The organism is Caviibacterium pharyngocola, assembly GCF_002795405.1.
GTDB classification, from domain to species: domain Bacteria; phylum Pseudomonadota; class Gammaproteobacteria; order Enterobacterales; family Pasteurellaceae; genus Caviibacterium; species Caviibacterium pharyngocola.
On sequence record NZ_PHGZ01000007.1, the window covers coordinates 1 to 57671 of the forward strand.

The 57671-nt window shown below is 42.6% G+C and carries 56 protein-coding genes and 4 tRNA genes (1 of these 60 running past the window's edge); 9 read left to right on the plus strand and 51 right to left on the minus strand.

Going from position 1 to position 57671, the window contains the following annotated elements:
- Nucleotides 1–162: 162 nt before the first annotated feature.
- From murI to gmk, 5 genes are all read right to left on the minus strand, one after another.
- Complete coding sequence (gene murI, locus CVP04_RS03515; RefSeq protein ID WP_100296142.1) at nucleotides 163–969, minus strand: glutamate racemase; 807 nt, start codon at nucleotides 967–969, stop codon at nucleotides 163–165.
- Nucleotides 970–1022: 53 nt separating this feature from the next.
- Complete coding sequence (gene recG, locus CVP04_RS03520) at nucleotides 1023–3104, minus strand: ATP-dependent DNA helicase RecG (RefSeq protein WP_100296143.1); 2082 nt, start codon at nucleotides 3102–3104, stop codon at nucleotides 1023–1025.
- A complete protein-coding gene (spoT, locus tag CVP04_RS03525; RefSeq protein WP_100296144.1) occupies nucleotides 3105–5228 on the minus strand; it encodes a bifunctional GTP diphosphokinase/guanosine-3',5'-bis pyrophosphate 3'-pyrophosphohydrolase in 2124 nt (707 codons plus the stop codon). It abuts the gene before it with no gap.
- A gap of 70 nt (nucleotides 5229–5298) precedes the next feature.
- Nucleotides 5299–5565 (minus strand): DNA-directed RNA polymerase subunit omega, encoded by a 267-nt coding sequence (gene rpoZ, locus CVP04_RS03530; RefSeq protein ID WP_100296145.1) that lies wholly within the window; start codon nucleotides 5563–5565, stop codon nucleotides 5299–5301.
- Nucleotides 5566–5633: 68 nt separating this feature from the next.
- Nucleotides 5634–6260, minus strand: coding sequence for a guanylate kinase (gene gmk, locus CVP04_RS03535; protein WP_100296146.1), 627 nt, complete (start codon nucleotides 6258–6260; stop codon nucleotides 5634–5636).
- A gap of 299 nt (nucleotides 6261–6559) precedes the next feature.
- Here gmk and gapA point away from each other — a divergent pair, with 299 nt between their 5' ends.
- From gapA to nrdG, 5 genes are all read left to right on the plus strand, one after another.
- Nucleotides 6560–7564, plus strand: coding sequence for a glyceraldehyde-3-phosphate dehydrogenase (gene gapA, locus CVP04_RS03540; protein WP_100296147.1), 1005 nt, complete (start codon nucleotides 6560–6562; stop codon nucleotides 7562–7564).
- Between the two features lie 1595 nt (nucleotides 7565–9159).
- The gene (ltrA, locus tag CVP04_RS03550; protein WP_100296148.1) at nucleotides 9160–10887 is read left to right on the plus strand and encodes a group II intron reverse transcriptase/maturase; all 1728 of its coding nucleotides are present in this window, start codon (nucleotides 9160–9162) and stop codon (nucleotides 10885–10887) included.
- Nucleotides 10888–11986: 1099 nt separating this feature from the next.
- On the plus strand, nucleotides 11987–13792 hold the full coding sequence (locus tag CVP04_RS03555; RefSeq protein WP_100296149.1) for an AMP-dependent synthetase/ligase: 1806 nt from the start codon (nucleotides 11987–11989) through the stop codon (nucleotides 13790–13792).
- A 275-nt stretch (nucleotides 13793–14067) separates the two neighbouring features.
- Entirely contained in the window at nucleotides 14068–16194 is a 2127-nt protein-coding gene (gene nrdD / locus CVP04_RS03560; RefSeq protein WP_100296150.1) for an anaerobic ribonucleoside-triphosphate reductase, read from the plus strand.
- Nucleotides 16195–16278: 84 nt separating this feature from the next.
- Nucleotides 16279–16752 carry an anaerobic ribonucleoside-triphosphate reductase-activating protein gene (gene nrdG, locus CVP04_RS03565; protein WP_100296151.1) on the plus strand — a complete coding sequence of 158 codons (474 nt, stop codon included), beginning with the start codon at nucleotides 16279–16281 and terminating at the stop codon, nucleotides 16750–16752.
- A gap of 11 nt (nucleotides 16753–16763) precedes the next feature.
- Here the strand turns inward: nrdG and CVP04_RS03570 are convergent, their stop codons facing one another.
- On the minus strand, nucleotides 16764–17015 hold the full coding sequence (locus CVP04_RS03570; RefSeq protein ID WP_100296152.1) for a helix-turn-helix domain-containing protein: 252 nt from the start codon (nucleotides 17013–17015) through the stop codon (nucleotides 16764–16766).
- A gap of 60 nt (nucleotides 17016–17075) precedes the next feature.
- Between CVP04_RS03570 and CVP04_RS03575 the strand changes: the two genes are divergently transcribed.
- Nucleotides 17076–17462: a hypothetical protein gene (locus CVP04_RS03575; RefSeq protein WP_100296153.1), complete on the plus strand. Its 387-nt coding sequence runs from the start codon at nucleotides 17076–17078 to the stop codon at nucleotides 17460–17462.
- Between the two features lie 197 nt (nucleotides 17463–17659).
- On the opposite strand, the gene CVP04_RS03580 is transcribed toward CVP04_RS03575, so the two are convergent.
- The 4 genes from CVP04_RS03580 to CVP04_RS03595 form a co-directional block, all read right to left on the minus strand.
- Nucleotides 17660–18448 (minus strand): TatD family hydrolase, encoded by a 789-nt coding sequence (locus CVP04_RS03580; protein ID WP_100296154.1) that lies wholly within the window; start codon nucleotides 18446–18448, stop codon nucleotides 17660–17662.
- Nucleotides 18449–18450: 2 nt separating this feature from the next.
- Nucleotides 18451–19074 carry an NUDIX hydrolase N-terminal domain-containing protein gene (locus CVP04_RS03585; protein WP_100296155.1) on the minus strand — a complete coding sequence of 208 codons (624 nt, stop codon included), beginning with the start codon at nucleotides 19072–19074 and terminating at the stop codon, nucleotides 18451–18453.
- A gap of 4 nt (nucleotides 19075–19078) precedes the next feature.
- Nucleotides 19079–19636 (minus strand): peptidylprolyl isomerase, encoded by a 558-nt coding sequence (locus CVP04_RS03590; RefSeq protein WP_100296156.1) that lies wholly within the window; start codon nucleotides 19634–19636, stop codon nucleotides 19079–19081.
- Between the two features lie 66 nt (nucleotides 19637–19702).
- A complete protein-coding gene (locus tag CVP04_RS03595; protein ID WP_100296157.1) occupies nucleotides 19703–20212 on the minus strand; it encodes a peptidylprolyl isomerase in 510 nt (169 codons plus the stop codon).
- A 108-nt stretch (nucleotides 20213–20320) separates the two neighbouring features.
- On the opposite strand from CVP04_RS03595, the gene cysS reads away from it, so the two are divergent.
- Complete coding sequence (gene cysS / locus CVP04_RS03600) at nucleotides 20321–21700, plus strand: cysteine--tRNA ligase (RefSeq protein WP_100296158.1); 1380 nt, start codon at nucleotides 20321–20323, stop codon at nucleotides 21698–21700.
- 82 nt (nucleotides 21701–21782) lie between these two features.
- Here cysS and recC read toward each other — a convergent pair whose 3' ends face one another.
- The 19 genes from recC to CVP04_RS03695 all read right to left on the minus strand — a co-directional run bounded on the left by recC (nucleotide 21783) and on the right by CVP04_RS03695 (nucleotide 36139).
- On the minus strand, nucleotides 21783–25208 hold the full coding sequence (gene recC, locus CVP04_RS03605) for an exodeoxyribonuclease V subunit gamma (protein WP_100296159.1): 3426 nt from the start codon (nucleotides 25206–25208) through the stop codon (nucleotides 21783–21785).
- A 13-nt stretch (nucleotides 25209–25221) separates the two neighbouring features.
- Complete coding sequence (locus CVP04_RS03610; RefSeq protein ID WP_100296160.1) at nucleotides 25222–25527, minus strand: DUF5374 domain-containing protein; 306 nt, start codon at nucleotides 25525–25527, stop codon at nucleotides 25222–25224.
- Nucleotides 25508–26185 carry a DUF2572 family protein gene (locus tag CVP04_RS03615; RefSeq protein WP_243385084.1) on the minus strand — a complete coding sequence of 226 codons (678 nt, stop codon included), beginning with the start codon at nucleotides 26183–26185 and terminating at the stop codon, nucleotides 25508–25510. Before CVP04_RS03615 ends, CVP04_RS03610 begins: the two co-directional genes overlap by 20 nt.
- The gene (locus tag CVP04_RS03620; protein WP_207761611.1) at nucleotides 26185–26907 is read right to left on the minus strand and encodes a PulJ/GspJ family protein; all 723 of its coding nucleotides are present in this window, start codon (nucleotides 26905–26907) and stop codon (nucleotides 26185–26187) included. Before CVP04_RS03620 ends, CVP04_RS03615 begins: the two co-directional genes overlap by 1 nt.
- Nucleotide 26908: 1 nt before the next feature.
- Nucleotides 26909–27430 (minus strand): prepilin-type N-terminal cleavage/methylation domain-containing protein, encoded by a 522-nt coding sequence (locus tag CVP04_RS03625; protein ID WP_100296163.1) that lies wholly within the window; start codon nucleotides 27428–27430, stop codon nucleotides 26909–26911.
- Nucleotides 27431–27606: 176 nt separating this feature from the next.
- A tRNA-Lys gene (locus CVP04_RS03630) sits at nucleotides 27607–27681 on the minus strand.
- Between the two features lie 24 nt (nucleotides 27682–27705).
- Nucleotides 27706–27781 (minus strand) — tRNA-Lys (locus CVP04_RS03635).
- A 22-nt stretch (nucleotides 27782–27803) separates the two neighbouring features.
- Nucleotides 27804–27879: transfer RNA gene (locus CVP04_RS03640), tRNA-Lys, on the minus strand.
- Between the two features lie 22 nt (nucleotides 27880–27901).
- Nucleotides 27902–27977, minus strand: a tRNA-Lys gene (locus tag CVP04_RS03645).
- Nucleotides 27978–28173: 196 nt separating this feature from the next.
- The gene (pal, locus tag CVP04_RS03650; RefSeq protein ID WP_100296164.1) at nucleotides 28174–28638 is read right to left on the minus strand and encodes a peptidoglycan-associated lipoprotein Pal; all 465 of its coding nucleotides are present in this window, start codon (nucleotides 28636–28638) and stop codon (nucleotides 28174–28176) included.
- Nucleotides 28639–28651: 13 nt separating this feature from the next.
- The gene (tolB, locus tag CVP04_RS03655) at nucleotides 28652–29923 is read right to left on the minus strand and encodes a Tol-Pal system beta propeller repeat protein TolB (RefSeq protein WP_243385087.1); all 1272 of its coding nucleotides are present in this window, start codon (nucleotides 29921–29923) and stop codon (nucleotides 28652–28654) included.
- A gap of 79 nt (nucleotides 29924–30002) precedes the next feature.
- On the minus strand, nucleotides 30003–31223 hold the full coding sequence (tolA, locus tag CVP04_RS03660) for a cell envelope integrity protein TolA (protein WP_100296166.1): 1221 nt from the start codon (nucleotides 31221–31223) through the stop codon (nucleotides 30003–30005).
- 19 nt (nucleotides 31224–31242) lie between these two features.
- Nucleotides 31243–31665, minus strand: a complete 423-nt coding sequence (gene tolR / locus CVP04_RS03665) for a colicin uptake protein TolR (protein ID WP_100296167.1) — start codon at nucleotides 31663–31665, stop codon at nucleotides 31243–31245.
- A gap of 62 nt (nucleotides 31666–31727) precedes the next feature.
- A complete protein-coding gene (gene tolQ, locus CVP04_RS03670; protein WP_100296168.1) occupies nucleotides 31728–32417 on the minus strand; it encodes a protein TolQ in 690 nt (229 codons plus the stop codon).
- Nucleotides 32418–32450: 33 nt separating this feature from the next.
- Nucleotides 32451–32852, minus strand: coding sequence for a tol-pal system-associated acyl-CoA thioesterase (ybgC, locus tag CVP04_RS03675; RefSeq protein ID WP_100296169.1), 402 nt, complete (start codon nucleotides 32850–32852; stop codon nucleotides 32451–32453).
- A gap of 168 nt (nucleotides 32853–33020) precedes the next feature.
- A complete protein-coding gene (gene ybgE / locus CVP04_RS03680; RefSeq protein WP_100296170.1) occupies nucleotides 33021–33308 on the minus strand; it encodes a cyd operon protein YbgE in 288 nt (95 codons plus the stop codon).
- A gap of 4 nt (nucleotides 33309–33312) precedes the next feature.
- Nucleotides 33313–33411 (minus strand): cytochrome bd oxidase small subunit, CydX/CbdX family, encoded by a 99-nt coding sequence (locus tag CVP04_RS03685; protein WP_100296171.1) that lies wholly within the window; start codon nucleotides 33409–33411, stop codon nucleotides 33313–33315.
- Nucleotides 33412–33422: 11 nt separating this feature from the next.
- Nucleotides 33423–34559 carry a cytochrome d ubiquinol oxidase subunit II gene (gene cydB, locus CVP04_RS03690; RefSeq protein WP_100296172.1) on the minus strand — a complete coding sequence of 379 codons (1137 nt, stop codon included), beginning with the start codon at nucleotides 34557–34559 and terminating at the stop codon, nucleotides 33423–33425.
- A gap of 14 nt (nucleotides 34560–34573) precedes the next feature.
- Nucleotides 34574–36139 carry a cytochrome ubiquinol oxidase subunit I gene (locus CVP04_RS03695; RefSeq protein WP_100296173.1) on the minus strand — a complete coding sequence of 522 codons (1566 nt, stop codon included), beginning with the start codon at nucleotides 36137–36139 and terminating at the stop codon, nucleotides 34574–34576.
- A 463-nt stretch (nucleotides 36140–36602) separates the two neighbouring features.
- Here CVP04_RS03695 and CVP04_RS03700 point away from each other — a divergent pair, with 463 nt between their 5' ends.
- Entirely contained in the window at nucleotides 36603–36905 is a 303-nt protein-coding gene (locus tag CVP04_RS03700) for a DUF5339 domain-containing protein (protein WP_100296174.1), read from the plus strand.
- A gap of 219 nt (nucleotides 36906–37124) precedes the next feature.
- On the opposite strand, the gene hpt is transcribed toward CVP04_RS03700, so the two are convergent.
- Both hpt and pmbA read right to left on the minus strand, forming a co-directional pair.
- Nucleotides 37125–37664, minus strand: coding sequence for a hypoxanthine phosphoribosyltransferase (gene hpt, locus CVP04_RS03705; RefSeq protein WP_100296175.1), 540 nt, complete (start codon nucleotides 37662–37664; stop codon nucleotides 37125–37127).
- 259 nt (nucleotides 37665–37923) lie between these two features.
- Nucleotides 37924–39279 (minus strand): metalloprotease PmbA, encoded by a 1356-nt coding sequence (gene pmbA, locus CVP04_RS03710; protein ID WP_100296176.1) that lies wholly within the window; start codon nucleotides 39277–39279, stop codon nucleotides 37924–37926.
- Between the two features lie 149 nt (nucleotides 39280–39428).
- On the opposite strand from pmbA, the gene yjgA reads away from it, so the two are divergent.
- The gene (yjgA, locus tag CVP04_RS03715) at nucleotides 39429–39962 is read left to right on the plus strand and encodes a ribosome biogenesis factor YjgA (protein ID WP_100296177.1); all 534 of its coding nucleotides are present in this window, start codon (nucleotides 39429–39431) and stop codon (nucleotides 39960–39962) included.
- A gap of 50 nt (nucleotides 39963–40012) precedes the next feature.
- On the opposite strand, the gene CVP04_RS03720 is transcribed toward yjgA, so the two are convergent.
- The 20 genes from CVP04_RS03720 to CVP04_RS03810 form a co-directional block, all read right to left on the minus strand.
- Nucleotides 40013–40303 (minus strand): type II toxin-antitoxin system RelE/ParE family toxin, encoded by a 291-nt coding sequence (locus CVP04_RS03720; protein WP_165772767.1) that lies wholly within the window; start codon nucleotides 40301–40303, stop codon nucleotides 40013–40015.
- The gene (locus CVP04_RS12225; protein WP_165772768.1) at nucleotides 40296–40460 is read right to left on the minus strand and encodes a hypothetical protein; all 165 of its coding nucleotides are present in this window, start codon (nucleotides 40458–40460) and stop codon (nucleotides 40296–40298) included. Before CVP04_RS12225 ends, CVP04_RS03720 begins: the two co-directional genes overlap by 8 nt.
- Nucleotides 40461–40647: 187 nt before the next feature.
- Nucleotides 40648–41535, minus strand: a complete 888-nt coding sequence (hflC, locus tag CVP04_RS03725; protein WP_100296179.1) for a protease modulator HflC — start codon at nucleotides 41533–41535, stop codon at nucleotides 40648–40650.
- The gene (gene hflK, locus CVP04_RS03730) at nucleotides 41535–42767 is read right to left on the minus strand and encodes an FtsH protease activity modulator HflK (protein ID WP_100296180.1); all 1233 of its coding nucleotides are present in this window, start codon (nucleotides 42765–42767) and stop codon (nucleotides 41535–41537) included. The genes hflC and hflK overlap by 1 nt, the downstream gene beginning before the upstream one ends.
- Nucleotides 42768–42846: 79 nt before the next feature.
- Nucleotides 42847–43569: a 4'-phosphopantetheinyl transferase family protein gene (locus CVP04_RS03735; RefSeq protein WP_100296181.1), complete on the minus strand. Its 723-nt coding sequence runs from the start codon at nucleotides 43567–43569 to the stop codon at nucleotides 42847–42849.
- Between the two features lie 43 nt (nucleotides 43570–43612).
- Nucleotides 43613–43882: a DUF5339 family protein gene (locus CVP04_RS03740; protein ID WP_100296182.1), complete on the minus strand. Its 270-nt coding sequence runs from the start codon at nucleotides 43880–43882 to the stop codon at nucleotides 43613–43615.
- 71 nt (nucleotides 43883–43953) lie between these two features.
- Nucleotides 43954–45834, minus strand: coding sequence for a molecular chaperone HtpG (htpG, locus tag CVP04_RS03745; RefSeq protein ID WP_165772769.1), 1881 nt, complete (start codon nucleotides 45832–45834; stop codon nucleotides 43954–43956).
- A gap of 130 nt (nucleotides 45835–45964) precedes the next feature.
- Nucleotides 45965–46561, minus strand: a complete 597-nt coding sequence (locus tag CVP04_RS03750; protein WP_100296183.1) for an opacity family porin — start codon at nucleotides 46559–46561, stop codon at nucleotides 45965–45967.
- 60 nt (nucleotides 46562–46621) lie between these two features.
- Nucleotides 46622–47149, minus strand: coding sequence for a SprT family zinc-dependent metalloprotease (locus tag CVP04_RS03755; protein ID WP_100296184.1), 528 nt, complete (start codon nucleotides 47147–47149; stop codon nucleotides 46622–46624).
- 192 nt (nucleotides 47150–47341) lie between these two features.
- The gene (gene metK / locus CVP04_RS03760) at nucleotides 47342–48493 is read right to left on the minus strand and encodes a methionine adenosyltransferase (RefSeq protein WP_100296185.1); all 1152 of its coding nucleotides are present in this window, start codon (nucleotides 48491–48493) and stop codon (nucleotides 47342–47344) included.
- A 179-nt stretch (nucleotides 48494–48672) separates the two neighbouring features.
- The gene (ndk, locus tag CVP04_RS03765; protein ID WP_100296186.1) at nucleotides 48673–49098 is read right to left on the minus strand and encodes a nucleoside-diphosphate kinase; all 426 of its coding nucleotides are present in this window, start codon (nucleotides 49096–49098) and stop codon (nucleotides 48673–48675) included.
- A 9-nt stretch (nucleotides 49099–49107) separates the two neighbouring features.
- Complete coding sequence (gene pepB / locus CVP04_RS03770) at nucleotides 49108–50400, minus strand: aminopeptidase PepB (protein ID WP_100296187.1); 1293 nt, start codon at nucleotides 50398–50400, stop codon at nucleotides 49108–49110.
- Nucleotides 50401–50463: 63 nt separating this feature from the next.
- On the minus strand, nucleotides 50464–51009 hold the full coding sequence (gene rfbC / locus CVP04_RS03775; protein ID WP_100296188.1) for a dTDP-4-dehydrorhamnose 3,5-epimerase: 546 nt from the start codon (nucleotides 51007–51009) through the stop codon (nucleotides 50464–50466).
- A 9-nt stretch (nucleotides 51010–51018) separates the two neighbouring features.
- The gene (locus tag CVP04_RS03780) at nucleotides 51019–51579 is read right to left on the minus strand and encodes a nucleotidyltransferase family protein (RefSeq protein WP_100296189.1); all 561 of its coding nucleotides are present in this window, start codon (nucleotides 51577–51579) and stop codon (nucleotides 51019–51021) included.
- Between the two features lie 16 nt (nucleotides 51580–51595).
- On the minus strand, nucleotides 51596–52471 hold the full coding sequence (gene rfbD, locus CVP04_RS03785) for a dTDP-4-dehydrorhamnose reductase (protein WP_100296190.1): 876 nt from the start codon (nucleotides 52469–52471) through the stop codon (nucleotides 51596–51598).
- Nucleotides 52471–53349: a glucose-1-phosphate thymidylyltransferase RfbA gene (gene rfbA, locus CVP04_RS03790; RefSeq protein WP_100296191.1), complete on the minus strand. Its 879-nt coding sequence runs from the start codon at nucleotides 53347–53349 to the stop codon at nucleotides 52471–52473. Before rfbA ends, rfbD begins: the two co-directional genes overlap by 1 nt.
- A 10-nt stretch (nucleotides 53350–53359) precedes the next feature.
- Complete coding sequence (locus tag CVP04_RS03795; RefSeq protein WP_100296192.1) at nucleotides 53360–54940, minus strand: Fic family protein; 1581 nt, start codon at nucleotides 54938–54940, stop codon at nucleotides 53360–53362.
- Between the two features lie 9 nt (nucleotides 54941–54949).
- Entirely contained in the window at nucleotides 54950–56014 is a 1065-nt protein-coding gene (rffG, locus tag CVP04_RS03800; RefSeq protein WP_100296193.1) for a dTDP-glucose 4,6-dehydratase, read from the minus strand.
- Nucleotides 56015–56069: 55 nt separating this feature from the next.
- Entirely contained in the window at nucleotides 56070–57410 is a 1341-nt protein-coding gene (locus CVP04_RS03805; RefSeq protein WP_100296194.1) for an ATP-binding protein, read from the minus strand.
- Between the two features lie 50 nt (nucleotides 57411–57460).
- A protein-coding gene (locus tag CVP04_RS03810; protein WP_207761612.1) for an exopolysaccharide biosynthesis polyprenyl glycosylphosphotransferase crosses the window boundary here: on the minus strand, nucleotides 57461–57671 show its final stretch. 1100 nt of this gene lie beyond the right edge of the window; only the last 211 of its 1311 coding nucleotides appear in the window; its start codon lies off the right edge, out of view — the gene reads right to left on this strand; the stop codon is at nucleotides 57461–57463.

Genomic DNA, 57671 nt, shown 5'->3' on the forward strand with positions numbered 1-57671 from the left:
GACGCACCGGATTTTAACTCTCGCAACAGCGCGTCGTTGTGTGGTGCGTATTATAGGGATTTCGAAACGCCTTGCAAGTCTTTTTTGCAAAAAAATTTAATTTTTTTATTACTCGATTATTTTTCAAGCTTTACGCTTTCTTTTTGCTCTATTATCTACGATTTATTCGCCAATTCCCGTTAACACACGCAATTCATTAAATCCCCATAATGATAATGCTTGTTGGAAAACCAGTTCATATTTAAAATTTTGCGTACAAAAAATCAGATTTTTCGTTTCCTTAATCGGGCGAACTTGCACATTTTCCAATAATTTTTTCACCCTTAACGCGATCGCTTTGCCCGGGTCGATGAAATATTTCACTTGCGGTAAACAAATTTGAATTTCATCTTTAATCAGCGGAAAGTGGGTGCAGCCTAAAATAACCGTATCTAAATCATCTATATCGCGCCATACTTTTAGTTCTTCATTTAACGCGAGTAAGTCCACCGAAGATCCGCGCAATTTTTGTTCCGCGATTTCGGCAAGCACCGTACTTCCCAGTTTTTCAACCACGCAATGCGACGCATAATTTTGGATAAGATCATTGACATACTGCCGTTTAACCGTCCCTTTTGTTGCCAATAATCCGATATGTTTCGTTTGTGAAATTTCCGCCGCCGGTTTAATTGCCGGCACGGTGCCGACGATAGGAATATTAAATGCTTCTCTTAACGCAGGCAATACGACCGTACTTGCCGTATTACAGGCTATCACGATTAAATCCAAAGGATAGTCTTTATCGATTTTTCGACAAATCGCCAACGTCCTTTCCGTAATGATTTGCTCGGATTTTTCGGAATAAGGAAAACCACCGTTATCAAAACAATATAGATACTGATTATCCGGTAAAAGCGCTTTCACTTCGCGATAAACGCTAAAGCCTCCGACACCGGAATCAAAAAACAGAATAGTAGGTTTTTGGCACATATTATCTCAATCTAAAAACATTTTATTTTTACACCGCACTTTAACGCAATTTATCAAGCATTTCCGTATATTTCACGATTATTCAACCAACGCCGAATCAAAAGTTCGGCAATTTCCGGATGCGTTGTAATCAGATTGCGGGCATAGTGCTGTATTTGCGGGATCATTTTACGATCCCGCATTAAATTTGCAACTTTAAATTCTGCCGCGCCCGTTTGTTTTGTTCCCAATACTTCACCCGGCCCGCGAATTTCCAAATCTTTTTCTGAAATAAAGAAGCCGTCTTGACTTTCACGCATTACTTGTAGCCGTTTTTGCGAGACTTTGCCGAGCGGCGGTTTATACATTAACACGCAATAAGACGCCGTACTGCCGCGCCCGACGCGTCCGCGTAATTGGTGCAGCTGCGATAAACCCAAACGTTCCGCATTTTCAATAATCATTAAACTGGCATTTGGTACGTCAACGCCGACTTCAATCACCGTCGTCGCCACCAAAAGATCCAGTTCGGCATTCTTAAAAGCGTCTATCACCTGCTGCTTTTCCTGTGCTTTCATTCTACCGTGGACTAATCCGATGCGTAAGTGCGGTAATATTTTACGCAGATCTTCCGCGGTTGCCTCGGCGGCTTGCGCTTCCAATACTTCGCTTGCATCAATCAAGGTACACACCCAATAAACCTGCCGTTTTTCATTTAAGCACGCGGCGTTGACACGAGAAATAATCTCTCCGCGTCGTTCTTCCGAAACCGTAACGGTAGTAATCGGCATTCTGCCAGGCGGTAATTCATCAATAATCGAGATATCCAAATCCGCATAAACCGTCATCGCCAACGTGCGCGGAATCGGCGTGGCGGTCATAATTAATTGATGCGGATAATATCCCGAACGGTTACCTTTTTCACGCAACATTAAACGTTGATGTACGCCGAAACGATGTTGTTCATCCACAATCACCAGCGCCAGATCGGCGAATTGGACGTCCTCCTGAAACAGCGCGTGCGTGCCCACCACCATTTGCACTTTGCCTTCACGGAGTTGCGTCAACGCGTTTTGACGCGCTTTTCCTTTCACTTTGCCCGCAAGCCAACCGACTTCAATACCCAACGGCGTAAACCAACGGCAAAAATTTTCCGCGTGCTGTTCCGCCAAAATTTCCGTTGGCGCCATTAATGCCGCTTGTTTACCGTTATCAATCGCCACCAACGCCGCCAATGCCGCAACCAAGGTTTTACCGGATCCGACATCGCCTTGAATCAGACGCATCATCGGGTAAGTTCGCGATAAATCTTGTTCGATTTCTTGCACGACGCGCCGTTGTGCGTTCGTCGGTTGAAACGGTAATCCTTGCAAAAAGCGGAATTTGATTTCGCTTTGGTGTAGCAAAGGCACGGCGGAAAACTGTTGCGTACTTAACCGCACTTTTTGCATAGCCAAATTATGTGCCAAGAGTTCTTCGAAAATTAACCGTAGCTGGGCGGGATGTTTGCCTTGTTCCAATAAAACTAAGGCAATATCCGGCGGCGGACGATGCAAAATATGCAGCGCCTCTTTTAAATGGAACGGATACGGATTAAACGCTTGCGGTAAAAGTTCCGCAATGTCCATTTGCGCTAATAGCGCCAAAGCTTGATCGGTTAACTTGCGTAATGTATTTTGTTTTAATCCTTCCGTAGTGGCATAAATGGGCGTAAGCGTTTCTTCAAGCACGAGCGGCGAATTATCTCGCACGATTTGGTATTCGGGATGATGAATTTCCGCCATAAAACGACCGCGCTTTATTTCCCCGAAAGCTTTCACGCGATTGCCGAGTTGAAAACTGTTTTTCATTCCGGCGTTAAAATTAAAAAAGCGCAACATTATTTTTGATGTGCCGTCGGACAAACTCACCGTAAGCACAGGACGCTTGCCGAATTGCACCTCACAAGTTTGCACAATGCCTTCAATCGTCGCATATTGTTCCGGACGCAAGTCGATTATCGGCGTAATACGCGTGCGATCTTCATAACGAAGGGGTAAATGAAATAATAGATCTTGAAGATTATAAATGCCTAAGCGGGAAAGTTTTTCGGCAATGGCGGCGCCGACGCCGGACAGCGTCGTAAGCGGAATCGCATCTAATACTTGAGTCGCCATTTAACTGTTGGTGTTACGTTCGATACTGACAAAGCCCGGAATCGTTTTAATTTTACGAATAATGCCGGCTAAATGCTGGGTATCGCGCGCTGTTAATAAAACGATAATTTGATATAACCGCCCGTCTTGTTCTTCCGTCCAAATGCTGTGAATATTACTTTCCAGCGACGAAATCGCCGAGGTGAGATTCGGCAACGCGCCCTGCTGATTAATTAATTCAATGCGCAGTTCGGCTTCAAATTCCACTTTGTTGTCGCTTTGTTCCCAAGTGACGGCAGTATAATGCTCCGGATTATATTTCCGGCTTTTTAAGTTGGCACAACATTCGTGATGAATGACTAAGCCTTTTCCCGGACTAGCATACGCTACAATCGGATCACCCGGAATCGGATGACAACATTGCGCAAAAGATGTCAACAAGCCTTCCGTACTGGTAATAACCAACGGATTTTTCCCGTTATCCGGTTGACCGTCCGTATCGATTTCGATCGTCTCACCGAGCAAACGATAAGCGATCACCGCGCTCATTTGATTGCCCAAACCGATTTCCGTTAACAATTCATCAAAATTCGCAAGTTTTAATTCATCTAACAATTCCGCGATTTTTTCGCTCGGAATGTCATCTAATTTATGCGGCAACAGCGCATTGACCAACTGGCGTTTTCCTAGCAAAAGTGCGGTATCCGCGCGCAAATCTTTTAACGCGTGACGAATATTAGTGCGCGCTTTCGCCGTTACCACGAAATTCAACCAACCGACATTCGGCTGTGCCGTTGCCGAGGTAATAATTTCAATCGTTTGACCGGATTGTAACGCTTGAGAAAGCGGATAAGGTTTACGATCTACATTCGCCGCAATACAAGATCGTCCGATGTCGGAATGCACGGCATAGGCGAAATCCACCGGCGTTGCACCGACCGGCAACTCCACAATGCGCCCTTTCGGCGTGAAAACATAAATTTCTTTCGGGAAAAATTCGGATTTGACGCTTTCGATAAATTCAAAAGAATTTCCGACGCTTTGTTGCAACTCAATCAAACTTTGTAACCAGCGTTGCGCACGAATCTGCGCGGTGGTACTGTCGTTTTTACCACCTTGTTTATACGCCCAATGCGCCGCCACGCCCATTTCCGCCATTTGATCCATTTCTTCAGTGCGGATTTGCACTTCCACCGGCACACCGTGCGGCCCGATCATCGACGTATGCAACGATTGATAACCATTCGCCTTCGGCACGGCGATATAATCTTTCACCCGTCCCGGACGTGGTTTATATAAGCCGTGCATTTGCCCCAACACGCGATAACAGGTATCAACGTCTTTCACCACGGCGCGAAAGGCATAAATATCCATAATCGAATGAAATTGCTGATCTTTAAGGCGCATTTTCTGATAAATCGCATAAAGGTGTTTTTCGCGTCCGAATACACGCGCTTCAATGCCCATATCGTTCAAACGACCTTTAATCTCGTCGGAAATCCGCAAAATCATATCTTTACGGTTTCCGCGCGCGATTTGAATGACTTTTTGCAACACCGCATAACGCTGCGGATGCATCGCTTCGAAGCCTAAATCTTCCAATTCGTTTTTGATATGTTCAATGCCCAAACGATGAGCCAAAGGTGCATAAATTTCGAGGGTTTCTTTGGCGATACGCCGGCGCTTATCCGGACGCAATGCGCTTAAAGTGCGCATATTGTGCGTTCGGTCGGCGAGTTTGATTAAGACGACGCGAATATCGCGCGTCATTGCGAGAATCATTTTACGGAAGTTTTCCGCTTCCGCTTCTTTGCGTGTGCGGAATTTTAATTTATCCAGTTTAGACACCCCCTCCACAATTTCGGCAACGCTAGCACCGAATTCGGCTTTCAGCTGTTCTTCTGTATAAGGCGTATCTTCAATTACATCGTGCAACAGCGCCGCCATTACCGCTTCGTGATCCAAACGCATTTCCGCGATAATGGAAGCCACAGCGACAGGATGCGTAATATAAGGCTCGCCGCTGGAGCGAGACTGCCCTTCGTGCGCGTCTCTGGCAATCACAAACGCACGTTTTACTAATTCAATTTGTTCGGCGGGCAAATAGCCGCGAATAATTCGATCTAAACTTTCAAACAAAAACAAAGGACACCCGATCTTTCGATTTATATTAAATGCCAACGGATAAATTAATTAAAAAACGACCGCACTCTAATTAATCGGATAATAACGAAACGGAGTGTGTTTCCGTATTTTCTTGCGCTAAGGCTTCGTGACGATCCTGTGCGTTCATAATTTCGTTATTAATTAATCCTTTTTCAATTTCACGCAATGCGATTACTGTCGGTTTATCGTTATCTTCCGGTACCAAAGGTTCGCGAACGTGTAATTGTAACTGTCTTGCACGACGCGCTGCGGTTAAAATTAAATCAAAACGGTTACCGATTTTCTCAACCGCGTCCTGCACTGTTACACGAGCCATAAATTACTCCACCAAGATTAAAATTGTTTAATAAATAAAAAAGGGTACTTATGATACTAAAACGCAACTTATTTTGCCAGCAGTTGATTAATTAATACCGCATTTTGTGTACGCTGATAATCCGTCGTTAAGCGCTCGGCACGTAAAATATGACGTAAATCCGCCAAGGCTTGAGCAAAATCGTCGTTAACGATGACATAATCATATTCGTCATAATGCGACATTTCATCGACTGCTTTCGACATTCGCTCGGCAATTACTGCTGCGCTATCTTGTCCGCGACCAATCAAACGTTTTTCCAATTCCGCAAGCGACGGCGGCAAAATAAAAATACTTTTTACCGAAGGTAATTTTGCACGAATTTGTTGTGCGCCTTGCCAGTCGATATCCAAAAATACATCAATGCCTTGCGCCAAATTTTTTTCAATCGCCGGAAGCGAAGTGCCGTAATAATTTCCGCCGAAAACCTTGGCGTATTCTAAAAATAAATTTTGTTCGATTAATTGTTCGAATTCCGTTTGGGAGACAAAATAATAATGAACCCCTTCCGTCTCGCCGGGACGCGGCGAGCGCGTGGTGTGCGACACCGACACCATCATTTTACCTTCGTTATCTTGTTCTAATAATGCACTGATCAAAGAGGATTTCCCCGCACCGCTCGGCGCAGAAATAATATAAAGATTGCCTAAAGCCATTGTGATACCTCGCAGCAAAAAGAATGAATGTTTCCATTATGCCGACAAATCAATAAAAAATCAGTAAAAAGTGCGGTGATTTTTGCTAAAAAATCGCGAGATTTCGTTTTTATCACCCGATTGTTCAAAAAATATTTCAAAAATTTGACATAGATCACAAAAAGTTTATCTGTTATAGTTTTGCCGATAGTCTGGTTTCATCAAAAAAAGAAACCGTGCTATAATCCGTTCCGACGAAAAGTGGAACCTCCACTATGACGTACAATTTTTGTTTAACTTAAATTATAGGTGAAAATCTTATGGCAATTAAAATTGGTATCAACGGCTTTGGCCGTATCGGTCGTATCGTATTCCGTGCAGCACAACATCGTGATGACATCGAAGTTGTAGGTATCAACGACTTAATCGACGTTGATTATATGGCTTATATGTTAAAATACGATTCAACTCACGGTCGTTTCGACGGTACCGTTGAAGTGGTTGACGGTAACTTAGTAGTTAACGGCAAAACCATCCGTGTAACTGCAGAACGTGATCCGGCAAACTTAAACTGGGCTGCAATCGGTGTTGATATCGCTGTTGAAGCAACCGGTTTATTCTTAACCGACGAAACTGCACGCAAACACATCACTGCAGGTGCGAAAAAAGTTGTTTTAACCGGTCCGTCTAAAGACAACACCCCAATGTTCGTTCGTGGCGTAAACTTCGACGCTTATGCAGGTCAAGACATCGTTTCTAACGCATCTTGTACAACAAACTGTTTAGCACCGCTTGCTAAAGTAATCAACGATAAATTCGGTATCAAAGACGGTTTAATGACAACCGTTCACGCAACAACAGCAACTCAAAAAACTGTTGACGGTCCTTCTGCTAAAGACTGGCGCGGTGGTCGTGGTGCTTCTCAAAACATCATCCCATCTTCAACAGGTGCAGCGAAAGCAGTAGGTAAAGTAATTCCTGAATTAAACGGTAAATTAACCGGTATGGCATTCCGCGTTCCTACTCCGAACGTATCTGTCGTTGACTTAACCGTTAACTTAGAAAAACCTGCAACTTACGAAGAAATTTGTAAAGAAATCAAACGCGCTTCCGAAAACGAAATGAAAGGCGTGTTAGGTTACACTGAAGATGCAGTAGTTTCTACTGACTTCAATGGTTGCGCATTCACCTCCGTATTCGATGCGGACGCTGGTATCGCATTAACCGATACTTTCGTTAAATTAGTATCTTGGTACGATAACGAAACCGGTTATTCAAACAAAGTATTAGACTTAGTTGCTCACATCTACAACTACAAAGGCTAAGTGCGACAAGTGTCGTGCTTACTGGGAATAAGTCCTTATATATCAAGGACTTATTCTCTGAAAGAGAGCAGTATTCTTATTGCTTTCTTTCGACTATTCAATATCTCACGAGAGATAATTGGGTAGGCAGACTAGAGACGGAGCGTTGCTCAAGATCTAGTTCTAAGTTGGGGAAGACGATTTCCAACTTTATGCGGTAATAAGGTATGATCTTCACTCTGAGGTACTCAACTACGTTGTACGAGGGAGTTTGAGGAGAGTAAGAAAGCAAGATCCGTTATCGAAAGATATTACTACCGTTAGTCGCCTGCTTTAAGTAGAGTGGCTTGGGTCAGATCCAAAACGTAATATTGTCCATAAAGAATAATCGTGCAACCTACTATAAATAAAGTCCCAAAGGCTTATAGCATTCTGAGAGAAGCCGAAAGTAAGGAAGTGGAATTTCTTATGATCGAATGTATCCTTTACTACTTATCTTTACTTAGGGATGTTCCTACAAGGAAGTACCCATTGTAGCTTGAAATTGATAGCTACCCGTAAATGGCTTGCGGTAACAGCACGGCTATTTTTCGGCTCAAATTTACCTAAACTTGTATCCAGTAATCTTACTTATCTATACCTATAAATAGACTGATCATCTATCTATTTGCATAGCTATAGGTTCGATCTATCTGATATTAAGTGGTTAATTTACAAAGTAATTTAGTAATAAATTGCAAAAGGTAAGTTTTAAAGCAACAGCAAGGGCTTATTTATGATAATTAGGTACTCACTTAGATAAGTATGAGTAAGCTGTTATTACTATTGTTACAATCTAGTTAATGGTAGATATACTTAGTTACCAATAAATAGATGAGTGTAACCTGTTATATGACTAACAGTAACCTAGGGATAGTGCATTACTGGCAACGGCAATGTGCGGAGCTTCCTGACAATGTACCCCCTGTACAGGTTATTAACATTGTGAAATGTTAATAAGATACTCGGAACGACCACTGGGTTGAGGGGCTAGGTTGAATAGAAAGATAAACGTAAGTGAACAGTCGTAATTCTCGTTATGTAGAACAAGCCTACGGTCGCTATCGGCTTGAACCAAAATGGTATGCAGTGGGTTATCTCATTTTAGCCTTGGGATACGTCATCATAACACTGTCGGGAAACAGATTGTATCTTCACTATTCGTGTAGTAATAATGGAACTTGGTAAGCCTATATTCTCGCCTGAAAAGGCAGGCAAAGCGTAAGCAATGCTGTTGGGAGTGTAGGTAAAAGAGGTTGGAGAAAGCAAATGCCATACTGTAATGGTATGGATAGGGTATGAAATATGACCTAACTCGAAAGGGTGCAGACTTCCAACTGGTCTTTCATCGCAAGATGTCTGACAAATTCCTTAATGTTTGAATGAGGAATTAAAGAAAGCGAGCGTTGGCTTGCAGATTAGAAATAATCAAACAAACCAACGCAAAGCACTCTTTATCCTTAATAATAAACCAAGAGTGTAAGTCTATTGGTAACGATAGCGACTCTTGGAGTATCCAAACGAAAAGAGGAACTATCTATTTTACCAAGAAAACTTATCTCTTCACGGAGGTAAGTATGAAAGAGCGAACTCATCATACTAAGAAATTAGTCAGTAGTCCAGCTCCAACGACCTCACACATATCACAATGGCATTATATCGACTGGTATAAGGCAAACCGATATGTGAAAGGAATGCAGGTGCGGATTGCGAAGGCAACACAGGAAGGTAACTGGCGTAAGGTTAAAAACTTACAACGAATGCTGACCCGCTCGTTTTATGCAAAAGCGATTGCAGTAAGACGAGTGACTGAAAATACAGGCAAAAGAACGGCTGGTATAGACAAACGCATTTGGGATACCCCAAAATCGAAATGGATTGCTATACAAGAACTATCAAGTAAAGGGTACAAACCTAAACCATTAAGACGAGTATTCATTCCGAAATCAAACGGAAAGAAACGTCCATTAGGCATACCTACAATGAAAGATAGAGCAATGCAGATGTTATATCTACTGGCATTGCAACCTGTTGCAGAAACCACAGCAGATAACAACTCATATGGATTTAGATTAAACCGTTCAACGGCAGACGCTATATCACATATACATAGTATATTTTCAACAAAAGGGACACATACTCGTCAAATGGCAGAATGGGTTCTGGATGCAGATATACAAGGTTGTTTTGACTACATTAACCACGATTGGTTGTTAAAGCATATTCCAATGAATAAGCGAATACTCAAGAAATGGTTAAAATCAGGTGTGGTTGAATTTGGACGACTAAAAGCAACAACGGAGGGAACACCTCAAGGCGGTATTATCTCGCCTACGTTGGCAAATATGGCGTTAGACGGGTTAGAAAAAGAGCTAATCAAGCACTTTGGTGCAAAGAATAGCCCTAAATTAGCAAAACATAGAACATACCTAGTCAGATATGCAGATGACTTTATTATTTCAGGAATATCGAAAGAATTACTGGAAGAAAAAGTGATACCAATAGTCAAAACCTTTCTTGCTGAAAGGGGGCTTTCTCTATCAGAAAGCAAGACTAAGGTAGTGCATATAGATCAAGGATTTGACTTTTTAGGTTGGACGGTAAGACGTTTCAATAAGAAATTGATTATTAAACCGAGTAAGAAGAATGTGAAAGCATTTTATGACAAGGTTAAAAAGATCATTTCAATAATGAAAATGGCGAAGCAAGACGATCTTATAAAAGTATTAAATCCAATGATCAGGGGTTGGACGAACTACCACAGGCATACTGTCGCAAAAGTGATATTCAACCGAATGGATAGTTTGATATGGAAAGCTTTATGGCGTTGGTGCAGTCGAAGACACCCAAACAAAGGTAAAGTTTGGATTAAAGAGAAATACTTTTGTTCAACAGCAACTAGAAATTGGGTATTTGGAACGGTAACAATGAATAATAAGCAGGAAATAATCCCGATAGATTTAATGTATTGTGGATATGTTACAATCAAACGACACAAGAAAGTGAAATCACAATATAAGCCATTTTTACCTGAATGGGAATTGTATGGAGAAAAGCTAGCTCAAGAGCGGATGTATGATGAACAATCACACAGACGACAATGGCAGTTTTTATACAAAGAACAAAAAGGAAAATGTCTATTATGTGGAAATCCAATCACTAAAGAAACAGGCTGGCACGATCATCATATAATTTATAAAATATATGGTGAAACAGATGTATTAAAGAATAGATGTTTAGTACATCCAGAATGCCATAGTCAAATACATCGCCTAAATTTAAAAGTAGTGAAGCCGACTGCCTAGCAGTTAATAGAAAGGCTTGAGCTGTATGCAGAGAAATTTGCTTGTACAGTTCTTAGGGGGCTGAGTGGTAGTAATACCACTTGGCTACCCGATTTAAAACTTTGCAAAAAAGAACCGCTCTTTACGAGCGGTTTTTTTGTTGACAAAGTGTAAGGTACAACCTGATAACATAGTTTACATCGTAACCCAAAGACATCGTTTACATTCATTTGTAAACGCTCACCTAAAAAACGATGACAAACCTGATTTAAATCGTATTTTATGTGTAGGATGGGCTTCAGCCCATCAAAAAATATAATTATTTCAATATGATGGGCTAAAGCCCATCCTACTTAAGTATACTTTGTCAATAAACTGGAACCGCTCTTTACGAGCGGTTTTTTTGTTGACAAAGTGTAAGGTACAACCTGATAACATAGTTTACATCGTAATCCAAAGACATCGTTTACATTCATTTGTAAACGCTCACCTAAAAAACGATGACAAACCTGATTTAAATCGTATTTTATGTGTAGGATGGGCTTCAGCCCATCAAAAAATATAATTATTTCAATATGATGGGCTAAAGCCCATCCTACTTAAGTATACTTTGTCAATAAACTGGAACCGCTCTTTACGAGCGGTTTTTTTGTTGACAAAGTGTAAGGTACAACCTGATAACATAGTTTACATCGTAACCCAAAGACATCGTTTACATTCATTTGTAAACGCTCACCTAAAAAGCGATGACAAACCTGATTTAAATCGTATTTTATGTGTAGGATGGGCTTCAGCCCATCAAAAAATATAATTATTTCAATATGATGGGCTAAAGCCCATCCTACTTAAGTATACTTTGTCAATAAACTGGAACCGCTCTTTACGAGCGGTTTTTTATTTCTCCTCACTTTTCCCTCGAAGGCGTTTAAAAAAGATAAGCGAACAAATGTTTTTCTTTAAACTGTTATTTCCCTCACAAAATCCATAATTTCTTTAGATTTTCTGATTTTTTACTGGTATTTTCTCTCATTACTCTTTATATTAGCGCACAAGTGTTCGCTTAAATAAATTTCATATTGAACACGGTTTATCTGATTTCATAAAGGGAAATAAACAAGCTATGAATCCACTCGATTTTCATTTTATCAACCGTATTCATCATCGTTCGGAAACGTTGGCAAATCAAACCGCACTTCGTTACCACGAAAACGATCGCTGGCAAGATATTTCTTGGGCTGAATTTCAGCGTCAAATTGATGAAGTCTCACGCGCACTCTTAGCTAATCATATCGACGTGCAAGATAAAATCGGGATTTTTGCGCATAATATGCCGCGTTGGACAATCACCGACATCGGCGCGTTACAAATTCGTGCGGTCACCGTGCCGATTTATGCCACCAACACCGCACAACAAGCGGAATTTATTCTCAATGATGCGGATATCAAAATTTTATTCGTCGGCGATCAAGAACAATTCGATCACGCAATGGAAATTGCCGCGCAATGTCCGCAATTACAAAAAATTGTGGCGATGAAAGAATCGATCGATTTAAAAGATCACAACATCGCTTATTATTGGCAAGACTTTGTTGCTACCGGTTCCTCGGCGCAACAAACAGAATTGAATCAACGTCTTGCAGACAAACGACTTGGCGATCTTTTCACTCTGATTTATACCTCCGGCACAACCGGCGAACCGAAAGGCGTAATGTTGGATTATGCAAATTTAGCACACCAGCTTAACGCGCACGATCTGTCGTTAAAACCTATCGATCACAATGATATTTCCCTGTCATTTTTACCTTTTTCTCATATTTTCGAACGTGCTTGGGTCGCCTATGTGTTACATCGCGGCGCGATAAATTGTTATATTGAAGACACCAACCAAGTGCGGTCGGCATTAAGCGAGATTCGCCCGACATTAATGTGCGCCGTGCCACGTTTTTATGAAAAAATTTACACCGCGATTCACGATAAAGTCCAACAAGCGCCCTTTTTCAGACGCGCGATTTTTAATTGGGCGATGAATGTCGGACATCGATATTTCGATCTGAAAAGCCAAAAACGTCCAGTTCCTTTTTTATTGCAAAAACAATATGTTTTAGCGAATAAATTAGTGCTGGGCAAATTGCGTAATCTGCTCGGCGGACGTATTCGAATGATGCCGTGCGGCGGCGCAAAATTAGAATCCTCCATCGGCTTATTTTTCCAAAGTATCGGCATTAATATCAAATTAGGCTACGGAATGACGGAAACCACCGCCACGGTGTCGTGCTGGAAAGATGATCATTTCGAACCGAATTCAATCGGCGAAGTAATGCCGGGCGCAGAAGTGAAAATCGGCGAAAACAATGAAATTTTAGTACGCGGCGGAATGGTAATGCGCGGTTATTACAAAAAACCGGAAGAAACGGCGCAAGCCTTCACGGAAGACGGTTTTCTGAAAACCGGTGACGCCGGCGAATTTGATGCGCAAGGCAATTTATACATCACCGATCGGATTAAAGAATTAATGAAAACCTCCACTGGAAAATATATCGCGCCGCAATATATCGAAGGCAAAATCGGTAAAGACAAATTTATCGAGCAAATCGCCATTATCGCCGATGCGAAAAAATATGTTTCCGCGTTGATCGTGCCTTGTTTCACCTCTTTGGAAGAATACGCCAAACAACTAAACATCAAATATCAGGATCGAATGGAATTGGTCAAACATTCCGAGATCATCAAAATGTTTGAAAAACGTATTGCCGAATTGCAAAAAGAATTGCCGAATTTCGAGCAAATTAAAAAATTCACCTTACTTCCGCAAGCATTCAGCACTGCGATGAATGAAATCACCCCGACCTTAAAACTGCGTCGTAAAGTGATTTTACAGCGCTATAAAGAGCAAATCGAAGCAATGTATAAAAAGCAGTCGAAATAATCCCTCAAAGTGCGGTCAAAACGACTGCACTTTTTTCATCTGTATAACCTCTCGACAATTAAATAAATAACGTGATCCATATCACAAAATAACATTTTTTATTTGAGAATAATTCTCATAAACAACGATGATTTTTTCTAATAAAACCAATTAGTAACCTCTCATTTGCACAAAAATACAGCCGAAATCGGCAAATTTTGCCGGTTGAAATTTGAAGAATATCTATATATAGTGTGCCTCATTATTTTAAAACACAACATATGGTCATACATAAAATGGGTACTTTCTTTGTTATCAAACGCGACGGTTCGCGCATTGTTTTTGAAATTCAACGTATTATCAACGCCATTAAAAAAGCGGCGTTGGCGGTCGGTATCAACGATGATCGTTATTGCTACAGTATCGGTCAACAAGTTTGCGACGAAATCTTTACGCATCATCAGCAAGAAATCGACATTAGCCGTATTCAGCAAATCGTTGAAAATCATTTAATGTCAAGCCAATATCCGCAAATCGCCCGCGCATATATCGAATATCGCCACGACAGAGATTTGGCGCGCGAAAAACGTAGCAATTTAACCAAAGAAATCGAAGGTTTGATTGAGCAAAGCAATGTGGAATTGTTGAATGAAAACGCTAATAAAGACGCGAAAGTGATTCCGACCCAACGGGATTTGCTCGCCGGTATCGTGGCGAAACATTATGCCAAACGCCATATTTTGCCGCGTGATGTAGTCGAGGCACACGAAAAAGGCGAAATTCATTATCACGATTTGGATTATGCGCCGTTTTTCCCAATGTTTAACTGTATGTTGGTCGATTTAAAAGGAATGCTCACCAGCGGATTTAAAATGGGCAATGCCGAAATCGAACCGCCGAAATCCATCGGCACGGCAACCGCCGTCACCGCACAAATTATCGCGCAAGTCGCCAGCCATATTTACGGCGGCACAACCATAAACCGCATTGACGAAGTATTGGCGCCTTATGTGCAATTAAGCTATGAAAAGCATTTGAAAACCGCCGAACAATGGCACATTCCCGATGCGAAAGCCTATGCCGACGCGTTAATCGAAAAAGAATGTTTCGACGCTTTTCAATCCTTAGAATATGAAGTCAACACGCTACATACGTCAAACGGACAAACTCCTTTCGTCACTTTCGGATTCGGTTTGGGCACTACTTGGCAACAACGTTTGATTCAACAATCCATTTTACGCAATCGTATTCGCGGCTTAGGGCGCAATCATAAAACGCCGGTTTTCCCGAAATTAGTGTTCACCATTAAAAAAGGCGTCAACCAAAGCAAAACGGATCCGAATTACGATATTAAACAACTCGCCTTGGAATGCGCGTCGAAACGGATGTATCCGGATATTTTAAATTATGATCAAGTGGTGAAAGTCACCGGTTCCTTTAAAGCGCCGATGGGTTGCCGCAGCTTTTTGGGCGCTTACCAAGAAAACGAGGAATTCGTTCACGACGGGCGCAATAACTTAGGCGTCGTCAGCGTGAATTTACCGCGTATCGCCTTGGAGGCCAAAGGCGACGAAGCGACATTCTATGCGTTGCTCGATCAACGTTTAGCGATTGCGAAAAAAGCCTTGATGACACGCATTGCCCGCTTGGAAAATACCAAAGCGCGCGTGGCACCGATTTTATATATGGAAGGAGCGTGCGGCGTGCGTTTGAAAGCGGACGATAATATCGCGCAAATCTTCAAAAACGGACGCGCCTCCATTTCCTTGGGTTATATCGGTATTCACGAAACAATTAACGCGCTTTATGGCAATCGCCATATTTACGACGATGAATTACTACGTCAAAAAGGAGTGGAAATCGTCAAATATCTCAGCGACGCCACAATTCGCTGGAAACAAGAAACCAGCTATGCTTTCAGTTTATATTCCACACCGAGCGAAAATCTCTGTGATCGTTTCTGCCGTTTGGATACCAAAACATTCGGTGTAATCGACGGCGTCACCGATAAAGGTTACTACACCAACAGCTATCATTTGGACGTTGAGAAAAAAGTCAATCCTTACGATAAACTGGATTTCGAGATGCCTTATCCGCCGCTTGCCAGCGGAGGATTCATCTGTTACGGCGAATACCCGAATATTCAACATAACTTAAAAGCCTTAGAGGACGTTTGGGATTACAGCTATGATCGCGTACCTTATTACGGCACTAACACGCCGATCGACGAATGCTACGAATGCGGCTATACCGGCGAATTTGAGTGTACAAGCAAAGGCTTTACCTGCCCGAAATGCGGCAATCACGACAGTGAAAAAGTCTCGGTGACACGTCGTGTCTGCGGTTATTTAGGCAGTCCGGATGCACGTCCGTTCAACGCCGGCAAACAGGAAGAAGTTAAACGCCGTGTGAAACATATGTAATACGAGGCGACACAGTTTCGCGCGCTCATTAGGGCGTGCGAAATCGTTACAATAAAAATGTTTCAACCATAAGGTAGATATTTGATGAATTATCTGCAATATTATCCCGTGGACATCGTCAACGGCGAAGGTACGCGCTGCACCTTATTCGTCAGCGGTTGCACTCACGCCTGCAAAGGTTGTTACAATCAAAAAAGCTGGTCTTTTTCCGCCGGCGTACCTTTCAATCACGCTATGGAAGAACAAATTCTCAAGGATCTTAAAGATACGCGCATAAAACGGCAAGGATTGAGTTTATCCGGCGGCGATCCCTTACATCCGCAAAATATCACCGCACTTTTACCGCTGGTACAACGCATTAAACGCGAATGCCCTGACAAAGATATTTGGGTGTGGACGGGCTATCGGTTGGAAGAACTCGATGAAACGCAACAACAAATGCTGCCTTATATCGATGTATTAATTGATGGAAAATTTATTCAAGAACAAGCGGATCCTGCGCTTGTTTGGCGCGGCTCGGCAAATCAGGTAATTCATCGTTTTACTCATATCGACTAAATGCATCTAGATTAAGGAAAATGCTGCTTGATCTGCGCTAACACTGCAAGCGGATCAAGCTCTAATCCTTCACAATAAGCAATAAACTCAAAAATATCCAAACGTCTCTCACCCGTTTCCACTTTTCCGATAAAAGAATGCACAACGCCCATTTTCTCACCTAATGCGCGCTGACTTAGTCCAAGCTCGATTCGTCGTTTAAGGAATAAATCCCTTAGCCAACTGTGCTCAATGGAATGAATTGATAATCTGATATTTCCCATTGCACCTATTTTAGGTGCAAGTTATAACGTACCCATTTCAGGTACAAAAAGGAGTAAATAATGACATTTTGGCAGAAAACACTAGGTGGATTAAATTTTCCCTATTACATCAGACATTTTCTATTCGGATTGATCTTTTTCGCAGTGCTCTTTGGCGGAATGGTATGGAATAACGAATTTGCCTCAACACAGAATAAAATCTTTACCACCATTATTTTAGTTATCTTACAGATTTTATATCCTTATTCCCGTTTCGTTTATGAAAGCGTAATGAATTATATTTTTGGTGATAATGTATTCTTTGTAAATGCATTACTTATGCTATCTACCAAGCTCATTACAATGATGCTTTGTTGGTGTTTCGCGATTTTTATTGCGCCTATCGGGTTAGCTTATCTTTATTTTCATTATACGAAACAAGAAAAAATCTCAGATAATCCACAATAAATCCTCGGCATAAAAAAAGAGTGTGTTTTTTATATACTCAGGTTGATGACAAACCTGATTTAAATCGTATTTTATGGGTAGGATGGGCTTCAGTCCATCAAAAAAAATATAATTATTTCAATATGATGGGCTAAAGCCCATCCTACTTAAATATACTTTGTTAATAAACTGAGTGTATTTCTTATACACTCTTTATACTAACCGAACAACGCCACGCTATTTTGCCAAATCGTATTTTCGATCTGTTCCGGCGGTTCGTTTCTTAAACTGCAAAGTGCCTTAAATACCTCAAGGATACGTTCCGGACGATTCGGTTGACCTTGGAAACCGAAAACCGGCATATCCGGACTGTCGGTTTCCAGCAGCAACGCGTCTAACGGCAATTTAGCCACGGCATTGCGGGTTTTATTCGCCCGCACATAGGTGATCGTGCCGCCGACGCCGATTTTATAGCCCAAATCCACAAAACGTTTGGCTTGTTCGTAGCTGCCGGAAAAACCGTGAATAACACCGCACTTTGTTAACCGAATCCGTTTTAAAAACGGCAATAACTGATCTTGCGACTTACGGCCGTGCAAATTCACCGGCAAATCGAATTGTTTTGCCAGTTGCAGTTGCGCCTCAAAAAACTCGCATTGTTTTCGCCACAATTCATCCGTGAGTAATGCCGGAATCGCACGTTCCAAACCGATTTCCGCCACCGCCGTACAAGCGGGATCGCGCGTCGCTAAACGGTGTTCCAGCTCCGTTAAATCATCCGTTTGATGTCGTTCGATATAAAGCGGATGTAAACCTAAACCGCAATAAAGTCGTTGCGGAAAAAGTGCGGTCATTTTTTCGATCGAATCGAAATCTTCACGCATTACCGCCACCAGCAAAATTTTATCAACGCGCTGATCGGCGGCGTTTTGCATTAATTGCGCCAACGGCTCGCCGCTGAATCGTTGCAGATAATCAATGTGTGTATGGGTGTCAAAAAATGCCATAACTAATCAAATAATGTTTCCCACGTTGCCGCCGCATAATGTGCGTCGAAACACATTCTTATTTGGCTTTCGGTATTTTTTTCGGTTGAAAGCGGCGGTAATTCGTTCAGCGGAAAATAATCACTGGCGAGGGTTTCCGAGTTTTCCGTAAATTCGCCGCCCAACGCCGTGCAATACACGAAGGTTTTACACACTTTATGTGCCATTTTCGGTAAATTATGTTTATCCCGATCCAAAATCGCGATAACAAACTCGGCTTGTACATCTAAACCGGCTTCTTCCTTCGCTTCTTTGACGGTATTTTCTTTAATGGATAAATCCACGTCCACCCAACCGCCGGGTAAAGACCAACGACCGTCGTTTTCTTGCACCAGCAAAATACGATCTTGTTTAAAAATTGCCGCTCGCGTGTCTAATTTCGGCGTTTGGAATCCTGTTTCATTGCAAAAAAGTGCGGTCACTTTTTCAACCGGAATATCGGATCGCTCACTCAGTATTGCCGCCGCGATTTCCCTGACGCGCTGAAAACGTTCCTTATCGAACGGATCTTTGCTATAAAACAGTCCGGCTTGCGCCAAACTTTGTAATTCCACCGCCCAATCCAGCCATTGCTCCTGATTACTCATCGCGCTATTCCACACTCACGGATTGAATCACCACATCCTCTTGCGGTACATCGCGATGAAAGCCGGAACGACCGGTTTTCACCTGCGTAATGCGATCCACTACATCCATTCCTTGCGTCACTTGACCGAATACGGCATAGCCCCAGCCTTGCGCACTTTTTTCTTTGAAATTGAGGAAATCATTATTCGCCACGTTGATAAAAAATTGCGCGGTCGCCGAATGCGGATCCGAAGTGCGCGCCATTGCAATGCTGCCACGCTCATTTTTCAAGCCGTTATCCGCTTCATTTTTAATCGGCGCGTCGGTTTGTTTTTGTTTCATTCCCGATTCGAAGCCGCCGCCTTGAATCATAAATCCGTCAATCACACGATGAAAAATCGTGCCGTTATAAAAGCCGTTTTGCGCATAATGCAAGAAATTTTGCACCGTCACGGGCGCATTTTTATCGTCCAAAGCAAGATGAATGTCGCCTTGATTGGTATGCAACACCACATTGGTCGCGCCGGCGAACGAAGCGCAAGCAATGCCGAGAACAAGGGTACAAAGTGCAGTAATTTTCATTGTCGTTCCTTCTATTACGGATAAATTTCAGGACGCCCGAAAGCGTCCTGCATATAAATCAGCGAATTATTCCACGCTGACGGAAGTGATGATCACTTCTTCTTTCGGTACGTCTTGGTGAAATCCTTTGTTGCCGGTTTTCACGCCTTTGATTTTATCCACGACGTCCATTCCTTCCACCACTTCGCCGAATACCGCGTAGCCCCATTCTTGCACCACGGTTTTTCCGAACATTTCTTTCGCACGATAATCTAAAAACGTATTATCCGCTACATTAATAAAAAATTGTGCCGTTGCAGAATGCGGATCGGAGGTGCGTGCCATTGCGATCGTGCCGCGCTTGTTGCTTAATCCGTTGGAAGCTTCGTTTTGAATCGGTGCGTTGGTATTTTTTTCGCGCATTCCCGCTTCCATTCCGCCGCCTTGAATCATAAATCCGTCGATAACACGATGAAAAATTGTGTTATCATAGAAACCGTTTTTACAGTAATTTAGGAAGTTTTCCGCCGTAATCGGTGCTTTTTCATTGTTTAATGCAATTTTAATATCGCCGAAATTCGTGTGTAATGTAACCATTTGATTTTTCCTATTGAATTGAAAAAAGTTATTATTCCATAAATCCGCCGGAAGTGCTATAAAAGTGCGGTGAGTTTTCAGATCAAATTTCAAAAGATTGAGAAGATTATGTTAAAAATATTTAATACCCTGAGCAGAGAAAAAGAAGTTTTTAAACCGATTCACGCCAATAAAGTGGGAATGTATGTGTGCGGCGTCACCGTTTATGATTTATGTCATATCGGCCACGGCAGAACTTTCGTGTGTTTTGATGTGATCGCACGCTATTTGCGTTATTTAGGCTACCAACTTACCTATGTGCGCAACATTACCGATGTGGATGACAAAATCATTAAACGCGCATTAGAAAATAAAGAAAGCTGCGAGCAATTAGTGGATCGAATGGTCGGGGAAATGCATAAGGATTTTGACGCATTGAACGTATTGCGCCCCGATTTCGAGCCGCGCGCGACGCATCATATCGCCGAAATCATTGAAATCGTGGAAAAATTATTACAACGCGGACACGCTTATGTGGCGGAAAACGGCGATGTAATGTTTGATGTGGAAAGTTTTCAGCAATACGGCAAATTATCACGCCAAGATTTAAGTCAACTTCAAGCGGGTGCGCGAGTAGAAATTTCCGAAATTAAGAAAAATCCGATGGATTTCGTACTGTGGAAAATGTCTAAAGCAAACGAACCGAGCTGGGCATCGCCTTGGGGCGCCGGTCGTCCGGGTTGGCATATCGAATGCTCGGCAATGAATTGCAAACAACTGGGCGAGCATTTTGATATTCACGGTGGCGGCTCCGATTTAATGTTCCCGCACCACGAAAACGAAATCGCCCAATCTTGCTGCGCGCACGGCGGCGAATATGTCAATTATTGGATCCATTCCGGAATGATTATGGTGGATAAAGAAAAAATGTCGAAATCCCTCGGCAACTTTTTCACGATTCGCGACGTATTAAATCATTATGATGCCGAAAGCGTGCGCTATTTCTTACTGACCGCTCATTATCGCAGTCAATTAAATTACAGCGAAGAAAATCTCAATTTGGCGCACGGTGCATTAGAACGCCTTTACACCGCATTGCGCGGCACGGATCCGAATGCGGAAGCCGCGGGCGGAGAAAACTTTATCGCCGACTTTACCGAAGCGATGAACGACGATTTCAACACGCCGAATGCAATGTCCGTTTTATTCGAAATGGCGCGTGAAATTAATAAATTAAAAGCGGAAAATTCTGCCCAAGCCGACGGACTTGCCGCGCGTTTACGCGAGCTGGCGAAAATTCTCGGTTTATTGGAACAAGATCCGGAAACCTTCTTGCAAGCAGGTTCGGACAATGATGAAGTGCAAAAAATCGAAGGATTGATCAAACAACGCAACGAAGCCCGCGCTGCCAAAGATTGGACAACAGCGGATGCCGCACGCAATGAATTAAGTGCAATGGGCATTGTGTTGGAGGATGGCCCGAACGGCACGACTTGGCGTAAGCAATAAAACGCTACACATATAACTTTGATCGATTCGCCTCTTTCAAACCTTTCGGTTTAAAGAGGCGAATTTTTATATCACAACGAGCTTAATTTTCCTCGTATTCGACGCAATCCAGCATTAAATCAAACCAATCCTGCATACGTTGATTAATTTCCGTCAGAACGGAAGCAAACACCTGAGGCGGGAGCTGAACCAATAAACGGCGCCAATACACATCACCGGCGGTATAATCCGTACCTTGCGCCAATTCCGTGAATTTCTCGAAATAGCTGTCAAAATCCACCGCACTTTCGGCTAAATCCACCTTCAATGTCTGCAAATAATCGGCAATGCCACGCGTGACCGTCGGCAGCATTATCGATTGTCCTTGCGCATAAGCGTTCACATAAGTTTGCAGCTGCTTAAGTGCGGTCTTTTTATCAAGCGTTTTGAAAGTCAGGGTATTTTTCTTGGCATAAAACATCGGCGTAACGACATTTTCCGACGTCGCGCATTGCACCAAATAATAAATCCAACTTTCGATTAATTCATTATCCCGTACATCGCTGCCGACGCGCCAAGCCACGCGTTGTAATGCGCCGTTTGCCGTTGTATATAATTGATTTATATCACCCTGCAAACGAATGGGTTTGCCCGCCGTTTCAAACGAAATTTCCGCATATTCCGTTTTTGCCTCACGCGATAAATAATCGGCAAGTTTCGTTTTCAATTCATTAATATCTTCTTGAATCAAACGTGCATAAACTTGGGCAAAACTGCCGCGCGGCATTACACCGCGTTGATTTAAACGGGCGAAAAATTCGTCGGTTTGTTGCGCGGAATAATGAATCAATTCGTTATTAATAAAATAAAAATCCAATTTATTCAGGGAGAAATTTTCGCTTTCTTCAATGCTGTCAATATACTGTTTCAAATAAACGCCCAAACGTCGCTCAAAGAAAAATTTGATCGGATGCTGTACGAATTCGATCAAACGTGCCAATTCAATCTCATCGAGCTGAGGCGCGGTCAACGGTTGAATAAAGGAAGGCAATCCGCCGTCCGAATTCGGCTCTTCTTTTTTATTCGAACCTTGCGCCAATGGCAGCCAGTTTTTGGCAAAAGTGCGGTCATTTCCGACAAAGTTTTTCGGGCTGAATACCGTCATCGAATGTTGTTTTACCAATTTGTCGCGCAAGGAAAGTCGATCGTCGTTATCATCTTCATTCGGCGCGATATTTTCGTTTAAATAATCCAATAATTGACTCACCAATACGGACGGCTGGCAGGCTTGATCGTCCACGACGGAACGCCCGACATAGCTGATATAAAAATAATCTTGCGCGGACAACAAGGCTTCTAAGAACAAATAACGATCGTCATCGCGGCGGAAACGATCACCTTTGCGATGATGATATTGCATTAAATCAAAGCTGTTCGGTATATGTTGACGCGGATAGTCATTTTCGTTCATTCCCAGCAAGCAAACCGCTTTAAAAGGAATGGAACGCATTGGTAATAATGTACAAAAGTTCACCTTGCCGGCAAGGAATTTCAAGCTGTTGGTGTCGTTTTGCAGCGCTTCCGTCATCACATCGCAAATCACTTCGATCGTCAATAATTCGTCAAAATGTACGTTTACCGCTTGTTCGAGCACCGATTGAATACGATCTTTTAAATACCATAGGGTTTCGCGATTTTGTTCGTCATCGGCAAAGAAATTGTCTAATAACAAGGAAAGCTGCTGCGTCCATTGTTGAACGGAACGAGGGCTTAATAAAATTTGTCGCCATTGATATAAATGTTCAATGAAATCCGCCAAGCAGCCAACCGATTGACCTTGCAAACCGTGGCTGTCATCAAATCCCAAACTGTCTTGCCAAATGCCGTTTTCTTCGCGCATTGCATATCCGAGCAACATTCTTTCCAAACCGGCTTGCCACGCGTTATAGTTATGTTCCGCATTTTGTTGGTATTTTTCCAATCCGAAACGGATGCCGGACTGTGCCACCCAATGATGAATATACGCCAGATCCTTGTGTTCGATTTGAAACCTTGCGCGAACGGCGGGAATATCCAAAAATGCCAACACCTCCTCGGCGGTGAACAAACTTTCTTTTAAATTCAATAAGGTAAGAAAGGCGGAAATCACCACATCGCTTTCCGACAGTTTATTATCGGAAATGGAATAAGGAATATAAGGCTCGCTTTGATTAAACACGGCGCGAATGTAAGGCGTGTAGCTGTCGATATCCGCCACCATTATCACCACATCTTTCGGATCCAATGTTTTATCTTGGTTAAACAGATGCAATAAATAATCGCGCAATACTTCCACTTCGCGCATTGCGCTGTAGCACGAATGCACGCTTAAAGAGCGGTCGTTTTTTTGCAAATTTAGCGGCTTGGCGCCGTTCGGCACTAAATCTAAAATTCGTCCTTGCAGTTGGGCTAATAAATGCCGCTCGCTCGGTTGCGTATAGGCGGAAATTTCTTTAGCTTGCAGATCAGTGAGCAAATACAGAAAATCCCGCCCCAATTTTCCCCAAGAAGCCAAAAGCGGATGGCCGATTTGCAACAATTCGTCATCATAAGTACGCTCCGTCTCTTGGCGTGCCAAACTTGCGCTTTTTTCGGTGGAAAACAACGGGCTGTCGATTTGGGTAAAATAATCGCGACGAGATCGAATTTGCAACGTTTGCCAATAGGATTGATCAATAATATCGCCCCAATATTCACGGCAACCGTTGTTAAAAAATAAATGAACGTCACAATAACGGCTTAGCGCCTGAAAGGTGTCTAAATACACTTTCGGCAATGCCGAAATCCCGAAAATAAATAGCCTTTTCGGGATCGCTTTCGGCGCTTCGCGTTCAAGTTGTCGTAAGAATTGTTGATGCAAATACGCGCGATGCCACACTTGTCCGCTTTGGCTTTCTTGCCGAATTTCGTTGACTAAACCTTGCCACAGGGCACCTTGCCAGCGAATATGAGTGCAAATTTGTTCGAAAGGTTGATCCTTATCTTGCGATATTTGTGCGCCGATTTGTCTTTCGATTTCAATGTCTTGCCGATTTTCCCAATGCATAATCCATTCAGGACGATACACAAGATATTGATCGAATAAATCCGCAATTTTGCGCGCCAGTTGATACAATTTTTGTTGTTCCGATTGGGTGGAGGACGCCAAATAGCGGCGCAGCGGCAAAAACGCTTCTTGCGATAAATAGGCGGGAATCAAGCGCATTAATCGCCAAGTGATTTCCGCTTTGTCAAAGTAATGTTGCTGCGTCGCATTCGGTAGATTTTCCGCATAAACTTGCCAGATAAAACTCGCCGGCATCGGAAAATTTAAATTGGCGGCAATGCCTTTCGTTTCGGCGATCTGCCATTGCAACCATTGCGCCATTCCCGGGCTTTGCACCAAAATGGTTTCCGCTTGAAACGGATCACTTAACGGCTCGCTCTCCATTAAATGAATTAAAATATCTTTCTGAACTTCCAGCTGATTAGAATAGTAAACGGTAAACACGTTCGTTCCTTTTTTATAACACCACTTCACCCGTCGGGTAGCTTACGGTCACTTTATCTGCGGCGCACCGAACACGAAAGCGTAAGCCGTTTAATTCCACCGTCGATTGGCAATTTAGTCCTAAAAATACGCGCTGATGTTGATTTTCGGCAATTTGCAGCGCTTGATAATATTGGTAAATTTCCACCGCACTTTTGCGTTGATAAGTCGCCCATTGATTAACGGATAAAAAAATACCACTAAATAAGGTTAAAGTCATCAATAAGGAAACCAAATGCATTCCTTTATATCGCGTCGGACTATAAGGGATTGAAATCATACCAACTTTTCTCCGCAAGCTGCCAATAGGAAAACGCACGCCACATTTCGCTGACCGTCGCTTTTCGGTAAACCAGCTGAACGGCATCGGCTTTTTTCAACACGCCTTTGGTAATCACCGCGCCGCTGATTTTGCCTTTTCCACTCAAAGTTAGATCCCCTTGCGCCACCACAACGGCGTTAATGTTGCCGTTAATTTCCCATTCGCTTTGTTCGGCGTCAAACCAATAAAAATGATCATTACGATCCGTCGCCGCATTTGACGCGGGAAATTCCAATTTCGCACGCAACGCGGGCAATGCTCGTTCGTCAATATAAAGATCAAATTCGCCTTCATATAAGGCTTTTTTCGGTGTACTTTTCAATAAAAAGATGCGTTTACACCAAAGAAAATCCGAAGTGCGGTCGTTTTCTTCGCCGTTTTCAAAGATCATTCGTTCGCTTTTGTTATCATTATCCAGCCCCAAAGTTTGGCAGATGGTCTTTTTCTGCTCGTAGCTAATGCGCTGCAAAGGCAAATTATGCGCCAAATAACTTTTGCGTTGTGCCGTAATGCCGAGGTGCAACCGAAGCACATCGTCAAAAAAGAGTAAGGATAGCAAAACAAAGCTGCTTAAAAGCAGCAATAGGGTTAAGGTGATCATTCCTCGGTAGTGCATTATTTTTCATCCCGATTCATTAAGGGCACAATGATTTCCGTTTCGTATCGAATATCCGCCCGTTTTTTCAAATTGCCGGCAAGTTTCACTTCAACGCCTTGCAGATCTTGAATTGAAATAAATTCCAGCCGAGTAATTTCAATCTCATTTTCATCAAATAAATCCACCCAACCGCCGCTATTGCAAGCGGGTTGTTGTAAATAACTACGGCATTGCGCCTGCGTACAACTTGCATTCACCGAATTTTTATAGGTTAATCGAGTTTCCAGCATTTTTTTATTCAGGCGATAACCGAAAAGCTCACGTTCGATTTCTTTGGCGTTATTTTGCCCGTCGGCATCTACGCAAATACCGCCTTTGTACGTCGTTCCGATACAGCCCGTTCCGTCCAGATCGTAAAAAAATAATACGCAGCTGTTTTTCGCTTCCGCGTCCGCTTGTGCGATCACCAATGCCGCACCGTTTTCTTGCTCAAAAAGCGCCAGATTATCAAGATTCAATTTATCGGACACACCGCGAAATCCCGCGCGCCGTAAATCTTTACCGATAAGCTGAACGGCGCGTTGCAATTCGTTTTGCAAATGCAAACGTAACATCAGGTTATCGTTTTGACGAATACTCTGCCCATAAAAAGTAATAATGATCCATAACAAAAAAGCAGACAAGGAAACGGACAACATTAATGCCAACAATGTCTGCCCGCGATACATTACTCGAATCATCTTAGGCGCCGTCATTCACACAGGCACTAAGAGATTGATAATCTTTCACTTTTAAGCTGCCCACATTAAAAAACGAAAATAAGGTACGGTTTTGTTCCGCTTGCAACACAAAACAAACGGTCGATGCCGTATTACGAATGCCGCTTAATCGGGTGATTTCCTTCGGATAATAGGATTTGCTGACCAGCATTGTTTTTTCCGGAAAATAGGGATAATAGAATTGTGCCGCGATTTCTTGCGGGCAATGGTGCGGAGAAAGGCAGTCGCATAAATAATCATTTTTAATCTGCGCGCCGAGGCACCATTTGTTTTGTTCCATATCGCGATTTGCCAATAACAACCAAACGTCATTAGAGTTTTCGACCCGCGCTTGAATTTGGCGTAAAAATAAATAGAGTTTTTGCTGTTCTTTGGTTAACAACATTTGCGTATTCGTTTGCTGCCAAAGGGGTAAACTTAACATAGAAAGAAGACTGATGATCAGTAGCACGATCAACATTTCCGTTAAAGTAAATCCTTTCATTACATCACTTTTTAAAAATTTAGGAAATTATGACCGCACTTTAAAAAAGAAATACGACGGCACAAAGCAAAACGCCTTGTTTTTGCGTAGCGGATCGCAAAAATAAATAAAATTGCCGCAAAAATCTTTAATAGGAATGAATCAATAAATAAAAGAGAAATTTAAGAGGAAATCATTGGTGGGTCGTGAGAGATTCGAACTCTCGACCAACGGATTAAGAGTCCGCTGCTCTACCACTAAGCTAACGACCCGCAAAAGGGAATGTTACAATTAAGTGGTGGGTCGTGAAGGATTCGAACCTTCGACCAACGGATTAAAAGTCCGCTGCTCTACCGACTGAGCTAACGACCCATAAGGGAATATTTCGATTAAGTGGTGGGTCGTGAAGGATTCGAACCTTCGACCAACGGATTAAAAGTCCGCTGCTCTACCGACTGAGCTAACGACCCAAAAGGGAATGTTACGATTAAGTGGTGGGTCGTGAAGGATTCGAACCTTCGACCAACGGATTAAAAGTCCGCTGCTCTACCGACTGAGCTAACGACCCGCAAACATATTGCTTCGTAACGGAGGCTTATAATACTGGTTTTATTTTAATAATCAATAAAAATTTTCACTTTTTTGTCTATTTGACTGAATCCTCACCAAATCATCAGATTCCTCTGATGAGAATTTGATGAGAAAAAACAAAAACCGGGCTTTCCAACCCGGTTTTTAACACATACTACGTTAAAATCGTTAAATTAGTATGCTAACACTGCACGACGGTTTTTCGCGTATGCCGCTTCATCGTGACCTAATTCAGCCGGTTTTTCTTCACCGTAAGAAACGGTTGAAACTTGACCTGCTTGAACGCCTTTAGCAGCTAAGAAGTTTTTAACTGCATCTGCACGACGTTGACCTAATGCGATGTTATATTCAGGTGTACCGCGTTCGTCGGTGTTACCTTCAACAACTACTTTAGATGCCGGAGTTGCATTTAAGTATGCTGCGTGTGCATCTAAGATTTGTTCATATTCGCCTTCGATGTTGTATTTATCGAAACCGAAATAAACGGTGTTATAACGTTGTTGTAAATCTTGAACGGAATAACCGCCGAATGTTTGACCGTTTGCTGCGTCAGCGCTTGAATCGGTTTTTGATGAACCACAAGCTGCTAATACTGCTACTGAGCCAGCTACTACTAATAATTTTGCAAAGTTTTTCATTTAACTTTTTCTCCTAGTTTTTACTCAAATATGGTGACCAAGCTGGAAATTTAACTTGTCCATCACTTCCTGGAAGACGCGCTTTAAAACGACCGTCCGCGGAAACTAATTGTAGCACCTTTCCTAAGCCTTGTGTAGAGCTATAAATAATCATAATTCCGTTCGGTGAAATACTCGGACTTTCATCAAGGAAAGTCGAACTTAGCATCTCGGTCGAACCGGTCGCCAAATCTTTTTTCACAATATGATCACCTGAAATCATAACCAACGTACTACCGTCAGCCGAAATTTGCCCACTATAACTGCGACCGCCGCCGCTTACTAATGACGCGCCGCCACCGGAGGCACTCATACGATAAACTTGCGGCGAACCGCCTCTATCGGATGTGAACACGATTGATTGACCATCCGGAGACCACGCAGGTTCAGTATTGTTACCCGCTCCGCTAGTCAACTGAGAAACTTGCCCACTACCCAAATTCATTACATAAATATTTAACACGCCGTCTTTAGAAGAGGCGAATGCAAGGCGCGAACCGTCCGGTGAAAACGCCGGAGCACCGTTATGTCCGTCAAAAGACGCCGCAACTTTGCGCGCACCGGAACGAAGATCGTGCACAATTAATTGCGCCTTTCTCTTTTCAAAGGACACATAAGCCAATTTTCCGCCGTCCGGAGACCAAGCCGGCGACATTAAAGGTTGCGAACTTTGCGTAACGATAAATTGATTGTGACCGTCATAATCGGCAACGCGCACTTGATAAGGTTTTGAACCGCCGTTTTTCTGCACGATATAGGCGATCTTCGTTCTGAACGCCCCGCGAATTGCGGTTAATTTTTCAAACACTTCGTCACTGACGGTATGCGCACCTAAACGAATCGCATTACCCGGTACGGCATATTGATTTTGGCTTAGCACCGCACCGGCGGAGCCTGACGCACCGATAGTATCCACTAATTGATATGCAATGCTATATCCGTTGCCGTTCGGTGTTACTTGTCCGACCACAATGGCATCCACGCCTAATGCAGACCACGCGTCAGGGCTAACTTCCGCTGCGGAAGTCGGCTGTTGCGGCATTTTATTCACCGCAATCGGATTAAATTTTCCGCTGTTGCGCAAGTCTGCAGAAATAATATCCGCCACATCCGCCGGTGCGGAACCGGCACCGTTCCATTTAAAAGGCACGACGGCAATCGGGCGCGCGCCGTCCACACCTTCATCAATTACAATTCGCACTTCATCATCGGCAAATGCAGGCTTTGCCAATAAGAGCAACGCCATTGCGATAACACTGGTTATACGAAAAAATATTTTCATTTAATTCACCCTAGGTTAAGTTTACTTTCCTAAAAACACCGCACTATTTGATATCAAAATCAATAATAGGTGCTTTATATTTATTATAAATCGCGTCGGACGGTGCCGCAGGCACTTTTTTCGTTCTGGCGACCGCACTTAATGCCGCGGTACAAATATCATCCGGCCCTGAAATTTTTTGATAACCGGAGATGGTGCCGTCACGTTCCAACTGAATTTTAATACTACAGACTTTACCGGCAAAGCTCGGATCTTTAATAAAGCGACGTTTGATCTCTTTTTTAATGACTCCGGCATATTGATCGCCGACTTTGCCGCCGTCACCGGCGCCTAAACCCGCGCCGCTACCTTGGCTGCCTTGTTTGTTGGCATTACCGCCTTTTTGCGCGCTTCCGCCGCCGATGTCGCCACCGTTTAAGAAATCATCCAATGCAGCTTGTTCGGATTTACGTTTCGCCGCATCCGCCTTGGCTTTTGCATCGGCTTTGGCTTTAGCTTCCGCGTCCGCTTTTGCCTTCGCTTCCGCTTTCGCTTTAGCTTCCGCATCAGCTTTTGCCTTAGCATCTGCCTTCGCTTTGGCTTCTGCATCGGCTTTCGCCTTGGCATCCGCTTTGGCTTTTGCCTCCGCTTCCGCTTTAGCTTTTGCCTCCGCTTCGGCTTTTTCTTTCGCTTCTTTTGCCTTTTGCGCCGCTGCCTCCGCCGCTTTAGCCTTGGCTTCTTCTTCCGCTTGTTTCGCCGCAGCCGCTAAACGTTTCGCTTCGGCATCCGCTTTTAATTTCGCGGCTTCCGCTGCTTGTTTTGCTTTGGCTTCTTCGGCTTGTTTTTGTTTCTCTAAGGCTTCTAAGCGCGCTTTTTCTTCTTGTTGCTTTTGCTGTTCAAGTTGTTTTTGACGCTCTTGCTCTTTACGGCGTTCTTGCTCTTTTTGCCGTTCTAATTGCTTTTGGCGTTCCAGTTCTTGTTGGCGTTTTTGTTCTTCGATTTGCGCTTGTTGCTCGTCTTGCTGAGTTTGTTTTTCAACGGGTTCCGGCTGTTTTTGTTTATCCGCTTGACCTTTTTTTTGCTGCTGCAAGCGTCCCCATTCCTGAGCCGCCGCCCCCGTATCCACCATTACGGCACCGATGACATCGCCGTCACCTTCGCCACCGCCCATCATTTCGACATTATGATAGAAAGAACCCAATATCAACAAACCAAACAAGATAATGTGCAATACGAACGAAATAATGATCGCATCGATACCTTTCTTTTGTCGATTATTCTGCACAATAATACCTACTTATTCTTTAAATCGGGTTAGTCATTAATCCGACTGATTTTATGCCTGCCAAATGGAGTAAATTTAACGCCTTAATCACTTCTTCGTAAGGAACATCTTTTGCTCCGCCGACTAAGAACAATGTATTGTTATCTTTATCATACTCTTGTTTAGACATTTGCGTTACCATTTCTTCGGTCAAACCTTCGGAGCGTTCGCCACCGATAGAAATCGCATATTCTCCGATTCCGGACACTTCCAAAATAACCGGAACTTTATCTTCATTCGATACGCTTTGGCTATCCACCGCATCCGGCAGTTCCACTTGTACGCTTTGGCTGATAATCGGCGCGGTCGCCATAAAAATCAGCACCAACACCAATAACACATCTAAAAAAGGAACGATATTAATTTCGGATTTAATATCGCGACGTTTACGACGATAAGACATAGTTGCCTCTAAAATTTGTTTAAAACCAACCGCACTTTTTCAAAGTGCGGTCAAAATTTATCTTAATTATGGTGACTGCGACCGAATACTTGACGGTGTAAAATCGTGGTAAATTCATCGATGAAGTTACCGTAATTTTGTTCCAATTTATTCACGCGTAAGCTTAAACGGTTATATGCCATTACCGCCGGAATTGCCGCAAACAAACCGATCGCCGTAGCGATCAAGGCTTCCGCGATCCCCGGAGCAACCATTTGTAACGTAGCTTGTTTGGCACCGCTTAATGCCATAAAGGCGTGCATAATTCCCCAAACCGTACCGAACAAACCGATATAAGGGCTGATCGACGCTACGGTTGCCAAAAACGGTACGCGAGTTTCGAGATCTTCCACTTCGCGATTCATCGCTAAGTTCATTGCGCGCGAAGTCCCTTGAATAATAGCTTCCGGCGCATCGGGATTGGCTTGTTTTAAACGAGAAAATTCTTTGAAACCAACGAAAAAGATTTGTTCGCTGCCGGTTAAAATATCGCGACGATTAGATAAACCGTCGTATAATTTATTTAAATCTTCGCCCGACCAAAAACGATCTTCGAACGCGGAAGATTCTTTTAATGCGCGAGTCAAAATTCGGCTGCGTTGAATAATAATCGCCCAAGAAATAATCGAGAACGAGATGAGGATTAAAATAACAATTTGAACGACGATACTTGCTTTTAGAAATAAATCTAAAAAGTTCAATTCACTGGTCATTAGATAACTCCGAGAAATTAATATACCTATAATTTAGTTTGCTTGAAACGCCGCTTTGATGTCCGCAGGTATCGCAACAGGTTTCATTTTATTTAGGTTCACGCAAGCCACTTTTACCACAGCTTCGCATAAAACCGTTTCATTCCTTTTTAATGTTTGCGTAAACAGGACGGTCGCGCCTTTTAATTCGCTTAACGCCGTTTCCACAATCAATAAATCGTCCAGTTTTGCCGGAAAGCGATAATCGATTTGCATAGATTTGACAACAAATGCCAGATTATGTTCCGCCAGCAAGGTTTGTTGAGAAAAAGATAAATTGCGTAGATATTCCGTTCTTGCTCGTTCGAAAAAATGCAAATAGCGTGCGTGATAAACCACGCCGCCGGCATCCGTGTCTTCATAATACACGCGAATCGGAAAGGAAAAATTTATCATTTTTTAGCCAAACCTTCGAAAATTATTACCACCCTTTTTTATCAAGGGAAAATTGGCGTATTTTAGAGCGACTAAACGGGATAAGCAAGCGTAAAGTGCGGTCGGAATTAAAAATATTTCCGTTGGAAAGTCAGGAATTGTTCTTGTGAGAAAAACAATTCCTGTTTTTTAACTGATTAAGTTGTGTGCTAATGCAATAATCGCAACAAGGTAACCGACTATTGGGGAAAAGACGGTTTTCCATAAGATTTTGCGAATTTCCAAGCCGATACCGTGGATCCATAAAATTACGGTCGCCCAAAGAATCAATAAGATCCAATAGACCGGTGCGGTTCTAAGCTGTAAAGAAAATTCGTTAATATTAAAGAAAAAGAATAAGGTTAAGATTATTGCAAAAATAAGTGAAAGGGCTCGCCACGAGCCCTTATTGACTAATTGATACAGTGAATCAATCATTAACTTACTCGTCAAATTTACCTGTTTTTTCAATACCGATCGTAATCACGGCACTCACCATCACGGCGAACAAAACACCCACTACCCATAGTACATAAAACATAGTTGATCTCCTTAGTATAATGAGTTTTTGTTTTCTTCAATGAAGTCGCTATCCAATCGACCGAACATTTTCGCGTATGACCAAATGGTGTAAGCCAAGAGGATGACTACGAATACCAATGCTAAACCGAGCATTAAGGTTAATGTCCATTCGCTGGATGTGGAATCCCACATTAACAAGCTCATATCAGGGTGTGTGATTGAAGGCATAACGAATGGGAACATCGCGATACCGCAAGTTAAAATCACACCAGCCATTGTTAATGATGAGAACAAGAAGGCAAAACCGCAACGATTCGCTTTAGACGCAAGAATGTTGAGTAATGCACCGCCCACCGCTAACGCAGGGAAAATGAACAATACAGGTGCGGCTTTGTAGTTATCGAACCACGCACCTACTTGGATCGCCACTTCTTTACCGATCGGAGAAGAAGGTGCATTGTGATCCACCACGCTAGTTAATACGAAACCGTCTTTGAAGTATAGCCATACACCTGCCAATACGAAGGTGATCAAGGTTGCAAATGCACCGACTTGAGTAATCACACGAGCGCGCTCACGCAATTCCGCCGTGGTTTTCATTTGTAACCAAGCCGCACCTTGGGTGGTCAACATAGATAAGCTGATCAAACCGCAAAGTAATGCGAACGGATTCAATAATTCAAAGAATGAACCGGTATATTTCACTTGCATTAAGTCGTTGAATTCAAACGGCACGCCTTGTAATAAGTTACCGAATGCCACACCGAACACTAATGAAGGTACGAAACCGCCGATGAATAAACCCCAGTCCCAAGCAGTACGCCAAGCCGGATTGTCGATTTTGGCGCGATATTCCAAGCCCACCGGACGGAAGAATAAGGCGGCTAAAACCAAGATCATTGCGATATAGAAACCGGAGAACGAAGTTGCATAAACCAACGGCCACGCAGCAAACATTGCACCGCCCGCAGTTAACAACCACACTTGGTTTCCGTCCCAGTGAGGCGCGATCGAGTTGATCATAATGCGTTTTTCCACTTCTTTTTTACCGGCAAACGGTAACAAAGTTAACACGCCCATATCAAATCCATCAGTTACTGCAAACCCGATAAGCAATACACCGACTAAGATCCACCAAACAAAACGTAGAAATTCATAATCAATCATAGTTAGGCTCCTGCTTATTTAGATGATTGTTCGAAATAGTAGCGACCGGTTTTTAATGAACTCGGACCCAAACGACCGTATTTGAACATTAAGTACATTTCCGCTACAAGGAAAACAGTATATAACGCACAAATTAAGCCGATAGATAACCAAAGATCACCGACGCCTAAATCGGATGCAGCCACGCCCACCGGCAATACATCGTAGATCGCCCAAGGTTGACGTCCGTATTCCGCCAAGAACCAACCGCTTTCGATTGCGATCCAAGGTAGAGGAATACCCCATAATAACGCTTTAAGCAATAACGGGCTGCGTCCCACGGTTTTACGCACGTTTTGTACGAATGCCGCAGTGATAAGAAGAAGCACCAATCCGCCGACAAGCATCATCACACGGAAAGACCAGAAAGTCGGACCGACGTTAGGAATGGTATCCGCCGCCGCTTGTTTGATTTGATCTTCCGTCGCATCAACCACTTTGTCCGTATAACGTTTTAACAATAAACCGAAACCGAGATCCGTTTTAATCGCATTAAATTGCGCTTTTGTCATTTCGTTCACTTGACCGAATTCTTTTTTCTCGGCTTTTAATTGTTGTAATAATGCATAAGCGACAATACCGTTGCGCACGCGACCTTCATTGATTTGTTGTAAATCGTTGACGCCCGGGAAGGTTTTATCCAATGAACGTGTCACGATAATACCTGCAGCATAAGGGATTTGGAACGCAAAATCATTACGTTTTTCCGCTTCATTGGTCACGACGATAGCATTCCAACTTGCCGGAGCCGGTTGAGTATGCCACTCACCTTCCATCGCAGCTAATTTAACCGGTTGAGTTTGACCGATTTCATAACCGGATTCGTCACCCATAATTAATACGGAAACGATCGCAATCATACCGAATACGGAAGCGACGGAGAAAGAACGTTTTGCAAAACCGATATCGCGACCTTTTAAGATATAGTACGCACTAATACCGAGAACAAAACACGCACCGCTGACATAGCCTGCGGAGAGAGTGTGTAAGAATTTACTTTGTGCGACCGGATTTAACCAAAGCTCCATAAAGCTGGTCATTTCCATACGCATTGTTTCAAAGTTAAATTCGGAACCTGCAGGATATTGCATCCAACCGTTTGCAACCAAAATCCACATTGCGGATAAGTTTGAACCGAAAGCCACACAATAAGTGGTTAATAAATGTTTGCCTTTCGATAAACGATCCCATCCGAAGAAGAACAACCCAACGAAAGTTGACTCAAGGAAGAATGCTAATAATGCTTCGATAGCAAGCGGCGCACCGAAAATATCGCCTACATAATGAGAATAATATGACCAGTTAGTACCGAACTGGAATTCCATAGTAATACCGGTAGTTACCCCTAAAGCGAAGTTAATACCAAACAATTTACCCCAGAATTTTGTCATATCCTTATACACTTCTTTGCCGGTTGCCACATAAAGGGTTTCCATCACTACCAAAAGGAAGGACAGACCCAATGTCAACGGCACAAACAAAAAGTGATACAACGCAGTTAATGCAAACTGCAATCTAGAGAGTTCAACAACGTCTAACATCTCGACTCCTTGTAAATGCTACAAGTCTTTCACAAATGATTACTAAGTAACCACCCCATACACTTAAAGATAACCTCTTTAAGCTAACTATATTGAATTACCTTCACAATTATCACTACAACATAAAATTCACACAAAATTTACAGCTTGCAGTGGACCATTATATAGGTAACCCAAGATCGGTATGTATTCTACTACTAATCATAAGGATTAAAAATAGTAAAAATGTAATACCGATCACATTTTTAGATTTAAATCAAAAATAACAATAAATAAACATATATTGATTCATTGACTTGTGTCAAATTATAAATTTTATTAACATTTTTACAACATTTATTATGCACGAGATCGCAATACGGAATAAAAAATCAACGAATAACTAGACATTTTCTCCGTATTCTGATAATTTCCTCTGCGTTTGTTGATTATTTTAATTTTAATAAAGGGAAAAGAGGTTTTAATGAGAATAAATACAAAATTACTGCTGACGGCCGTATTTGCCGTAAGCGCATTAAGCGCCTTACCTACCACAGCCAAAGAAGCACAAACCGCAATGCCGCAGCAATGCGAAAAACTATTTAAGCAAACGGAAAATCTCATTGCCGAAGCGGAAAAACAACCGGGCACGCACACCCAGTTAAACAAAATCAAAAGTAAACTGAAACAAAGTAAACAGCAAATTCTTGAAATGGAATTGGCTACACAGATTAAAAGTTGCGACGTGGGCTTAGCCAGATTAAGCTCCAAACAACAAGAAAATTAAAACGTAAAAAGGCTTGTATAAACACAAGCCTTTTAGTTTATTGACAAAGTATACTTAAGTAGGATGGGCTTTAGCCCATCATATTGAAATAATTATATTTTTTGATGGGCTGAAGCCCATCCTACACATAAAATACGATTTAAATCAGGTTTGTCATCAGTCTGAAAGGCTGTAGTAATACAAGCCTTTTTCCTTTCTCATTCGCGCCGTCCTGACGGATTATTCTTCCAAAATAACTTTACCGATATAGCCTAAATTACGGTGTCTTTGCGCATAATCAATACCGTATCCCACTACAAATTCGTCCGGAATAGTAAAACCGACCCAATCCACCGGCACTTCCACCTCACGGCGGGAAGGCTTATCCAATAAAGTACAAATTGCCAACGACGCCGGATCGCGCAATTTCAAAATTTCACGCACTTTTTGCAACGTATAACCCGTATCAATAATATCCTCGACGATTAACACGTGTTCGTCTTTAATATCACCATCAAGATCTTTGCTGATTTTGACATCGTGGTTGGTCGTCATACCGCTGCCGTAACTTGCCGTCGTCATAAATTCAATTTCAACGGGCAAACGAATCTCGCGCACCAAATCCGCCATAAACATAAACGAACCGCGTAGCAACCCGACGACGATTAATTTTTCAATTTGTTTATGTTGATAAAACTGAGTGATTTCCTGCCCTAATTCTTGAATACGGGAACGTGTATCTTGTTCGGAAATCAAAATTTCAACGTGATGTTTTTTCATTTAACTAAACCTTTTAGGTGATTGAGATTTTACTTATTGTAACAAAAAAAAGGCTGAAGTTTAAACCTCAGCCTTTTAAATACCCTAACGAATTTACTTTCTACTCTACTTGTTCGGAGTACCAAAAATGTTTCGATATACATAGCCTACTGCAGGCAGGCGTTGTGAAATCAATTCATTTCCACTGCAATACTGCACAAACGCGCTCATTTTAGCAAAATACGAATTATTGTCAATAAGAATTATTCTCATTTAAAAACTAATTACCGGAAATCTTCATTTTCTCCAATAAAATCGAACCGGTTTGAATATTAGAGCGGGTTTCCACATCATCGGCAACGGCAACAATATTACCCAACATTGTTTTAAGCTGACCGGCAATGGTAATTTCCGCTACTGGATATTGAATTTCACCGTTTTCCACCCAAAATCCCGCCGCGCCGCGCGAATAATCGCCGGTGACTAAATTCACGCCTTGGCCCAAGAGATCCGTCACCAACAATCCCGTTCCCATTTCACGCAAAAGTGCGGTCAATCCGCCGGAAAAATTCGCTTTTACCAACCAATTATGAATCCCGCCGGCGTGACCGGTGCTCTGCATTCCCAATTTTTTTCCGCTATAAGAAGTCAACAAATAGGTTTGTAACACACCTTGTTCAATAATATCGCGCGAAACCGTTCGCACGCCTTCGCTATCAAAAGGCGAAGACGCCAACTGCCCGATCAAATGCGGTCGTTCACTGATATGAAACCAATCCGGCAATACTTGTTTACCCAAATGATCCAATAAAAAACTGGATTTTCGATATAAACTGCCGCCGCTCACCGCCGCCGCCAAATGCCCGATTAATCCCGTCGCCACATCGTTAAGAAAAATCACCGGCACTTCTTGCGTCGCAATTTTTTGCGGTTGCAAACGCGCCAAGGTTTTTTGCGCACTGTTTTCGCCGACCCATTTCGGCGCGGAAAGCTTGTCAAAACGACGCGAAATCGTATATTCATAATCGCGTTCCAACTGTTCATCCGCCCCGCCGATGACCGAACAAGATAACGAATATCGACTGGATAAATAACTCTGCAACATCCCGTAAGTGTTTCCATACACCCGCACACCGGTATGGGAATTAAACGCCGCCCCTTCGCTATTCACGATGCGTTTATCATAATCCAAGGCATAGCGTTCCGTTTCCAATGCCAAATCCACCGCCTGATCCACATCGATTTCCGCCGCGTGATACAAATCCAAATCTGGCGCCTCAAACGCCATTAATTCCCGCTCCGCCAATCCCGCACATTCATCGGGCGAACTATATTGCGCAATCGCCAACGCCGCTTCCACCGCACTTTTCACCGCCTCGCGACTTAAATCCGACGTGGACGCATTACCTTTACGCCGATTGGAATAAACCGAAATACCTAACGCGCCGTCATTATTAAATTCAATGTTTTCCACTTCTTGCAAACGCGTCGAAACCGATAAACCGCTCACTTTCGTCACCGCCACTTCCGCTTCCGCACCGGCTTTCTGCGCGATCTCCACCGCATAAGCCACCGCTTCACGCAGTTCTTGTTCTTGTTGTTTTAAAAGTGCGGTCGGATTTTGTTGATTTTTCATTGTCGTCCTTTTGGTCAAATATAAATTCTTTGATATTTTAGCCTATTTTCAAATCGCCCGCTAATACCAATGGTGTCACGTTTCGGCAAACATTGAATTTTATGATAAACTAGTCGGTAATTTGATTCGGATAGCAACAGGATAAAACAATGGCAAAACGTAAAAAAGAAGTGTTTGATTGGGAAACAGAAGAACAAGAAGAAATTATTTGGGTCAGTAAAAGCGAAATCAAACGCGATGCCGAAGCCTTAAAACGTCTCGGCGAAAAATTAGTGAATTTAACCAAAACCAATTTGGATAAAATTCCATTGGACGAAACGCTACTGGATGCCATCGCGCTCGCCCAACGGGTACAAAAAGAAGCAAGACGCCGCCAGTTGCAATATATCGGCAAATTATTGCGCAATACGGATGTCGAACCGATTCAAGAAGCCTTGGATAAAATCGAAAACAAACATAATCAACAGCAGGCAATGCTGCATAAATTGGAATTGCTGCGTGACGAATTAATTACAAAAGGCGACGACGCTCTTGCAGATTTATTGACTGACTACCCGCAAATCGAACGCCAACATCTGCGCAATTTAATCCGCGCCGCGCAAAAAGAAAAAGAACAAAACAAACCGCCGAAAGCTTATCGGGAAATTTACCAATATTTAAAAGAAACGATATTGGAAGAATAACAAAAAGTGCGGTCGAAAATTTTTTATTTTCCGACCGCACTTTTTTACAATTAAGGATAATTTCTACGACTATGTATCACAGTTAAAATCCTAACTTGCAGCTCCGTTTCTTTATAAACAATGCGATAGCTACGACAAAATAACTCTCTTGTTCCTTCAACGATACCATTTCTACCTGATTTGGGAATAAATCCTAACATCAAGATTTTATGTTTCAACTCATTTGCAAGCGTTTCGCCACTAGAATAGTGTGAGGTGTAATCTACTACATTGCGGATAATTTCTTGAATATCCCTTTTGGCTTTTTGCGTTAACACAACTTGCTTGGGTGCATTAGGCATAAACTGCATCCTGACTATCCGAGAGCGTTTTATAGATAATTTCTTCACACTCGGCAAAACAGTCTTCTACGGAAACGAAGTTGCCGTTTTGTTCATCTTCTAATCCTAATCGCACCTGTTGTTTTAGATATTCATCATAATTTTTCTCTTTAATCATAATTATTCCTTATAGCGATGTTCCATTTGAACAAATTCTAGCACCTGAATATTTCAACAGCAATCATTATTACCTTTCTTTGTTAAACCTATCTACGCCTCTATTCCAGAACGGATAAAAGAAACAAAAAGTGCGGTCGAAAATTTTTTATTTTCCGACCGCACTTTTTTTGTGAGGATACGTTCGATTATTTCTTCGGCACTTGCATAAAGCGGAAGAATTCGCTGTCCGGTTTTAGGATCATCATATTATCCGAGCCTGCGAAGCTGTTTTCGTAAGCTTTTAAACTACGCACGAAACTGTAAAATTCCGGTTCGTTGCTGAAAGCCTCGGTATATAATTTTGCCGCCGTCGCATCGCCGCTACCGCGTAATTCTTGCGCTGTTTTATTGGCGGTGGCTAAAATCACCGTCACTTTACGATCCACATCGGCTTGAATAAACGCCGCTTTTTCTTTACCTTGCGAACGATGTTCCCGCGCCACTGCATCACGTTCGGCGCGCATACGTTGATAAATGGAAGAAGACACTTCGTCCGGCAAGTTAATTTGTTTTACGCGCACGTCGATCACTTCGATACCCAATTCCGCCGTACTGTCTTGTCCGGTATTTAAGGCTTTTTTCGCGCCCGCCATTAATTCGCCGCGCGTACCGGAAACAATGTCTTTAATCGTTCTGGAACCGATTTCGGAACGTAAACGGTCATTGACTTTACGACGCAACAAATTCGCCGCTTGGGTATAATCGCCGCCGCCGGTCGCGGTAAAGAAACGACCGAAATCGCTCACGCGCCATTTAACATAGGAATCGACTAACAAGTCTTTTTTCTCTACGGTGACGAAACGATCCGCTTGACCGTCTAAGGTGCGAATACGCGCATCCAAGACTTTGATGTTATCAATAAACGGAATTTTAAAATGCAATCCCGGGTTATACACCACCACTTTGTTATCCGCGTCGCGATGAACCTTGCCGAAACGCAACATAATGCCGCGCGTGCCTTCGTCAACAATCACAACGCTCGAATAAATCACCGCGATTAATACGATAATGACAGGGGTTAAAAATCTACGCATTAATTAAATCTCCCTTGGCGGTTTTCAACATTTTGCGGAGCTACCGTCGGTGACGACGAAGTTGTCGGTTCGCTCGATCCTGCTTTAAAATTCACCGCACTTTGCGCGCTATCGCTTTTCGGTTGTTGAGGATTAGTCGCATTCTTCGTTGCCAAAATTTGTTCTAACGGCAACACGGTCAAATTATTACCGCCGTTTGCATCCAACATCACCTTCGGCGTATTCGCCATCACTTTTTCCATCGATTGAATATATAAACGCTCGCGTAATAATTGCGGTGAGGCTTTAAATTCCGGCAATAAACGTTGCAAACGTTCCACTTCACCTTGCGCACTTAATACGATTTGATCTTTATAAGCAGTCGCTTCTTCAATAATGCGTTGCGCATTACCACGCGCGATCGGCTCTTGCTCGCGAGCATAAGCTTCCGCTTCACGAATATAACGTTGTTCGTCTTCTTGCGCTTTAATCGCATCGTCAAACGCCGCTTTCACTTCTTCCGGCGGACGCGCGGATTGGAAGTTCACATCCAACACTTCCAAGCCCATATCATAAGAATGAATAATATCGTTCAAGGCTTTCCACGTATTTTCACGCACGATCGAACGTCCGGTGGTTAAAATATCATCCATCGACATATGCCCGATAACATAACGCAGCGCACTATCCGTCGCTTGGTTCAAACTGTCGTCGGCGTTAGTCACGCTAAATAAATACTTCGCCGGATCTTGCACGCGATATTGCACGGTCATTTCGACTTTGACCATATTTTCATCTTGCGTCAACATCGAACCTTGGGTTTTTAACTCTTTCACTTGCTCGACATTCACCGGAATCACGGAATCGATAAAGGTCGGTTTCCAGTTCAAACCGGGCTGCACGATAGAATTCAATTCACCGAAACGCAACACCACGCCGCGTTCCGCCTCTTTCACCGTATAAAGCCCGCTAATCCCCCAAAACAACACACCTGCGGTAACGGCGATCGGCAACAATCTGCCCGCATTAAAACTCGGTGCGTTACCACGCTGTTTACCACCGTTTCCGCCACCTAATTTTTTCAGTAAATTACTGAAAACTTCTTCAATATCCGGCGGTGATTGTTCTTTATTTTGAGAATTATCGTTCCAATTCGGCTTTTGTTCGCCGCCATTCGGTTGATTATTCTCCGGCTTTTGCCCGCTGCTCCCCGGCTTACCCCAAGGATCTTGATCTGAACCGTTCAAGGACATTCATTTTCTCCGTTTGTCAAAAAATTGTTACAAGTCTAAACAAAATATTCGCGCAAGTCTAATCTATTTAAGGCTAATTTTACGATTTTAAAGGGTTGACTTGATATTTTATCGCCTGCGCCAAAGATTGCGCGCTCAACACTCCCGCTCGCCAAGCAAAATATTGTGTCGAATCAAGGGATTGATTAGCAAACAAAGCAAAATAAAACGGTAATTCCGCGCTAAAAATCAACTCGCCGCGCGGGCAATGTTGTGAATAAAGCGTTAAATTTTGCGGATAATGTTGCACTTCGGATAACTTCGCGATGCCCGCACCTTGCGATTTTAATAACGCCTCGCGCCCGCACCAAATGCGATAAAAATTTTCCTCGGAAGGCAAATCGGCAAACCAGTTTAATTCTTGCGGTGCGGCGAAATGTTGTAAAAGTGCGGTGAAATTTCGCGATTTTTCGGCAAATTCGATGTCAATTCCCACCGCACTTTTTTGTCCTTGCGGCAAAACTTGCAACACCACCGCCACCCAATCGCCGGAATGACTGATATTAAAATCAATATGTTGCACGGGAAAATACGGTCGCCCCGAATCCGTTTGTTCAATCCGAGCCAACAAAGCCGGATCGACGCCGGCTTTTTGCGATAATTGCCACAATAAAAAATGTGCCGCCCGCCGACAGCGATAACGCCGCTGTAACCGAATATGCTCTTTCGGTGCCGCCAATATTTTTTCCGACCATAACGCCTGCGGAATTTGCGCTAACGGGTACTCATCCTTACTGTTTCCCCACGCCACGAAAATGCTCATTTTGTTACCTAAATAATAAGCCGGAACAATGCCGGCTTACTGATTATTTTTTTGACTGTTGTTTTAACAAGGCTAGCCTCGTTTGACAAATTTTATCTTGCTGTTGAACCGATAATGCACGGAGTTTCGTTTTGCTGCCGTCGAAACCCTGTTTTACGCTGTTTCGCGTTTCCGCCGGCAAGCCGGATTTCGCCAAATTCGTATCAATGCAAGTAAAATAAGCTTGGCAACTTGCGGATAGCTTTTCTGTCGTAGGGTTAAGCATTGTACAGGCGGACAGTAACAATGGCGCTATTAACAGAAGTTTTTTCATAATCGATCCTTTATTTACGTCGAACATTTCGGTGCGGCGAAGTTGCCGCACCTCTATTCTAACGAAATTTATCAAGATAACAACTGATTTACACGTTTAATAAACGCCGTCGGATTTTCCAACGAACCGCGTTCGGCAAGCATTGCTTGTTCCAGCAACAATTCGATCCAGTTCGCAAAGGCGTCTTCGTCCGCAGTGTTGGCGGCTTTTTGCACCAACGGGTGTTCCGGATTGAGTTCGAACGTGTATTTCACTTCCGGCACAGGTTGACCGGCGGCGGCAAATAGTTTCGCCATTTGCGTGGTCATTTGATCGTTATCGGTGGAAACCACTGCCGGCGTATCCGTTAAGCGATGAGTTAAACGCACCGCTTTCACGCGTTCGCCCAGTAAGGTTTTAACCCGTTCGATAAAGGAACCGAAGGCTTTATCTTGCTCTTTTTGTTCTTCCGCTTCTTTATCCGCCAAATCACCCAAATCCAAATCCGCTTTAGTAATAGTTTGTAGCGGTTTGCCGTCGAATTCGGTTAAATAACTGAGCATCCATTCGTCGATACGATCGGAAAGCAATAACACTTCAATATCTTTTTTGTTGAACAATTCCAAGTGCGGTGAGTTTTTCGCCGCAATATAGCTGTCCGCCGTGATGTAATAAATGGCTTTTTGCCCTTCTTTCATTCGCGCCACATAATCTTCCAACGAAACGGTTTGTTCCGCACCGTCGTTTTTCGTCGAAGCGAAACGCAACAATTTCGCGATAGTTTCTTTATTGGCGAAATCTTCCGCCGGCCCTTCTTTCAACACCAAGCCGAATTCTTTCCAGAATTGCAGATATTTTTCCGCATCGTCTTTCGCCAATTTTTCCAACATTTGCAAAGAACGTTTGGTTAAGGCTTTGCGTAACGCGGCGGTGACTTTATTGTCTTGCAAAATTTCGCGCGAAACGTTTAACGGCAAATCGTTGCTGTCGATAAGACCGCGCATAAAACGCAAATAATTCGGCATAAATTGTTCCGCGTCGTCCATAATAAATACGCGCTGCACATAAAGTTTTAAGCCGTGTTTATGTTCGCGGTTAAACAAATCCCAAGGCGCTTTCGACGGCACATAAAGCAGACTGGTGTATTCTTGATTACCTTCCACACGATTATGCGCCCACAATAACGGATCGGCGAAATCGTGGCTTAAATGTTTATAGAATTCTTTGTATTCGTCATCGCTGATTTCACCTTTCGAACGCGTCCAAAGGGCTTGGGCTTTGTTGATTTTTTCCCATTTAATGCCGGTTTCTTTGCCTTCTTCGTCGTATTCTTTGGTCAAAATTTCCACCGGCAAGCCGATATGATCGGAATATTTACCGATAATTTCGCGCAAACGCCACTCGTTAGCGAATTCTTTTTCTTCCGCACGCAAATGCAAGGTGATTTCGGTGCCGCGGGATTTTTTCTCAATATCCGCCACGGAATATTCGCCTTCGCCGGCGGATTCCCACAACACGCCTTTTTCTGCACTTTCGCCCGCCGCACGGGTTTTTACCGTGACTTTATCGGCAACAATAAAGGCGGAATAAAAACCCACGCCGAATTGCCCGATAAGTTGGCTGTCTTTGGCTTGTTCTTGCCCAAGTGCGGTCAAAAATTCTTTTGTTCCGGATTTTGCGATCGTGCCCAAATGGTCAACCGCTTGTTCGCGCGTCATCCCGATACCGTTATCGCTGATAGTAATGGTGCCTTTTTCCGCATCAAAGCTAATGCGTACTTTGAGTTCGCCGTCGCCCTCGTACAATTCCGGTGCGGAAAGGGCTTTAAAACGCAGTTTATCTGCCGCGTCGGAGGCGTTGGAAATTAATTCGCGTAAGAAAATTTCTTTGTTAGAATAAAGCGAATGAATCATTAATTGCAGAAGTTGTTTCACTTCCGATTGAAAACCACGAGTTTCTTGATTTTGTGCCATAAACTTATCCTTGATTATCATTAAAATAAATGCGGATTAAATATAGGTCTGAAAACAAAAATTTCAAGCGGGAAACAACGGGCACAAAAAATGCGGCCGATTTTGACCGCACTTTACGCAAAAATTAAGGCTAGAATTCGTAACGAAGACCGACTTTCGCGCCGTATTGATTAAATTTCACGTCCTCAATTTTGCCTAAACGGTTATATTCTAAGGCGCCGTTTAATGACCAATTCGGTGCAAATTCATATGTTGCACCGGCAAATACGCCGTAGCCGAATTTGGTGGAACTCTCGCTATTAGAGGTTGAAGTCTTAACGGAGGAAGTTGTTTCTGTTGAATTTTCCGTCCATTTTAGGTTGTTTAGTCCTAAACGCGCACCGACATAAGGTTTAATCGGCGTATCCAAGCTAATATCATAAATTGCCGATAACCCGAAAGAATGGGTTTTCAATTCACCCGAACCGCTGATAGAATCACCCAACTCGTCCACATCCGTATAAGATTTTTTTACATTTCCGTAATGGGTGTAATCCAAGGCTAAACGCCAATCGACAAATTTATACCCGACGGCTAGGCTCGGTGAGAATGCACTCTTATTAAAATTAAGCTCCCCGCCCGAACTTTTGATTTTTGAATAACCTAAATCGCCCTGAACATAAACATTCGCATTTGCAGCGGATACCAACGCAAAAGCACCGAGGGCTACGACAAAAATTTTTTTCATTTTGTTTTCTCCTTTTGATTAAAAAAATCGGTGCTAATATAGCATATTTTAAAAAAATCATTAGGTTTGTCTTTCATTTGGATCAAAATTTTTAACAAAATTGAGAGGTGTCCGACATTTTTTACAAAAATACACCGCACTTTCGCGTTGCACTTTTTGATGACGGCGCGCAGTCAGCTGGTGAATTTGACATTGACAAGCATAAGGAAAAGTTTGTCCTTGCACGTTATCAAGGGCAAATCGGTGATAAGTTTCCGCCGGCAGTCGAAACACTTCGCGCATTACTGTTTGCCATTGCACACCGTGCGGCTTAACGCGCCCGAACAGTTGATACACGATCAAATGCGCCAATTCGTGCGGCACCACTTGGCGTATAAATTCCGTCGGGTTTTCTTGCAGCAAAGTGCGGTTCAATTTAATCAGATTTTTTTGCAAATACGCCGTACCGGCTTTAACCCCGCGTAGATCATAGCTCACCGTCGGCATTGGGAAATTTTGGTTAAAATGTTGATTCGCTTGCAATAAACAAGCAGCAAGTCGGCGTTGAACCTGCATTTTTAAAAGACGAAATTCATCGGGATGTGGCATAAAAATTTAGTGGAAGAATAAACAAGGGATCTTTGAATTTGGACACACGTAGTACGTCCTAGGTTAGTGATAAACCTGATTTAAGTCGTATTTAATATGTAGGATGGGCTTTAGTCCATCAAGAAATATAACTATTTCAATATGATGGGCTAAAGCCCATCCTACTTAAATTTATCACTCGAATTGCAAAAATTACAATCCTGCCGCGGCTTTTAATTCGGCTGCGCGATCGGTTTTTTCCCAAGGGAATTGTTCGCGCCCGAAATGTCCGTAAGCAGCGGTTTGGCGGTAGATCGGTTGAATCAAATCCAACATTTTGATCAAGCCGTAAGGGCGTAAATCGAAATGTTCGCGCACCAGCGCAACCAATAATTCGTTCGCCACTTTCGCCGTACCGAAGGTTTCCACCATTACGGAAGTCGGCTCGGCGACGCCGATTGCATAAGACAGTTGAATTTCACAGCGATCCGCCAAGCCCGCCGCGACGATATTTTTCGCCACATAACGCGCTGCATATGCCGCCGAGCGATCCACTTTAGAGGGATCTTTACCGGAAAATGCACCGCCGCCGTGACGCGCCGCACCGCCGTAAGTATCGACGATGATTTTACGACCGGTTAAGCCGCAATCGCCCATCGGTCCGCCGATAACGAAGCGACCGGTCGGGTTGATAAAATATTTGGTGTCTTTCGATAACCATTCGCTCGGCAACACCGGCTTAATAATTTCTTCCATTACGCCTTCGTGCACGGTTTTTTGATCCACGTTGTCGCTGTGTTGGGTGGAAAGCACCACGGCATCCACGCCGACGATTTTGTTATTTTCGTATTTTAGCGTTACTTGGCTTTTCGCGTCCGGACGTAACCAATCCAACACGCCGCTTTTACGCACTTGCGCTTGGCGTTCCATTAAACGGTGCGCATAAGTGATCGCCGCCGGCATTAACACGTCGGTTTCGTTAGTGGCATAGCCGAACATAATACCTTGGTCGCCCGCGCCTTGATCCAACGGATTTTCACGATCCACGCCTTGATTAATATCGGCGGATTGTTTGCCGATCGCGTTTAATACGGCGCAAGAATGTCCGTCGAATCCCATATCGGAATGTTCGTAACCGATTTCGCAAATTACTTGGCGGGTTAAATTTTCAATATCCACCCAAGCCGATGTGGTGATTTCGCCGCCGACCAGCGCCATACCGGTTTTGACGTAAGTTTCGCACGCCACGCGCGCTTTCGGGTCTTGTTTTAAAATTTCATCCAACACCGCATCGGAAATTTGATCGGCGATTTTATCCGGATGTCCTTCCGATACGGATTCGGAGGTAAATAAATATGATGACATAACGTTCCTTTTAATTGTTAGTTTAGATGTTTTTCCGTCTGGACGGCTATAATACGCTTTTTTGTTCAAAAGGCAAGCATTAATTCGTTCATTTCACTGTATATTTATATAGCCAGAAAAGAAATCGCCCGCCGCGCGATAAAATCACGCAACGGGCATCGAAGCTTGCTTTACGCCGATTAGCGCGGGCAGAGTTCCGAATCGGCAAAGAAATAGGCAATTTCGCGCGCCGCACTTTCCGCACTGTCGGAACCGTGCACGGAATTTTGCCGTTTGCTTAAAGCAAATTCATAGCGCAACGTGCCGATTTCGGCAGCGGCAGGATCGGTGGCGCCCATAAAAGTGCGGTAGTTTTTTATCGCGTTTTCGTTTTCTAACACGGACACCACCACCGGCGCGGAGATCATATAATTCACCAAATCGGCAAAAAATTCTTTGCCTTGATGTTCGGCATAAAATCCTTCCGCTTGTTCTTTTGTTAAATGCAGCATTTTTATCGCGACGAGACGGAATTTTTGTTGTTCCAAACGCGCAAAAATCGCGCCGACCAAATTGCGTTCGACCGCATCGGGTTTAATAATCGACAGGGTTCTTTCCAATGTCATACATTCTCCTTATAGTTCCGCTTTGTTTAACAAAAGATTCGCTAAGGTTTGCACGCCGATGCCCGTCGCGCCCACCGCCCATAAATCGGACGCCGATTTGCGATACGTCGCCGAGCAATCGATATGCAACCAATGTTGTTGATAATTTTTCACAAAATAGGATAAAAACGCGGTCGCCGTACTCGCGCCTGCGCCCACCGGCACTGTGCCGATATTGGCGATTTCCGCAAAAGATGAGCCGATTTGCCCGCGATGAAATTCCTCGAAAGGTAAACGCCAGAAAGGTTCTTGCGACTGTTTTGCCGCAGCGAATAAATCAGCAACCAGTTGATCATCCATTGAAAGCACAGAATGATAGTCGTTACCCACCGCCACTTTCGCCGCGCCGGTTAAGGTGGCGCAGTCAATCATAAATTGCGGGTTTTGCTTATCCGCTTCAATCAAACCATCCGCAAGCACTAAGCGTCCTTCGGCGTCGGTATTCAGAATTTCCGCCGTTACGCCGTTGGCATAGGTGATAATATCACCTAATTTTAAAGCGCTGCCGCTCACCATATTTTCCGCACAGCACAAATACAATTTCACCCGTCGATTTAATCCGCCGGCGATCGCCATTGCCAAGGCGCCGACTAATAACGCCGCGCCGCCCATATCGGTGCGCATTGTGCTCATTGAATCGCTCGGTTTAATGCTATAACCGCCGCTATCAAACGTAATGCCTTTGCCCACTAAACACGCTAATACCGGACTATTCGGATCATTGCTCGGATTAAAATCCAACTGCAACATCGCCGGCGGGTTATCGGAGCCTTTGCCCACTTGCCAAATACCTTGATAACCTTGTTCAACAAGCGATTCCCCCGAAACAATACGAAAAGACACCGCACTTTCCTCGGCATATTCCGCCGCAAATTCGCGAATAAATTCCGCCGACCGCTGCGCCAACACCTGCGGCGTAATCACGGATGCGGGTAAGTTAATGATTTCTCGCACAAAATCACCGCATTGAATACGCGCGAACAATTCCGCTTGCGGTTCATCCGCTAAATGCGGGAATTCAATGACATAATCTTGCTTCGCGGTATAAAACCCTTGATAAAACGCCCAGCAATTTTCTAAATCCCATTCTTCACCGACTAATTCGACTTCTTTAATCCCCTGCCCACGCAACTTCCGCGCCGCTTTTTGCACCAAAGTGCGGTCAAAATTCTCCCGCAAATGAATTACCGCTTGATTATTTTCAAAGGTGAGGAGGGAGGGTTGAGGCTCAGATGTTAAATGTAAAGAAAGAGAGACGTTCATAAAAAATCCGTATAAAAAAACTGATATAGCAGAACTATACCAGTTTTTTCTTTATTTTGTAGCTTAATTGTTAAAAAAAATCGCTTCGGCAAAATGTTTACCGGCTAAATCTTTTGCCGATAAACTCGGTTCTCCCTCCAGCGGCCATTCAACATTGACCGTAGCATCATTCCAAAGTAGAGAATGTTCAGCTTTCGGATTGTAATAGTCCGTACATTTGTAAACAAATTCCGCTTCATCACTGATAACATAGAATCCGTGTGCAAATCCTTCCGGCACCCATAACTGGCGCTTATTTTCCGCCGATAAAATTTCACCGACCCATTGTCCGAATGTCGGCGAATTTCGACGCATATCCACCGCCACATCAAAAACAGCCCCGCGAATAACGCGGACTAATTTTCCTTGCGTGTTTTCAGTTTGATAATGTAATCCTCTTAACACGCCTTTTATGGATTTAGAATGATTTTCTTGCACAAATGTGCGCTCCGCTACATTTTCCTTAAACCATTGATCACGAAAGGTTTCCATAAAAAAACCGCGGTCATCGCCAAATACGGTCGGTTCAAGTAGTTTTACATCAGGGATTTTTGTATCGATAATTTTCATAAGTATCCTTTATTTCACGAAATTTCGTTTATATTTAATATGGCTTTGAATGTTTTTTTCCGCATCTTTTCTATCCCAAATTTGTAATTCCCAAGGATAGTAAAAGTTATTGGAATTTTTAAAATAAATATGAATACCAACGTACTCGTCTTTATCGTGCAAATACCAATTTTTTAGCCCGAATTTCTCTTTCCACTCATCCAATTTATCCATTATTTGAGTAATATCTTCGGTTTCAACAATAATTCTCGCGCCAAAAATATCATTCATAATGCTATTGACAGGATAACCGTCCGAACGCTCTTTAAAACGTTCGATTTTATCTAAAATAGACTCGGAAGTTTTTACACGATAAAAATAGGGAACATCATATAAATCCGCACGAAAAAGGTAATCATTAATTGATTCGTGTAAATTTAAACGATAAGACAAAATATGTTCAGTCGGTACTTTTGCAAAAGTATGCTTTAAATTTACTTTCTCAATTTTTCCCGTTTCGAAGTAATCTTGTGAAAATGCAAGATGCAACTTGTTAATTTCATCAATTAAACGTTCAACTTTACTTAACATATTTTGCACTCTTTCATTATGCGTAAGCCTTAATGTTCTTTAACGCCTTTTGCCAATCGCTCGGTTCAATGCCAAATGTCGTTTTTATTTTGCTTAAATCTAAACGTGAATTTGCCGGGCGTTTAGCAGGTGTCGGGTAATCGCTTGTTGCAATACCATTTACCAGCGGTGCTTTTTCTAACACATTTTGCGAGATGGCCTCGGCAAAAATAGCTTGTGCAAATTCACACCAGCTGACATAAGGTTTGCCTGTGAAATGATAAACACCGAATACGTCCTTTCTGCCTCGAATAATTTCATCGGCAATATAAATCAACGCGGCGGCAATATCTCCGGCATAAGTCGGTCCGCCGAATTGATCGGCAACTACCCCTAATGTATCACGCTCTTTACCTAAACGAAGCATTGTTTTGACGAAATTATGTCCGTGTTCACCAAACACCCACGCAGTGCGTAATATGATTGAGCGAGGATTTGCATTTTGTACCGCAATTTCACCGGCTAATTTAGTTTTACCATACACACCTTGAGGACCGGTAGCATCATCTTCTTTATATTCTTGAGTGCCTTCACCGTTAAATACATAGTCTGTTGAAATATGCAAAATAGCGGCATTGATTTCCTTGGCAGCAAGGGCAAGATATTCAGGACCTTTTACATTGATTGCTTCGGAAAGTTCTATTTCCGTTTCCGCACGATCCACGGCGGTATGTGCCGCAGCATTAATAATAACATCGGGCTGAAAATCTTTTACGACTTTAAATACGGCATCACGATCCGTAATATCCAATTCATCGCGATCAATCGCTAAGATTTCCGCTTTGTCTTGTAATTGTTGAACAAGACAATGCCCAACTTGCCCTTTTGCGCCTGTAATTAAAAATCTTGCCATTATTTGCCGCCTTTTACTAAACGTAATAAATACTGACCGTATTCATTTTTTGCCATTGGTTTCGCTAAAGTTTCAATTTGCGTCGCACTTAACCAACCATTGGCATAAGCAATTTCTTCCAAACAAGCCACTTGTAAGTTTTGTAAGCTTTGAACTGTTTTCACAAACGCGGCGGCATCGTGAAGACTGTCGTGCGTACCTGTATCTAACCACGCAAAACCACGCCCCAATAATTGCACATTTAACGATCCGTCATTAAGGTACATTTCATTAAGGGTGGTAATTTCAAGTTCGCCACGCGCAGAAGGTTTTACTTGTTTTGCGAATTCAACCACTCGATTATCGTAGAAATATAAACCGGTGACCGCCCAATTTGATTTCGGTTGCGCCGGTTTTTCTTCAATAGAAAGTGCGGTGTAATTTTCATTAAATTCTACCACGCCGAAACGTTCGGGATCTTTTACTTGATAGCCGAATACCGTCGCCCCCTTAATTTGTACCGAGGCTGCGGCTTCTTTTAAGGATTGAGAAAAATGCTGACCGTAGAAAATATTATCGCCAAGCACCAAACAAACCGGCTCATTCGCAATAAATTCTTCACCGATTAAAAAAGCTTGCGCTAAACCGTCCGGACTCTGCTGAATGGCATAACTTAAATTGATGCCGAAGTCAGAACCGTCGCCAAGCAAGCGTTTAAAACTCGCGTTGTCTTCGGGAGTAGTAATAATAAGTACGTCACGAATACCCGCCAACATTAAAACTGACAGCGGATAATAGATCATAGGTTTGTCATAAACCGGCAGTAGCTGCTTAGAGGTACCGCGTGTAATCGGGTAAAGGCGGGTGCCTGAACCGCCTGCGAGAATAATGCCTTTCATTAAGTTTTTCCTATTTATTAGTTTTTCTATAACGTTGCTTGGAGCTCGTAGGTTTATTCGGAATAGTCATTTCAAGTAAACCTAATTCCATTAAAGGTTGGATATATTGTTTTCTAAATTTTGTTCTGTTTGTTCTTCCGACTAAATTCATTAGTTCTTGAATAGAAAGTTCATCTTCAATCTGTTGTAATAATGCTAATAGCTCCGAATTTATATTGATTTGTGACGAACTTAGTCCCGACTTAGTCCCGGCTTGGTCCCGACTTGGTCCCGACTTAGTCCCGGCTTGGTCCCGACTTGATTCCGATACACTATCAGATTGGCTATAATTCAACTGTGTATCTTTGATACTAGGCTCAAATATCAGCGTAGTATATTGCGGTTGGTCTAATTTTTCCTCAAGAATAGGTTTTCTCCAGTGTGCAATATCACAACCTTTTAAGATTTTAGGCACACCGGAACCGGCTCGTTCTCCCAAACCGATTAATAAGAACATTTGGTGTAATAAACTGTTTCGGCAATCGTGCACACCGCCACTAAAAAATTCATCTCGCGTGATGCGTAAAATACCCGGATTTCTAAAACGGAATGAACTACCTGATTTTTCAATCAAAACAGGGGTTTTCTCCGCATAATTAGCGTGCACTAAAGTATTAACTAAAGCTTCGCGAAGAGCCTCGTGCACCGGCGTTTCATCAATCCGTTGATCACCTTGTAAATTAAAAGGAATTTTTATTTCCGAAACAAGTTTTTGATAAACTTTTCGATAAAAATCAAATAAATTTCCTGACCAAGTCCCATCAGGAAAAATACGTTCATCCCAACGATTTTCAGAAAGCTCTCTATAATCTATAAAATAATGTGGAAAATGATCTTGTATAGCTTCAAATTTGCCAAACATCAAAAGACCTGCAAGGGTTATCCCTTCTTTTCCCGAAAATCGATCTTTTCTCCAACCGCCAATCTTTTTGAAAAACTCAAAAGGTTCAAAATCTAAGAATGGGTGATCCGGCTTATGTGCTGATAATCTGTTACGATAGGTATTTAATGTTGAATGCTCAATATCTTCTGTAAAAGAAAAGTGCGGTGATAAAATCTCATTATCTAAACTATCATTTAGTTGCTCAGAGAGCATTCTTTTTACTTGTTCATCGCTACATAATCGATCGCCATCATACAAGCGAATGTAAGTATTCCCAAAGGGATTTTTAGTTAAAAAAACCGGCTTTTCTTTACGCGATGCCTGCTTAATTTTTATTGCAAGCACTTTCTTATCTTCAATGATATGCGTTACCACATCCGTATCAGAAATTAAATTCGCACTAATATGATCACGATTATTTAGTAAACTAAATAATTCTCTTTGTAACTTATCAATATCACTGATACCCGCAACGGAAAACGTATTATTCTTTTCTTTAATACCTAAAATAATCCAACCGCCATAAGCATTTGCCATCGCTGAATAACTTCGCCAAAAATCTTTGGGGAGCTCTCCTTTTCCTTCTCGACCTAAAGCCAATTTAAACTCCACTTGGCTAGATTCGCCAAGTGAAAGTAAATGTTTTAGCGATGCAGTTGAAATATCCATTGCTATATTTTATTTTTGGCTACCCAAACGCTCACGGTTATAAGAACCATCTAACACACGGCTCCACCATTTTTTGTTATTAAGATACCATTCGACAGTTTTCCGAATACCGGTCTCGAAGGTTTCTTGCGGTTTCCAACCGAGTTCTTTGCCGATTTTGGTTGCATCAATCGCATAACGAACATCGTGTCCCGGACGGTCGGTTACATAAGTAATAAGATCTTCATATTTAACCACACCGGCGGGTTTATTCGGCACTAATTCTTCTAATAAACCACAGATTGTACGAACCACTTCAATATTGGCTTTTTCATTGTGTCCGCCAATATTATAGGTTTCACCAATTTCGCCTTCTGTTACCACTTTATATAATGCGCGAGCGTGATCTTCTACAAATAACCAGTCACGGATCTGCATACCATTACCATAAACAGGTAATTTTTTACCTTCTAAGGCATTTAAGATCATCAATGGGATCAACTTCTCAGGGAAATGGAAAGGGCCATAGTTATTGGAACAGTTGGTGACAATCGTCGGTAAACCATAAGTACGCAACCAAGCTCGCACCAAATGATCACTTGATGCTTTTGAAGCAGAATATGGACTACTTGGTGCATAAGGCGTCGTTTCGGTAAAAAGATCATCCGTTCCTTCCAAATCACCATAGACTTCATCAGTGGAAATATGATGGAAACGGAATGTCACTTTTTTATCTTCAGGTAAACCATTCCAATAGCTACGCGCCGCTTCAAGTAACGTATAAGTCCCGACAATGTTAGTTTCAATAAAAGCCGCCGGCCCATCAATCGAACGATCGACGTGACTTTCTGCAGCTAAGTGCATTACAGCATCCGGTTGGTGCGTATTAAAGACACGTTCTAATTCTGCTTTATCACAAATATCCACTTGCTCAAAAGCGTAACGCGGATTAGTTTCAACAGACTCAAGAGATTCCAAATTGCCAGCATAGGTTAATTTATCTACATTGATAACCGAATCTTGTGTGTCGTTAATAATATGGCGAACGACCGCTGAACCGATAAAACCGGCACCGCCGGTGACTAGAATTTTCATATCAATTTCCTCTTGAAGTAAGTTCTTCTAATATCTTAATGAGTATATACAAATTTTATTGGTTAATTATCCATTGACCTTGAATATCACTGCCAACCCGAGTAATTTTATTTACTAACTTTAATTGTTCTATATCCCGTTCTATTGTTCGTTGAGAAACCGATAGTAACAAAGCTAGCTCTGCTGCAGTAATTCTAGGATTACTTAACATTGCTGATATAATATTTTCGCGTCGAGTTAATTTCTTATTAGTGGATAAATTATCAGTGGCATTTTCTCCGACATTTTCTCCGACATTTTCTCCGACATTTTCTCCGACATTATAATTTCGGTTAAACAATGTCACAATCACTCCATTATCTGAAATATGATAATACGGCTGTTTTGCAAACCCTTGATATTCAGAAAAAATACGTCGAACACCTGATGCATAATTCTCAATATAGTCCGCTTTATCAAGTGCGGTGACTAAAATTTGATTTCTTTTAGCCGTCATTCCTTGCTTAATATTTTCCAGAGTTAAACCATTTGGCAATGATCCCGGAGAAAATATCATTACGCGATCGTCATAGAATTCCAACTTTATGTCGCCACTTAGTGTCCAATCTCGATGACAATAGCAATTTACGATAGCCTCTCTTAATGCCCGCTCAGGAATATCTAAATATTCCTTACGCTGCGGACTACCATCAAACGTGATTTTCTTTTTATTAGATAAATAAGCAAAATACAACACATCATCAATTTGCTTCATAATTGAGCCTGAAAATTCTTTTTTATCTAAAAATATCGAAACATCAGTCCCTTGAAATACTGCGAATTTTGTAATTGTCGGATTTTGATCGCTTAACAACAATGCTGCATTATTATAATCACCGTTTGACAAGCGTAGCGCCAAGCCATAAGCATCAAATTCAATATTCTGATCAGCAAATTTTTGTTCTACATAATGAAAAGTTAAATCCGAACGTTCACAAGAGCGGGTTTCATATTCGTGTGCCTTGCTTGCTGTAATCATTCGATGAATTTCATCAAAGCTTGCCACGCGCTTGGAACTACCTACTCGCACAAAAACGCCTTTTGCGTTAAAACCTTCACCATCTTTATAAAAATAAGGCTTATTTAAGCCTTTTTTAATGATGATGCGAAAAGGTATCGAAGTATCAAACCGAATAAAATCCACAACTGCAGGATAAAAAGCATTAAAAATCCAATTATTTAGTTTTTCTTCCCATTCCTTATATTTAGAAATTTTCTCGGGCAATACGTTTCCATCATCATCGACACCAAGTAAAATTTCTCCACCGTCAGAATTCAAAAAAGAAACAATTTCGGCTTTTAAACGGTTCTCTTTTTCTGGAATATCAGATTTATATTCCAAATTTCTGCTTTCCATATTATTTTGTTACTTTTTAAATTCTAGGCTGAATTATGATTTCACACTCATTAATAAGCACCATTGCGTCCTAACACAGTCGCTATAGTTTTTAATAAAATGACAATATCATTCCATAATGACCAGTTTTTCATATACCAGACATCAATATCCACTCGACTATCAAAATCAACTTCACTGCGTCCGCTTACTTGCCAAAGGCCAGTTATTCCCGGTTTAACCGCCAGAACTAAAGAAGATTTCGAACCTATATCATCTTTT

Coding starts and splice junctions, on each gene's coding strand:
- murI (WP_100296142.1), bottom strand. CDS start 969: ATGTGCCAAAAACCTACTATTCTGTTTTTTGATTCCGGTGTCGGAGGC.
- recG (WP_100296143.1), bottom strand. CDS start 3,104: ATGGCGACTCAAGTATTAGATGCGATTCCGCTTACGACGCTGTCCGGC.
- rpoZ (WP_100296145.1), bottom strand. CDS start 5,565: ATGGCTCGTGTAACAGTGCAGGACGCGGTTGAGAAAATCGGTAACCGT.
- gmk (WP_100296146.1), bottom strand. CDS start 6,260: ATGGCTTTAGGCAATCTTTATATTATTTCTGCGCCGAGCGGTGCGGGG.
- gapA (WP_100296147.1), top strand. CDS start 6,560: ATGGCAATTAAAATTGGTATCAACGGCTTTGGCCGTATCGGTCGTATC.
- ltrA (WP_100296148.1), top strand. CDS start 9,160: ATGAAAGAGCGAACTCATCATACTAAGAAATTAGTCAGTAGTCCAGCT.
- CVP04_RS03555 (WP_100296149.1), top strand. CDS start 11,987: ATGAATCCACTCGATTTTCATTTTATCAACCGTATTCATCATCGTTCG.
- nrdD (WP_100296150.1), top strand. CDS start 14,068: ATGGGTACTTTCTTTGTTATCAAACGCGACGGTTCGCGCATTGTTTTT.
- nrdG (WP_100296151.1), top strand. CDS start 16,279: ATGAATTATCTGCAATATTATCCCGTGGACATCGTCAACGGCGAAGGT.
- CVP04_RS03570 (WP_100296152.1), bottom strand. CDS start 17,015: ATGGGAAATATCAGATTATCAATTCATTCCATTGAGCACAGTTGGCTA.
- CVP04_RS03575 (WP_100296153.1), top strand. CDS start 17,076: ATGACATTTTGGCAGAAAACACTAGGTGGATTAAATTTTCCCTATTAC.
- CVP04_RS03580 (WP_100296154.1), bottom strand. CDS start 18,448: ATGGCATTTTTTGACACCCATACACACATTGATTATCTGCAACGATTC.
- CVP04_RS03585 (WP_100296155.1), bottom strand. CDS start 19,074: ATGAGTAATCAGGAGCAATGGCTGGATTGGGCGGTGGAATTACAAAGT.
- CVP04_RS03590 (WP_100296156.1), bottom strand. CDS start 19,636: ATGAAAATTACTGCACTTTGTACCCTTGTTCTCGGCATTGCTTGCGCT.
- CVP04_RS03595 (WP_100296157.1), bottom strand. CDS start 20,212: ATGGTTACATTACACACGAATTTCGGCGATATTAAAATTGCATTAAAC.
- cysS (WP_100296158.1), top strand. CDS start 20,321: ATGTTAAAAATATTTAATACCCTGAGCAGAGAAAAAGAAGTTTTTAAA.
- CVP04_RS03610 (WP_100296160.1), bottom strand. CDS start 25,527: ATGATTTCAATCCCTTATAGTCCGACGCGATATAAAGGAATGCATTTG.
- CVP04_RS03615 (WP_243385084.1), bottom strand. CDS start 26,185: ATGCACTACCGAGGAATGATCACCTTAACCCTATTGCTGCTTTTAAGC.
- CVP04_RS03620 (WP_207761611.1), bottom strand. CDS start 26,907: ATGATTCGAGTAATGTATCGCGGGCAGACATTGTTGGCATTAATGTTG.
- CVP04_RS03625 (WP_100296163.1), bottom strand. CDS start 27,430: ATGAAAGGATTTACTTTAACGGAAATGTTGATCGTGCTACTGATCATC.
- pal (WP_100296164.1), bottom strand. CDS start 28,638: ATGAAAAACTTTGCAAAATTATTAGTAGTAGCTGGCTCAGTAGCAGTA.
- tolB (WP_243385087.1), bottom strand. CDS start 29,923: ATGGCGTTGCTCTTATTGGCAAAGCCTGCATTTGCCGATGATGAAGTG.
- tolR (WP_100296167.1), bottom strand. CDS start 31,665: ATGTCTTATCGTCGTAAACGTCGCGATATTAAATCCGAAATTAATATC.
- tolQ (WP_100296168.1), bottom strand. CDS start 32,417: ATGACCAGTGAATTGAACTTTTTAGATTTATTTCTAAAAGCAAGTATC.
- ybgC (WP_100296169.1), bottom strand. CDS start 32,852: ATGATAAATTTTTCCTTTCCGATTCGCGTGTATTATGAAGACACGGAT.
- ybgE (WP_100296170.1), bottom strand. CDS start 33,308: ATGATTGATTCACTGTATCAATTAGTCAATAAGGGCTCGTGGCGAGCC.
- CVP04_RS03685 (WP_100296171.1), bottom strand. CDS start 33,411: ATGTTTTATGTACTATGGGTAGTGGGTGTTTTGTTCGCCGTGATGGTG.
- cydB (WP_100296172.1), bottom strand. CDS start 34,559: ATGATTGATTATGAATTTCTACGTTTTGTTTGGTGGATCTTAGTCGGT.
- CVP04_RS03695 (WP_100296173.1), bottom strand. CDS start 36,139: ATGTTAGACGTTGTTGAACTCTCTAGATTGCAGTTTGCATTAACTGCG.
- CVP04_RS03700 (WP_100296174.1), top strand. CDS start 36,603: ATGAGAATAAATACAAAATTACTGCTGACGGCCGTATTTGCCGTAAGC.
- hpt (WP_100296175.1), bottom strand. CDS start 37,664: ATGAAAAAACATCACGTTGAAATTTTGATTTCCGAACAAGATACACGT.
- pmbA (WP_100296176.1), bottom strand. CDS start 39,279: ATGAAAAATCAACAAAATCCGACCGCACTTTTAAAACAACAAGAACAA.
- yjgA (WP_100296177.1), top strand. CDS start 39,429: ATGGCAAAACGTAAAAAAGAAGTGTTTGATTGGGAAACAGAAGAACAA.
- CVP04_RS03720 (WP_165772767.1), bottom strand. CDS start 40,303: ATGCCTAATGCACCCAAGCAAGTTGTGTTAACGCAAAAAGCCAAAAGG.
- CVP04_RS12225 (WP_165772768.1), bottom strand. CDS start 40,460: ATGATTAAAGAGAAAAATTATGATGAATATCTAAAACAACAGGTGCGA.
- hflC (WP_100296179.1), bottom strand. CDS start 41,535: ATGCGTAGATTTTTAACCCCTGTCATTATCGTATTAATCGCGGTGATT.
- hflK (WP_100296180.1), bottom strand. CDS start 42,767: ATGTCCTTGAACGGTTCAGATCAAGATCCTTGGGGTAAGCCGGGGAGC.
- CVP04_RS03735 (WP_100296181.1), bottom strand. CDS start 43,569: ATGAGCATTTTCGTGGCGTGGGGAAACAGTAAGGATGAGTACCCGTTA.
- CVP04_RS03740 (WP_100296182.1), bottom strand. CDS start 43,882: ATGAAAAAACTTCTGTTAATAGCGCCATTGTTACTGTCCGCCTGTACA.
- htpG (WP_165772769.1), bottom strand. CDS start 45,834: ATGGCACAAAATCAAGAAACTCGTGGTTTTCAATCGGAAGTGAAACAA.
- CVP04_RS03750 (WP_100296183.1), bottom strand. CDS start 46,561: ATGAAAAAAATTTTTGTCGTAGCCCTCGGTGCTTTTGCGTTGGTATCC.
- CVP04_RS03755 (WP_100296184.1), bottom strand. CDS start 47,149: ATGCCACATCCCGATGAATTTCGTCTTTTAAAAATGCAGGTTCAACGC.
- metK (WP_100296185.1), bottom strand. CDS start 48,493: ATGTCATCATATTTATTTACCTCCGAATCCGTATCGGAAGGACATCCG.
- ndk (WP_100296186.1), bottom strand. CDS start 49,098: ATGACATTGGAAAGAACCCTGTCGATTATTAAACCCGATGCGGTCGAA.
- pepB (WP_100296187.1), bottom strand. CDS start 50,400: ATGAACGTCTCTCTTTCTTTACATTTAACATCTGAGCCTCAACCCTCC.
- rfbC (WP_100296188.1), bottom strand. CDS start 51,009: ATGAAAATTATCGATACAAAAATCCCTGATGTAAAACTACTTGAACCG.
- CVP04_RS03780 (WP_100296189.1), bottom strand. CDS start 51,579: ATGTTAAGTAAAGTTGAACGTTTAATTGATGAAATTAACAAGTTGCAT.
- rfbD (WP_100296190.1), bottom strand. CDS start 52,471: ATGGCAAGATTTTTAATTACAGGCGCAAAAGGGCAAGTTGGGCATTGT.
- rfbA (WP_100296191.1), bottom strand. CDS start 53,349: ATGAAAGGCATTATTCTCGCAGGCGGTTCAGGCACCCGCCTTTACCCG.
- CVP04_RS03795 (WP_100296192.1), bottom strand. CDS start 54,940: ATGGATATTTCAACTGCATCGCTAAAACATTTACTTTCACTTGGCGAA.
- rffG (WP_100296193.1), bottom strand. CDS start 56,014: ATGAAAATTCTAGTCACCGGCGGTGCCGGTTTTATCGGTTCAGCGGTC.
- CVP04_RS03805 (WP_100296194.1), bottom strand. CDS start 57,410: ATGGAAAGCAGAAATTTGGAATATAAATCTGATATTCCAGAAAAAGAG.